This window comes from Nonomuraea sp. NPDC003709, from assembly GCF_040610775.1.
In the GTDB taxonomy this organism is placed as follows: domain Bacteria; phylum Actinomycetota; class Actinomycetes; order Streptosporangiales; family Streptosporangiaceae; genus Nonomuraea; species Nonomuraea angiospora_A.
This window is the reverse complement of record NZ_JBEXMW010000004.1, coordinates 745360-795462: the sequence shown is the minus strand read 5'-3', so window position 1 is coordinate 795462 and position 50103 is coordinate 745360. Positions and strand designations below refer to the sequence as shown.

Sequence of the window (50103 nt, the reverse complement as noted above, 5' to 3'; positions counted from 1 at the left end):
GGTGTTCTTTCGATGCCTCTACGATCGCCGACCGCTCTGATATGGGGCTGTCGCCGTCCTGACGCCGCCGCTGACATCCGGCGGGCCTCTTGCGTGCGTTCAGGGCGAGGCCGGAGGAACTTCGAGAGGGTCAGGGTCGTCATCTCTAACATGGGCGACAAGGAACATAACGATCGGTTCCGACACCTGCCGGAGCGGCCGGACCCGGCGACGTGGCGGTCTGGTCGGGATGAAGCGCCGTTGCCACAGGCGATCGCCGAGCCGGCGGATGTGCAGGACACCGGCCTGCGCTGGGTGGCGCCCGAGCTCGAAGCGGCGCGGCAGATCAGCGATGCGATCGTACGGCGCCGCGGTTCCCGCGACTGAGCCGCCGCTGTCCACCATCACCGCCTCTCCCGCGGCGGGCCATCGTGGCGACGGTGAACAGGAGTCCACACCCGACGGCTCGGGCCGTCATTTCAAGACCGGGGTGTGATCCGGGCCTCGATGGCGTCCAGGAGCGCGGCCAGGCCGAACTCGAACTCGTCATGCCATTCGATGGTCTGCCGCCAGTTCCGACCCTCTGGCGGCGGATTCAGACCCTGTCACACGGCCTGCCGCGCTCCCGCTGCGATTCGGGCAGCCAGGCGGCGACCGCGAGGAACGCCAGGACGACCTCGTGGGCATGAGGAGCGCCGCTCCCAGGCCCAGCGCGGCACGCGCCGCGCTGAAGATCCCGGCGGCGAGCACCGGCGTGTAGACGGTGACGAACCACTGCAGCTGGGCGTTGTCGGCGTGCAGGTCCTCGGCCATGCTCGGCAGCGCCAGATTCAGGATGGTCACGTCGAAGCCCACGCCGGCGACGTGAGCACGAGCGCGATGAGCGCCCACCATCTACGAGACATCGTGGCGGCCTACTTCGCGACGTTCGTGAGGAGCTTGTCGAATTCGCGGTCCGGCAACGTCCTGTTGAGCTCCAGGAGCCTTTCGGCCATGTAGCCGACCGCGTAGCGCGTCTCGGGCTTGCCGGCTTCGATGGCCTGCCGGATGGCGGTGGCGACGACACCTGGGGCGCTGGCCGGGGTGTTCTCGCCGAGCTGTGTCTCGGCGCGTTGGGCCATGGCTTCGGCCATCTCCCCGTACGCGGTCGTGCCGGAGATCTCACGGAGGTCCTGTGCCGTGTGGTCTTCGAACCCGGTCTTGATGATGCCGGGCTGGATGATCACGACGTCGATGCCGAACGGCTCCACCTCCATGCGCAGGCTGTCGGAGTAGGCCTCCAGCGCGTGCTTGGTCGCGTAGTACCAGCAGCCGAGCGGCAGCGCGATCTCGCCGCCGATGGAGGAGACGTTGACGATCGTGCCGGACCCCTGCTCGCGCATGTACGGCAGGGCGAGCTGGGTCAGCCGGGCCGGGGCGAAGACGTTCACCTCGAACTGGTCGCGTGCCAGGTCGATGGGGATGTCCTCGGCCGCGCCGTGCAGGACGGTGCCGGCATTGTTGATCAGGACATCGATGCGGCCCTGTTCGGCGACGATGGCGCCGATGACGTGTTCCAGGTCCTCCGGCCGGCGTGCGTCCAGCGCCAGGGCGTGTCCGCCGGCGTCGCGGATGTCGTCCATCTTGTGTACGCGCCGCGCGGCGCCGTAGACGATGTGGCCGGCGCGGATGAGTTCGAGTGCGGTGGCCTTGCCGATGCCGGCGGAGGCGCCGGTGACGAGTACGACCTTTTTCATGGTGGAACCTCCTCTTCGGTCTGGGCAAACGCTAGGGTCGTGTTCTGGGATGAGACAACTCAAAGAATTCATTTACGCAGGTCAGAGGCCATGTATTGGTGCAATGACCTTGTAGCTGAGTGCAACTGCCTTGCAGCACCGAGGGCTCGACCGGGGAGGATGACATGCCGGGAGACCGGCTGACCGCCGAGGATCGTCGCCGCATCGCCGAAGGCCTGGCGGCCGGCTTGACCTACGCGGAGATCGCCCGCCGGCTGGGACGGTCCAGGTCCACCGTCACCCGCGAGATCGCCAGGAACGGCGGCCCGCACGGCTACCGGGCGGCGCGCGCCCAACATGCGACGAACTGGCGCGCCCGCCGCCGCAAGCGCACTCCCCACGCCGGCGTTCCGCACACCACCGACAACCGTGACGTCCGCACAGCCCGGGAGTTCGAAGAACAGTTCGTCGCCATGATGATCGAGGGCGGGATGGCGCCCATGACAGCCAAGGTGTTCGCCGCGCTGTTCCTCAGCGAGGGCGGCAGCCTGACCGCCACGGAACTCGCCCGGCAACTCCATGTCAGTCCGGCGACGATCTCCAATGCCATCAAGTGGCTGGAGCAGCGGCAGATGGTCGCCCGGGAGCGGGAGGCGCGCCGGGTGCGGTACTTCGTGGACGTGGACGTCTGGTACCACACGTGGGCGGCCAGCGCCAGGTCGATAGCGATCTGGGCCGACACCACGCGACACGGCGTCGGGATCTTCGGCAGCGACACACCCACCGGCGACCGGCTCCGTACCACCACCCAGTTCTTCGAGCTCCTCGGCCACGACATGGGCCAGGCGGCCGAGCACTGGCGGCAGGCCCTCTCCATGCAACGCCAGCGGTGAACTCCGGCGGTCGCGTCACGAACCGTCGAGGCTCGACAGCCCGTTGACCGCGATCTCGATCCCTCGCCAGCCGGCGGCCAGGACGTCCTCGTTGGAGCCGCCCTGCTGCTGCGCGACGAGGCCCGCCACGGACAGCGCGCCCATGAAGCTGCCGACCGCCGCTCCCGCCGACACGGGATCCAGCTCGGGGTAGACCTCGCACAGGGCCCCGGCCAGCACGGGCTGCTCCTGGAGGATGAGCGTCAGCCCGCGTGCCCGCAGCGCGGGCTCGGTGAACACCAGCCGGGCCCGCAGCGGCGACAGCGCGAAGTCCAGCTCGTCACCCTCGGCCAGGCTGCGCACCAGGGCCTCGAACATCCGGCCCAGCAGATCCCCCAGGGGCTCCCCCGGTTTCCGCCCGGCGATCACCTCGAGCATGATCTGCCCGCGATCCTCGGCGTTCAGGAAGAGCACTTCCTCCTTGCTCGCGAAGTACGCGAAGAAGGTCCGGGGTGCCACGTCGGCCGCCGCGGCGATCTCGGCGACAGTGGTCTGCTCATAGCCCCGTTCACTGAACAGCCGCACCGCGGCCTCCAGCAGCGCACGGCGAGTGCGGGCCTTCTTGCGTTCGCGATGACCTTCCACAGCGCAACCCTACAGCACGCCCTGCGTTTATGCATAGCTTGCAATTTCGCAGTCTATGCGCTTTTCTGGCAGGCATGGAAATCCTCGAGAGTCTGCCGGTCGAACGGGATGACCCGTTCCAGCCGCCTGCTCTACTGAAAGAGCTCCACGGACCGCTGCACCCGATGACCTACGCCGACGGGCGGCTCGGCTGGCTGGTCACCGGCTACGCCGAGGCACGCGCGGTGCTCGACGACCCGCGCTTCAGCAACACCCAGCAGGGCGCCGCCCCGCCGATCAAGGAGCTGGCGCCGCCCGAGGGGCTGACGGATCTGGTGATCCCGCCAGGCTTCTTCATCGCGATGGACGACCCTGAGCACTCCCGTTACCGCAAGCTGCTGACCGGGCACTTCAGCATGCGGAAGATGCGAAGGCTGGAGCCCAGGATCCAGGAGATCATCGACGGTCAGCTCGACGAGATGGCCCGCTCCGGGGCTCCCGCGGACCTGGTCAAGACGTTCGCACTGCCGATCCCGTCGCTGGTGATCTGCGAGCTGCTCGGCGTGCCGTACGGCGAGCGTTCACGCTTCCAGGACACCACCGCGCGGGCGATGAACCTCGACAACACCATCGAACAGCGGGGCGCCGCGAGCGCCGAGCTGATGGGCTACCTGTCCGAGCTGATCGGGCGCAAGCGCGCCGAACCCGGCGAGGACCTGCTCAGCGAGCTGGTCACCGGTGGCGAGCTCAACCACGAGGAGCTCACCGGTGTGGCCACGCTGCTGCTGACCGCCGGGCACGAGACCACCGCGACCATGCTGAGCCTGGGCACGTTCCTGCTGCTGTGCCGCCCCGAGCAGGCCGACCTCGTACGCACGGATCCCGCCGTCGCCGAGACCGCGGTCGAGGAACTGATGCGCTATCTCAGCATCACGCACATCGGCCCGATCCGGGTCGCCAGGGCCGACGTGCCCCTCGCCGGGCGGACGATCAAAGCCGGCGAAACCGTGACGATCTCCCTCCCGGCCGTCAACCGCGACGCGACCCGCTTCCCCGCCCCCGACCGCTTCGACGTCACCCGCCAGGCCACCCAGCAACTGGGCTTCAGTCACGGCATCCACCAGTGCCTGGGCCAGCAGTTGGCCCGGCTGGAGATGCGGCTGGCCTATCCGGCGCTGCTGCGCCGCTTCCCCGGGCTGCGACTGGCCGTGCCCGCGAAGGAGGTGCCGCTACGGCCTCGGGCCGCCATGTACGGCGTGGCCGCCCTGCCGGTCACCTGGTAGCGGCGCCCACCGGCGGCCTCCTCCGGCGCTGCGACTGACCCGCGGCGCCGGACAGGGTTCATCCCGGCCGTCCGCTGATGCGTTCCCACTCACGCATCCCGTCCGGCTCCCACCTCGCGTGTTGCCGCTGGAAGAGCGTCGCGGCGCGAGCGCCGCTCCACTCAGGAGGCAGCAGCTTGGCGGGCAGGATTCGGCGACCTTTCAGCGCCTCGCCTCGAGATCGGGACCCGGGTCCTCCGGGCCGCTGGGCACTGTGGTCATCGCGGACGTCTTCGCGCGGGCAGCCTTGCGGAGCTTGCGGATCACGATGACCACGGCGACCACCAGGAGCAGCCCGCCCAGGATGATGAGCATCAGGTTGTCGGCGTTCTTCAGGCCTGCGGCGACCGCGATGCCGACCAGCAGGGGCATCGCGGTCGAGCAGGCGGCGCCCGCGGCCACCGGTGGCAGGAATGTGCGGTAGGGCATGTGCGCCGCTCCGGCGACGGCGGGTACGAAGCTGCGGACGAGCGGTATCAGCCGGCCGGTGAACACGGCTTGGCGACCGTGTCTTCGGAGCAGGGCCGAGGCTCTGTCCCAGCCGTCCCCGCCGTACCTGCGGATGAGCCTGGTATTACGCAACGGAGGGCCGACGCGGCGGCCGAGCTCGAACCCGATCACATTGCCGACCAGGGCGCCGACCGTGACCGCCGCCCACATGAGCAGAAACTCCGGCACCGAGTTGACGGTGGCCGCCGCGATCAGCAGCGCCGCCTCCCCCGGAAGCAGGAACCCGACGCCGATGATGGCCTCTCCCAGCGCGATCGCTCCTGCTCCCGCCAGCATCGCGGGCTCGGGCAACGACTGCAACCACTCAAGCACATTGAAGAACGCCATGATCGGCACCTCTCAGATGGATCTCCCCGGACTAAACTGGCAGCATGCTGACAATTATTTGGGCGCGCATCAGGGTTCACCCTGATATCAACCCCGACATTGACTACCGATGGAGAGGGAGGGTCAGCCGAACAGGCTGCCCGCCCGTGGCTTCGTCACCACGGGCGCGGCCGGCGGCTGGACGGTCGCCGTGGCGGGCGAGAGGCCGTCGAGGACGAAGCCCAGGTAGCGGCGCCAGCCCTCGGTCTCGGGGTCCATGGTCCAGAGCACGCTGGTGAGCATGGCCATGATCCGGCCCAGGTCCTCCGGGACGAGGTCGGCCCGGAGCAAGCGGGCCTGCTGGGCCCGGCGCATGAGCACGATCATGGCCTCGAAGAACGCGGTGGACAGGTCGGGCGTGAGGGAGTCGGCGCTCTTGGCGGCGGCGAGCGTGCTCATCTCGCGGGTCACCATGGCGAGCGCGGCCTCGATCAACGTGGTCAGGCCCCGCAGCGGATCCTCGTCGTCGAGCGCTCGCTCGATCGCCGGCATGAGTTCCTCGGCCACCCGCTGGTCGAGAACGGCCTTGATCAGGTCACCGCGGCGCGGGAAGTGGCGGTAGAGCGTCCGGATGCCCACCCCGGCGCGGCGGGCGATCTCCTCGAGCGACACCTCAGGGCCGTCGTCGGTGAAGGCCGCGTGGGCAGCCCGCACGATGCGTTCGACGTTGCGCGCGGCGTCGGCCCGCAGGTGCCGCTCAGTCTCTGTGGCCATCAGCAGAGCATATCAACTGGCAGTTTGCTGCCAGTTGTGCTAGCTTCTGCCCCACGTGGGGAACTGGCATCACACTGCCAATTGTTGGGGAGGAGTCCGATGAAGGTGAACGTGGCCGCCGACAAGTGCGTCGCCGCAGGTCAGTGCGTGCTGCTCGCGCCGGACGTGTTCGACCAGCGGGACGAGGACGGCGTCGTCGTGCTGCTGGACGAGACGCCCGGCCCGGAGTCGCACGACGCGGTCCGGGAGTCGGCCATGGTGTGCCCCGCCGCGGCCATCCACCTGGCGGAGTCGTGAACCGGGTGGTGATCGTCGGGGCCTCGGCCGGCGGGCTGGCGGCGGCGGAGTCGTTGCGCCGGGCGGGATTCGAGGGCGTGATCACGCTCGTCGGCGACGAGCCCCGGCCGCCCTACGACCGGCCGCCGCTGTCCAAGCACCTGCTGACCGGGCAGTGGGCGCCGGCCCGGCTCGCGCTGCGTTCGGCTGACGACCTCGACGCGCTGGGGCTGGAGCTGCGGCTGGGCCTGCCGGCGACCGGGCTGGACCCGGGCCGGAAGAACGTGATGCTGGCCGGCGACACCCGCGTCCCTTACGACGCTGTGATCATCGCGACCGGCGTCCGTGCTCGCCTCCTGCCCGGCACCGACGGTCTGGCTGGAGTGCACACGCTGCGCACCCTGCCGGACGCGCTGGCGCTGAAGGAAGGACTCCGGCCGGGACGGCACCTGGTGATCGTCGGCGCCGGGTTCGTCGGCGCCGAGGTGGCCGCCACCGCCCGCGCTCTCGGGGTCCGGGTGACGTTGCTGGAAGCGGGGCCGGTGCCGCTGGGCCAGGCCGTCGGCGAGGAGGCCGGACGGTTCCTGACCCGGCTGCACCACGACCACGGCGTTGCCGTGCGCACAGGAGTCGTGGTCACCGAGATCCTCAGCGCCGAGGGCACGGTGACCGGCGTGCGTCTGTCCGATGCGACCGTCCTGCCGGCCGACGACGTGCTGGTGGCCATCGGCTCGGTGCCCAACACCGAATGGCTGGCAGGCAGCGGTCTGGCCGTCGACGACGGACTGGTATGCGACCAGTTCTGCTCCGCCGCGGAGAACGTGTACGGAGTCGGTGACGTGGCCCGCTGGCACAACCCGCTGTTCGACACCGCGATGCGGATCGAGCACCGCACCAACGCCGCCGAGCAGGGTATGGCCGTCGCCCGCAACATCCTCGGCGGACCCCGCCCGTTCGCCCCCGTCCCGTACTTCTGGTCCGACCAGTACGACGTCAAGATCCAGGCCTACGGCCACCTGCGCGACCATGACGAGGCACTCGTCATGGACAGCGACTTTTCCCGGCGGCAGCTCCTCGTCGCCTACCGCAGAGGCGAGCGCGTCGCCGGCGTGCTCGCCGTCGGCAAATCGCCCAAGATCCTGCGCGCCTGGCGCTCCCTCATCGCGGCCGGCAGCCCGTGGACCGCCGCTCTCACCAGCCCGACCGCCGCATGACCCAACAGGAGGTTTCCATGAGCACCGCGACCGATGCCAACGCCGCGGACCTTCCGATCTTCCCTGGCGATCGCGAAGCCCGCTGCCCGTTCAACCCACCCGCCGAGTACACGCGCTGGCGCGAGGAGGAGGGCCTGCGCCAGGTGAACTGGAACGGTCACACCGTCTGGGCGGTGAACCGGTACGAGGACATCAAAACCGCCATGGCCCACCCGGCGATCAGCGCGGAGGTCCTCGGTGTGCTGCAGGGCCACGGGAAGCACGAGGGCCCCAACGCGCCGGAGACCTTCCCGAGGATGGACGATCCGGAGCACGCGCGGCTGCGTCGCATGCTCACCAAGGACTTCACGGTCAGGCGGGTCAACGCGATGCGTCCGGACATCGAGGCGATGGCGAACGAGTTCATCGACGCGATGGTGGAGAAAGGACAGCCGGGTGATCTCGTCCAGGACTACGCGCTGCCCATCCCGTCGCTGGTGATCTCGCTGCTGCTCGGGGTGCCGTACACCGACCACGGCTTCTTCCAGGGCATCACCGGCAAGCTGATGAACATGAACACCCCGCCCGAGGAGAAGCTGAAGGCCTCCCGGGAGTTCTTCGGCTACATGATGGAGCTGGTGGCCCGCAAGGAACGCGAGCCGGGCGATGACCTGATGAGCCGGGTGATCCGCGAGCACGTACAGACCGGGGAGCTGCGCCGGGAGACCGCGGCGATGAACGGGGTCATCCTGCTCAACGCCGGCCACGAGACCACCGCCAACATGATCGCGCTGGGCACGGTCGCGTTGCTGCGGAACCCGGACAAGGCGGCCGTGCTCCGCGACACAGACGACCATAACGTGATCGCGAACGCCGTCGAGGAACTGTTGCGATACCTCACGATCGTGCACAGCCTCATCGCCCGGATCGCCAAGGAGGACGTCGAGATCGGCGGCACGCTCGTCCGGGCCGGCGAAGGACTGATCATGAACCTGCCGGCGGGCAACTGGGATCCCGCGTTCACCGACCGGCCGGAGATCCTCGACCTCGACCGCCCGGCACGGGGGCACATCGCTTTCGGCTACGGGGTGCACCAGTGCATCGGTCAGACCCTTGCCCGCGCCGAACTCCAGATCGCGCTGCCCACCCTGCTGCGCCGGCTTCCCGGCCTTCGCCTCGCCGTCCCGATCGAGGAGATTCGCTTCCGCAACGACATGAGCATCTACGGCGTCCACGCGCTGCCCGTCGAGTGGTGAGAAGAAGGCGCGACATGACCGAGCTCACCTTCGACGGCAGAACCGCCATCGTCACCGGTGCCGGCGGCGGGCTCGGCCGGGAGTACGCGTTGCTGCTGGCCGCCCGTGGCGCGAAAGTCGTGGTCAACGACATCGGCGGCTCGGTGACCGGCGACGGCCGCGACGTCGGTCCGGCCGAGACCGTCGCCGCCGAGATCCGCGCCCGCGGCGGCGACGCGATCGCGGACGCCGGCGACGTGGCGACGCCGAACGGCGGCGCGGCACTCGTCCGCGCCGCGCTCGACACGTACGGCAGGGTCGACATCCTCGTCAACAACGCGGGCATCCTGCGGGACGCGCTGCTCGAGGACACGACTCCCGACGTGCTGGACCCGGTCCTCGACGTGCACGTCAAGGCTCTGTTCCAGGTGACCCGGCCGACGTGGAAGGTCATGCGCGAGCAAGGTTACGGCCGAGTCGTCAACACCACCTCGGCCGCCGGACTGCTCGGCAGCCCGCACAAGAGCAACTACGGCACCGCGAAGGCGGGAGTGGCCGGCTTCACCCGCGTCCTCGCCGTCGAGGGCGCCGAGCACGGGATCAAGGTCAACGCCATCGCCCCCATCGCCGCCACCCGCATGCTCGTCAAGCATCTCGGCGAAGGCTCCCGGCTCGACCCCGCGAACACGGCCATGGTCAACGCCGTCCTCGGCAGGCTCGATCCCGCGCTGGTGGCGCCGGTGGTGGCGTTCCTCGCGCACGAGGACTGCCCGGTCACCGGCGAGATCTACACCGCGGGCGCCGGGCAGGTCGCTCGCTTCTTCATCGGCAGGACGCCCGGCTACCACCACCCGAACCTGTCCGTCGAGGACGTCCGGGACCACCTCGCCAAGATCCGCGACGAGACCGGCTACACCGTCCCGGCCGGTCCCGGCGAGGAGATCGCGCAGTTGCTGCGGGCCGTCACCCAACCGGGCCTCGTGCCCGAGTAGCGACACCCTTCCGATCCTCGGCGCGTTCGCGCCGGCACTCCTGCGCGACCCCGCGCAGGCCGCCCGCATCCGAGCCGGCGCTGTTTCGCCGGCTGCCGGACCTCCGGCTCGCGATCCGACACGACATGTCCGCCTACGGCGTCCACGGACTCCCCGTCACCTGGTGAGGCGATGCGTACCGACGTAACCCTTGGGGAGGAGTCGACTCCCGTGCTCTCCCGGCGCACGAGGCCCACGCTCGTGCTCGCGTTCCTGGCGCTGGCCGGAGTGGTGTTCGCGATGCTGCAGTCGCTCGTCGCTCCGGCCCTGCCCGTCATCGCAGGCGAGTTGTCCGTGTCAACGGCGGACATCAGCTGGCTCGTGACCGCCTACCTCCTGGCCGCCGCGATCGCGACCCCGGTCGCGGGCCGGCTCGGCGACATGTTCGGCCGCCGCCGGGTACTGCTCATCGTCCTCGGCGTGCTCGCCGCCGGCACTCTGGTCGCCGCGCTGGCCGAGACTCTCGCCGTCCTGGTGACCGGCCGGGTACTGCAAGGGGCCGGGGGCGCGATCCTGCCGCTGGCGTTCGGCATCGTCCGGGACACGCTGCCGCCCAAACGGGTCGGCATCGCCGTCGGTCTGCTGTCGGCGCTGCTCGGCACGGGCGGTGGCCTCGGCACGGTGCTGGCGGGACCGATCGTCGCCACCCTGAACTGGCACTGGCTGTTCTGGTTCCCGCTGATCCTGATCGCTCTCGCCATGGCGGGGGTCGCGTCCGGTGTCCCGGCATCCCCCGTCCGCGCTCCGGGGCGCATCGACGTGCCGGGGGTGCTGCTGCTGTCCGCCGGTCTGGTCTGCCTGCTGCTGGCGCTCAGCAAGGGCGGCGGCTGGGGTTGGGCGAGCGGCCTGACGCTGGGCCTGTTCGGCGGGGCCGCCGTGACCCTGGCCGCCTGGGTCGCGGTCGAGCTGCGAGTCCGCGTCCCGCTGGTGGACATGCGCATGTTCGCCGGCCGGGGCGTGTGGACGACCAACCTCGCCGGCACCGCCTTCGGCGTCGTGACGTTCGGCTCGTTCCTCCTCGTGCCGCTGCTGCTCCAACTGCCCACCTCGACCGGCTACGGCCTCGGCAAGTCCGTCAGCGAAGCCGGCCTGTTCCTCCTGCCCGCGACCGTGGCGATGGTGGTGTTCGCGCCGCTGTCCGGTGCCCTGAACCGCCGCTTCGGCGCCAAACTCCCGCTGGTGACGGGCATCCTCATGGCGACGTCCTCATTCGCGCTGCTCGCCGTCGCTCACGACGCGGCGTGGCACATCCTCACCGCGGTCACCCTCATGGGCATCGGTATCGGTCTGGCGTCCGCCGCCATGACCAACGCGATCCTCGCCACCGTCCCGCCGTCCCAGACCAGCGTCGCCACGAGCATCAACACCCTCGCCCGCACCATCGGCGGCAGCATCGGCACCGCCGTCCTCGCCGCGGTCCTCTCCGCGAACACCTCCCAGGGCATCCCCACTGAGGCCGGGTTCACCGCCAGCTTCTGGATCTGCTCGGGTGTGCTCGTCCTCGCGGTCCTCGCCGCCCTCGCGCTTCCCACTCGCCGTGGATCTTCGACCGCCGGCCGTCGTAGAGGAACGTCATGAGGTCCCCCGTCCGGAAACATCACTCCAGAAAAGCCGGGGGAGCTGAAAATGATCTCGCTGGTGGCGCCTGGTCAGTCGGCGGAGTGCTGGAAGCCGCGCAGCATCGCGGTGACCCCCATCTCGAAGTGGTCGTCGAGGGTGGTGGCGTCGGCGGCTTCGGCGAGCACGTTGTAGTCGGGACTGCCGGGCCGCGGTTTGCGGCTGCGCCGCTCCGCGCCGAGCCGGGTCACGGCGATGGCCAGGGCGTGGCCGATGGTGAACTCGCGCAGGCAGCGGGCTATGCGCAGGGCGAGCGCCGGGGGGATGCCGTCGGCATGGAGTCTGGTGAGCATCTTGACGCCGGTGTCGATGGAGGCGGGCGAGCGCACCGGCCGGGTCGCGAACACCTGCACGGCGTGGGGGTGGCGCAGGAGGGTGTCGCGCAGCCGCAGGCAGTATTCGCGCGCCAGGTCCTGCCAGGGGCCGTCCCAGGGCAGGGTGTCGACGTCGATCTCGGTGAACAGCGCCTCGGCGACGCCGTCGAAGAGCGCCTCCTGGTCGTCGTAGTAGCGGTAGGCGGCCATCGGGTCGAAGCCGACCGCGGTGCCGAGCTTGCGCATGGAGAACTTGCGCAGGCCGTGGGCGTCGATGAGGGCGAGAGCGGCGACGGCGAGGTATTCGCGGGTGAGAGTGGGCCGGGTGGGCGGCTCCGGCAGCGTGCCCGGCGGTCTGGGGTCGGCCGTCATGCCGCGAAGCCCTCCAGGATCGTGGTGAGTGTCTTGGTGAATTCCTCCGGATGCTGCATGTACGGGACGTGGCCGCCGGGGAACTCCTGGCAGGGTATGCCAAGTCGCTCGGACAGCACGTGCGCGGGAGTGTAGTAGGGCTTGCCGACGCTGTCGCGCCCGGTGGCCAGGCACCACGGCGCCGTGGTGGCGGCCAGCGCGGACAGGTCGGGCTGGTAGTCGAAGCAGAAGGCGGGTAGCTCGCGGCGCAGCATGAGCTCCGCGTTGTGGAGTTGACGGGTCATCGCATCCGGCTCGCGCCGGGTGAGCCTCCGCGCCAGGTCGCCGGCGGCGAGCATGAGCTGGGTGCCGGCGGCGATGACGGTCTGGCCGGTGGGCGACAGGAAGATGCGCGGGGGGTCGGGCAGCGTCATCGCGCCGAAGGCCGCGAAGGCCCGCATCAGGTGCCCGTCCTGGCCGAGGCGGCCGATGTGTTCGATTTCCCGCCGTTCGGCGGAGTCGGCCGGCAGGAGCTGGACCAGCGGCGCCTCGTGCACGACGGCGCCCAGCAGGCGGCCGGGATGCCTGATCACCATCTCCAGGGCGATGATCGCGCTCCCGCTGTTGCCGAAGACGTAGGCGCGTTCGAGGCCGTGGTGGCCGAGGACGGCGACCGCGTCGTCCGCCTGCGTGGCAGGCGTGATCGAGGCGTCGGGGTGGGTGAACGGGCTGCGTGAATTGCCGCGCCGATCGTAGGTGATCACGGTGTACGTCCGCGTCAGCAGCGGGACCACGTCCGCATACATCCCGGCATCGCCTCCGCCGCCGGAGATCAGCAGCAGCGGGGGCCCGTCACCGGCAAGTTCGACGTGTAGCCGAGCCCCGGGCACCTCAACCGTGTCGCTCGTCATGGCTCTCCTTCCTGATCGCGTCAAGCACGCGTCTACACTGTAGCGTGTGTCTACACTGTAGACAGATGAGACAGACGGGAGCTTCGCCCTTGCCGGGCCACTGCCGGCCCGCCCGATCTCGCGGCGAACAACAGGAGGGCTGCCGTCGAGGCGGGTCGGGCACCGCAGCACTACGATCTTGATGGTCTCCCACCCCCTGTGAAAGAGGCCACCAGTGGTCACGCACTCCGAACTCGTCCGGGTCTTCGGCACGGACGGCATCGTCACGCTCGACCGCGACCAGGTCGAGGAGCGCGGCTTCCGGCCGGCGGACGTCGAGCTGCTGTGCGAGGTCGGCCTGCCGGTCACCGCCGGCATTCTCTTCACGATGCACGTGAACGGTCCGTTCGATGCCTTCACGGTCTTCGATGCCGAGACCCCGAACCGACCCGCACGCTTCATGATCCTCGGTAAGGGCCGTACCGACGACCGGATCCGCTACGCCGTGGAGCTGGAGAGCAGCAACGTCTACCTGCTCGCGCTGGAGGACGGCGTGCCCACCCCCGAGCCCGAGACCATCAACACCTCGCTCGGCGCGTTCGTGGAGTTCCTGTACCGAATCGAGCTGTGCGCGCAGGAAACGGGCGGGGCGGACCTCGAAGGGTCGCGCCCGTACGTCGAGAAGCTCGTCGCCGACCTGAGCACATATGACGAGCGCGCTCTCGCGCCGGACACGTTCTGGGGCGGGCTGATGGACGCCTACCTTCACGGCGGCGTCCCCCGATGGCGTAAGGGCAGCCGACAGGCGATCGTCACCGCGTTGGAGGCGCACCTCCCCGATGACGAGCCGCTGCGCTGGGCGACCGACATCCCGGTGGGTGAGGGCGTCCAAGAGCTGAGCGCGCACCGCGCGGACGGCTACTGGCTGCTCGTCACGTGGGGTTTCAGCGACCTGGACGGTCTGCTCGACGTCCACCCCGAACCGGGTGCCAGCGGCCTCGGTTTCGAGCTGACGATGCGCGTCCCGCGCGACGAAGGCGACGAACTGCCGCCTGGCTGGGCACTGGCGACACTGCAGAATCTCGGCACGTACGTGTTCGGCGAGGGCTACCCGTTCGCCGATGGGCACCGGATGGGTGTCGGCGGGCAGCTCGGCCCCGAGACCAGCAGACTCAACGCGCTGGTCTTCGTCACCGACCCGCACCTGGGCGTGATCGATGCCCCTGACGGCCAGGTCATGTTCATCACCGCCGTGGGCGTCACCCGAGAGGAACTCGCCGAAGCGAAGGCCACCAGCAACGACGCGGTGCTCGCCCGCCTCACCGGGGCGAACGGTGTCCCGCTCACCGACGTCACTCGGTGAGCCACGATCGACGTCGATGGCGACCGTTCATCATCAGGAACCGCCGGAGTCCCCGAGCGGCCCTCCGAGAAGTGGATCCGGCCTGCCCCAGCGCAAGACGGTGACCTCGGTGCCCGGGTCGCCGGCCCGCGACAGGCCCTCGGCCGCCTGGCCGCGGACGTCGCCCGTGGCCCGCGCGCAGCGTAACGCGATCTCGTGCGTGGTGTGCCATTCGTCGTAGAGGCCGCGGGTCTCGAACAGGTGCATGGCGGTGGAGGCCAGCTCCCAGCACAGCGGGCCGACGCCCAGAGCGGCGCTCTGTCGTACGGCGGCGACGATGCCGGCGCGCTCGGCGTCCACCCAGTCGAGCGGGTCGCGGCGGACATGGCGGTCGACGGCCTTCGCCTCCGGTGACCCGAGCGGGCCGCGGCCGTGCGCCAGCCGATGGTCGCCGCCGCACAGCCGGATGTGCGCTTGCCGGGTCAGGGCGAGCCAGGCGCTCAGCGCGCGGCGCAGGGCGGCGTCGCGCTCGTGTTCGCGCTCGTCGGCTTCGGCGCACTCGCGGGCGTAGACGCGAGTCAGGTCGTGGAAGCGGAACCGGGTCCGGCCGGAGGGGTCGCGCCGGGCGTCGAGCAGGCGTACGTCCACGAGCTCCTCGAGGAGGTCCTCGGCCTCGGCGTCGGGCAGGTCGAGCAGGGCGGCGGCCACCCAGGCCGCGAAGTCCGGCGCCTCCAGCGTGCTGAGCAGGCGGAACAGCCGCCGCGCCGGGGCGGTCAGCCTGTGGTAGCCGACCGCCAGGCTGGCGCGTACCGTCTGGGAGCCGTGCGAGAGCTGGCTCAGCCGGTCGCGGGTGTCGCTCAGCCGCGTGACGAGCTGGGCCAGGGCCCAGTGCGGGCGGGCGGCGAGCCGGATGCCGGCGATGCGCACCGCCAGGGGCAGCCCGCCACACCATTGGACGAGCAGGTCGGCGTCCGCGGGCGCCCCGGCTGCGCGCTCGGCGCCGATCAGGCCGCGCAGCAGTTCGAGCGAGTCGCCGGGCGGCATCACCGGCAGGTCGATCAGCCGTGCCGCGGGCAGGGCGGTCAGCCGGCGCCGGGCGGTGACCAGCACCGCGCATTCCGGCGTGCCCGGCAGCAGCGGCTGGATCTGGCTCTCGTCGGCGGCGTCGTCGAGCACGACCAGGTAGCGGCCTTTGGCGAGGATGCTGCGGTACAGCTCGGCCCGCTGGTCCAGGCCCGCGGGGATGGCGGTGCCGGCCACTCCGAGCGCGCGCAGGAACCGGCCCAGCGCCTCCTCCGGATCGACGGGACGGGCGTCGCCGCCGCGCAGGTTGACGTAGAGCTGCCCGTCGGGGAACTCCGGGCGGACCTGATGCGCGGCATGCACGGCGAGGGTGGACTTGCCGATGCCGCCCTGACCCGAAACCACGCACAGCGGCAGGGGCGTTTGATCGCCGCCGGGGCACAGCGCCTCGACCGCGGCCGCCAGCTCGCCCTGCCGGCCGACGAAATCGGCGATGTCCGCCGGCAATTGGCAGACACCTCCTTCGAGCGGCGCGCGGTCAGGCTCGCCGCCCATGACCGCGACCCGCAGCCGCCGCGGATCCCGGCCCGGCTCGACGCCCGGCTCCTCCACGAGCACGCCCCGCGCCCGCTGCTCTTCCTGCGCCAGGGCGAGCATCAGCAGGTCCCCGGCCCGCTCCTCCCACGGCTGGTCGCCGATGACCTCTTGGGGATGACCGAGACCAGGCGTCGTCTCGGCGCGGTCGAGCCGGTCCTGTGTGCCGCGGCCCGGCACCCCCTCCAAGGGCGCGGCGGCGGACTCCGGCCCGCCCTTCTCGGCCGCGAACCGGGCGAGCCGCGTTTCCTGGTCGATCGTGAGCGGATCGGCTTCTTCGGCGTCGCCCGAAGAGTTGAGCTCCGGGGGAGCTTGGCCCATCGGCGATGCGCGCCTGGCCGTAGGTTCGGTGCCTGCCAGGACCGCGACGTGGAGCTGCTGGAGTTCTTCACCCGGCTCCACACCGAGCTCGTCGACGAGCACCGATCGGGCGCGCCGAAAGGACTCAAGGGCTTTGTCGCGTTGCCCCGCCCGTGCGTACCCCAGCATGAGCAGCCACCAGGCGTGCTCGTTCATCGGCTGCTCGGCGACAAATGGACGCAGGTCCTCGATCACTTCCTTGGGCCGGCCGAGGGCGAGTTTCGTCTCGGCCCAGTCGAGTCTCGCGATGGCAAGTCGCTCCTCCAGTCCGGTGATCTGAGCGGCCAGGAAACCGGCGAGCCAGGTATCTTCCGCGGGCCTCCCACGCCACAATGCGAGAGCTCGGTGAAACTGCCGGTCCGCGGCGTGCAACTCGTCCTGTGCGGCATGGCTGCGGGCCGCACCTATCGCCTCCTCGAACTGCAGGAAATCCACTTCCGCGACGTCCGCCTCGAGAAGGTATCCATGCTCCTTGGTGAGCAGTCTCGAGCCGAATGGCGCCACTCTGCGTAACTGAGCGATGTAGGTATGCAAGTTATGGACGGCCGAGGCGGGAGGGGTGTCCCACAATGCCTTCACCAGCCGTTCCTTGGACACCCGGGTGTTGGCGTTGATGACCAGAGCGGCGAGCACCGCCCGCTGCTTGCCGTTGAGATGGACCGGCCGCCCGTCGGCCCCGCACACCTGTACCGGCCCCAGAACCTTGATCGTCATGTCCACCTAGGTGATTCCTCTCCAGCGGCAGGTTTTCGCGAAGAGCGGGTGGATGAATTTCTGTTCGGTGTCAAGAAAGCGTGTTTTGCGCAGGCAACTCGGCGCTCCCGGACGACCCGTCGGCGGGTGGGCCGGGAAACCCCGGCCCACCCCAGATGGGAATGGCGGCTTGGTCAGATTCCGTCGATCAGCCGGATGGCGATGTCCGGGCTGAACGTTCCGGCGGGCACGTTCGGCGCGATGCCGCAGTTGCCGTCCGAGTCGCCGGGGACCTTGACCCAGAGCAGCATCTCGGCGCCGCCGCCGACCTGTGCGGTGGTGCCGAGCTTGCGGCCCGACGGGTTGCACCATTCGCCGTTGGAGCCGTTGCCGTTGCGGCTGGTGTCGATCACGAATTTGGCGGTGCCGCCGAGCGCGGAGTTGATCGCGTTGGCGTAGGTGGTCGACTGGCTGGTGGTGTAGTAGTTGGAGACGTTGACCGAGAAGCCGCGGACGTTGGCGACGCCCACGCTCTGCAGCCGGGAGGCCATGGTCGCCGGTGCCGTCCAGCCGGCGTTGCCGGCGTCGAGGTAGGCCCAGGTGTTGGCGGCCTTGTCGCGGAACTGCTCGGTGGCGTAGGTCAGCATGCGGATGCGTTCCTGCCGGGCCGTCTCGCTCATGCAGTCGAAGTCGCCCAGCGAGTCGGGCTCGATGACGACGACCGCGGGGCGGTTGCCGATGCCGGAGGCGAACGCGGAGATCCACGTCTTGTACGCGGCTTCGGTGCCGGCGCCGCCGCCGGAGTGGCCGCCGCACGCGTCGCGGCCGGGGATGTTGTACGCGACCAGGACCGGCAGTTTGTCGGCGCTGTCGGCCGCGCCCACGAAGCTGGAGACGGCGGCGCCGATGTCACCGCTCCAGTTGCCGAACCACCGCGCCATCGGCTTGGAGCCGATCGAGGACTGGATCCGGGCCGCCCGGGAGTCTCCGGAGTTGTTCCTCACCCAGACCGCGGGGTTGGAGTTGGGGTCGACGTAGAAGCCGCTCGTCATGCTGATCGGACCGGACCCCGACGTCGTCTCGGTGAGGGAGACGTTGTCGAGGTAGACGGTGTGGGCGGCGTTCTTGCCGAGCTGGAACGACACCTGGCCGGCCGCCGTGCTCAGGCTGGAGGTGAAGGGGAAGCTGAAGCGCTTGCTCGTCGTGGTGAGCGCGATCGGCTGCGTCAGGGTGTTGGTGTACGGGCTGTCGGCCAGTTGCACGGTGGTGACCGCGCCGACCGAGGCGGAGGCGGTGGCGTCGAAGGACAGCGTGTAGGACTTGCCGCTGGTCAGGGCGATGTTGTTCTGGGCCACCATGGCGTCCCACGGGTTGGCCGTGCCACCGGTCACGTTGACGCGCAGCCGTCCCGTGTCCACCGCCATGGAGGTGTTGGCGGAGTTCCACCACGGCGTGGTGCCGGAGCTGAAGGTGCCGTTGACCACCAGCTCGGTCGCGGCTGTGGCGGGCGTCGCGACGGCCACCGACAGGGCGGTCACCGTTGCGGCCGTGATGGCCGCCAACCGGGTTAATACTCGCATGTACTGCTTTCCTTTCTGGGATCCCCTGTCACAGGGAGTCGGCGAAGGCGGCGATCCAGGCGAGGGATGAGTTCCAGTTGATCGCCACCTCGTTGGTGGACCAGGAGCCGATGTCGTCGATGTAGCACTTGGCCGGTGCGCAGCCGGCGAGGTTGCGCTGGGCGACCGGGTCCTGGAGACCGGAATTGGGGCCTCCGGCCAGGGAGCCGGGGGCGGGGTTGGGCAGGCTCGGGTCGATCTGGTGGGCCCAGAATCGGTGGTGCTGGTTGTGGCTGGCCCGCTCGCCGTACCCGGTGACGTAGGACTGGTTGAGCGCGTTGCGCCCGAGCAGGTAGTCCATCGACTCCAGGACCGCTTGGCGGTAGCGGCGGTCGTGGGTGAGGTCGTAGGCCGTCGCCATGATCACTGCGCTGTTGGTCGTGGCGCTGGTCGAGCCCCAGACGTACGCGCCGTCGGCCGGAAGGTAGGGGTTGGCGTACCCCTGGGCGTTCATGTCGCGCACGTAGCCGTCGGCCACGGACAACACCCGCTTGCGCGCGGCGGCGAACATGGCGGAGGGGAAGCGGCCGGGCAGCCGGGCGACGGTCAGGTCGGCCAGCGCGCCGGTCGACTGCCAGGAGAACCCGTCCGCGGTCAGTTTCGTGGTGACGAAGGGCAGGTAGGAGCGCTTGCCGGTGGTCGCGTACAGCTCGGCGGCGGCCCAGGAGAACTCGTCGGAGACGTCGGTGTCGTCGTAGGCGCCCCCGCCCTCGCCTCCCGGGGGCGCGAAGAGGCCGGGATGCGCGCGGGCCGCACGCCAGGCGGTCTCGGCGGCCTCAAGGCAACGCCGGGCGAATGCGCGGTCCCATGCCTTCCAGATCCGGGCGCACTGGGCGCCGGCGGCGGCGAGGTTGAGCGTCGCGGCGGTGGAGGGCGGATAGAGGTAGCGCGGCTGTGCGTCCAGATGCGGGATCGTCGGGTGCCCGGTCCACGCGGCGTCGTGCACCTTGTGGTGGACCAGGCCGCTGCCGGGCACCTGCATGCGGAGCAGGAACTCCATCTCCCAGCGGGCCTCGTCGAGCACGTCCGGGACGCCGTTGCCGGCCTCGGGGATGCGCAGCAGGCCGTCGCGCATCCCCTCCCGGTCGCCCTGCCCGCGCGAGCGCTCGTAGAGATCCATGAGCTGCCAGGCGGCCAGAGCGCCGTTCACGACGTATTTGCCGTGGTCGCCCGCGTCGTACCAGCCTCCGCGCACGTCCAGCGCGTGGTCGCAGGCGCCGGGCAGGCACGGGACGCGGGTGTCCCCCTGGTTCGGTGCGACGCCGAGGTGCCCGGCGGGCCTGGCGTAGGCGTCGCCGACGTACTCGGCCTCGATCGGGATGCCGCTGCGGTTGTGGTAGAAGTACGCCAGCGCGTCCCTGCGCAGCCCGTCGTACACGTCGTCGCCGATCTCGAACGGCAGGCTGACCTGGTCGCCGACCGCCAGCGTGTAGCCGGTGCCGGCCTTGCGGACCGACGAGAAGTCGGCCACGTGCACCTGGTCGCCGGACATCGCGTCGGCGCCGTGCACCCGGGTGCGGCCCTGGGCCACGGCGGCGCCGCTCGGGTCGAGCAGGCGCCAGTCCAGCGGCTCCGTCCCGGGATTGACGATCGTGGCGCGCTTGGGGCCCGAGGTCGCGTAGCCGTGCTGGTTGACCCGCACCGGCGAGCCCAGGTCCCGGACGCCGCCGGGTGGGAGCACCCCGCCGACCAGGGAGATCTCGTCCAGGCAGAGCGTGTACGGCTCCGTCGCGCCGCCCATCTGGAAGGTCACCTGTCCGTGCGCGTCCGAGACGTTCGACGTCGCGGTGTACTCGAACGTCCGCGGCGTGGCCGTCAGCTCGGGCCGCCGGTCCAGAGGCGTGGTGTACGGCGGGCCGGCGAGCTGGACGGTGGTGCGGATGGTGACGTCCCGGCTGGCGGAGGCGGTGAAGCGGAGCGTGTACGGCTGGCCGTCCTCCAACGGGACGTCGTTCTGGCCGATCATCGAGTCCCACGGGTTCGTCGTGCCGGCGGGGACGTCGGCGCACAGCCGGCCCGACTCGATGCGTGACGGGGTGTTCTGGCCGCTCCACCAAGGGTCTTTGCCGGCGTCGAAGCCGCCGTTGAGTAACCGTTCGTAGGAGTCGGCGTGCGCGGGGGTCGCGAGGCCGGCGAGGAGGAGGACACAGGCTGCGGACAGCCTGAGCATGGCGGACATACCGGGACCTTTCAGGTCGCTGGACAGATCGTCCCCGGCACATCGCGGCGTCAGTGCCGGATCTTCCGCCACGGCGTAACAAGCTGTCAACCGTTTCGCGGAGATTGATCCTTGTTCTCTTCGCCCTCTTCTCAGCCGTGCGACAATCCCCTAACATCGGCTGGGAGCGCTCCCAATAATGCACGGATTTCGCACAGGAACACCGGCACAATCCGCGGCGTCAACGCAGGTAGTCGAGTGTATCAAGCGGATCAGTCCCGACTGGAACCGCTCCCGGAAGCAGGGAGATATGACATGACGACAAGGCTGGCGCGGCCGCTGCTCGCCGCCACCCTCACCGGCCTGCTCGCGGCGTGCGGCACCGGCGCACAGACGCCGGACACCGCGACCCAGGGAAAGGTCACCCTGGTGGTCAAGACCTTCAGCGAGTTCGGCTACGAGGAGCTCTACAAGCAGTACGAGGCCGCTCATCCCGGGATAACGATCAAGCAGGAGAACATCGCCCAGCTGGGCGACTACCTGCCCAAGCTGCAGCAGTGGATGGCCTCGGGCAGCGGCGCCGGAGACGTGGTCGCGCTGGAGGAGGGCATTCTCATCCAGTTCATGGCCAAGCCCGAGCAGTTCGTGAACCTTCTCGACCACGGAGCCGGGTCGCTGAAGGCCGACTTCCTGGAATGGAAGTGGAAGCAGGCGCTCACGAACGACGGCTCCAAACTCGTCGGGCTCGGCACCGACGTCGGCGCGCAGGGCATGTGCTACCGGACGGACCTGTTCGCCAAGGCCGGGCTGCCCACCGACCGCGAGAAGGTCGGCGAGCTCTGGCCGACCTGGGACGCCTACCTGGCCACCGGGCAGAAATTCGCTCAGGCCAAGACGGGAGGGCACTTCTTCGACTCGGCCGGCGGCATCTACCAGAACATCCTGATGCAGCAGGGCGACCACACCTACTACGACACCTCCAACAACCTGGTGATCGACACCAATCCCGGGGTGAAGGCGGCCTGGGACCAGACGGTCAAGATGATCCAGGGCGGGCTGTCGGCGAACCTCGCGCAGTGGAGCCCGCAGTGGAACGCCGGGTTCAAGAAGGGCACGTTCGCCACCATCCCGTGCCCGTCCTGGATGCTCGGCGTCATCAAGGAGCAGGCGGGGCCGGAGAACACCGGCAAGTGGGACGTGGCGCGCGTGCCCGGCGACGGAGCCGTTCGCGGCGGCTCGTTCCTGGCGGTGCCGACGCAGAGCAAGCACCAGAAGGAAGCGGCCGAGCTGGTGAAATTCCTCACCAGCCCGAAGGGCCAGATCGCGGCGTTCAAGGCCAAGAGCAACTTCCCCTCGTCACCGCAGGCCATCGACGACCCGGCGGTGCAGGGCTTCGTCAACGACTACTTCAACAACGCCCCCGTCGGGAAGATCTTCGGATCGAGCGCGAAGGCGCTCAAGCCGGTCTACCTGGGGCCGAACAACAACCCGGTCGGTGACCGCGTCGGCAACGCGCTGATGGCCGTCGAGCAGGGCAAGCTCCAGCCGGCCGAGGCCTGGACCAAGGCCGTCGAGGACGCCAAGCGTGCTGCGAAGTAGCCAGGTGCCATCCGCCGCGCACGCGAGGTCGCGGGCGGGGCTGCTGTCCCGCCTCGACCTGGTGGGCTCGCCCTACCTCTTCGTGGCGCCGTTCTTCGTGATCTTCGGGGTCTTCGGGCTCTTTCCGCTGCTGTACACCGCGTGGGTCTCGCTGCACGACTGGGACCTGGCGGGAAACGCGGGGTTCGTCGGGCTGGCGAACTACGCGGATCTGTTCGCCGACCCCGACTTCTGGAACGCGGTCGTCAACACGCTCGGCATGTTCGTGCTGGCCACGGTGCCGCAGCTGCTCCTGGCGCTGGTCGTGGCGAGCCTGCTCAACCAGCGGCTGCGCGCGCTGACGTTCTTCCGGATGGGAGTGCTCGCGCCGATCGTCACCTCGGTGGCGGCGGTGGGCATCGTCTTCAGCCAGATCTTCGACCGCGACGCCGGCATGGCCAACGGCCTGCTCGCCCTGCTGGGCGTGAACCCGGTGGACTGGCGGGCGGACAAGTGGTCGTCCTGGCTGGCGATCTCGGTCATGGTCGACTGGCGATGGACCGGCTACAACGCGCTGATCTTCCTGGCCGCGATGCAGTCGGTGCCGCGCGACGTGTACGAGGCGGCGGCCATCGACGGCGCCTCCAAGGTCAGGCAGTTCTGGGGCATCACGGTGCCGCTGATCCGGCCGGCGATCCTGTTCACCGTGATCATCTCGACCATCGGCGGCATGCAGCTGTTCACCGAGCCGCTCATCTTCGGCCAGGGCGGCTACGCCATCTCCGGGGGCAGCCTGCGGCAGTTCCAGACCGTGGCCATGTACATGTTCGAGAAGGCCTTCAAGGACTTCGACTACGGCTACGGCTCGGCGGTCGCCTGGATGATCTTCCTGCTCATCGTCGTCTTCGCTCTGGTCAACTTCCTGGTCACGCGGAGAGCGAGATAGCCGTGCGAAACTCCGGACCCCTGGTCTACCTGACGTTGCTGGCGGCGATCGCGCTGTCGGTCTTCCCGCTCTACTGGCTGTTCGTCGTGGCCACCAGGGCCAACGACGTCGTCGGCGACTGGCCGCCGCCGCTCACCCCGGGCGGCAACCTGGGCGAGAACGTCACGCGGCTCTTCGCGGCCGAGGACGCCAATTTCCTGCTGGGGATGGTCAACTCCGCGATCGCCTCCGGCACCGTGACCGTGTCGGTGGTGTTCTTCTGCTCGCTGGCCGGCTTCGCGTTCGCCAAGCTGCGCTTCCGCGGCAGGAACGCGCTGCTGCTCGTCATCCTGGCCACGATGATGATCCCGGTCCAGATGGGCATCATCCCGCTCTACATGATCATGGTGGAGCTCGGCTGGCAGAACCGGCTGCAGGCGATCATCGTGCCGTTCCTGGTCTCGGCGTTCGGCGTCTTCCTGATGCGGCAGTACGCCGAGCGGGCCGTCCCCGACGAGTTGGTCGAGGCGGCGCGGGTGGACGGCTGCTCGACCTTCGGCATCTTCTGGAAGGTCGTGCTGCCGGCCCTGCGTCCGGGCGCCTCCGTGCTGGGGTTGTTCACCTTCATGGGCACCTGGAACGACTTCCTGTGGCCGCTGGCCGTTCTGGAGGCCGACAACCCGACCGTCCAGTTCTCGCTCAGTCAGCTGTCCAGCACTTACTACACGGACTACACGCTCATGTTCTCCGGAACGCTGATCGCCACGCTGCCGCTGCTGGCCGTGTTCCTCGTATTCGGCCGCCAGATCATCGGCGGCATCATGGAAGGAGCCGTCAAGGCGTGAACACGTTCGATCCTGGCTTTCTCTGGGGGGCCGCCACCGCGAGCTACCAGATCGAGGGGGCGGTCGCCGAGGACGGACGCGAGCCCTCGATCTGGGATGTCTTCTCCGCGCAGCCCGGCAACGTGCGCGAGGGCCACACCGGCGACGTCGCCTGCGACCACTACCACCGCTACCCCGACGACGTCGCCCTCATGGCCGAGCTCGGCCTGCGCGCCTACCGCTTCTCCGTGGCCTGGCCGCGGGTGCAGCCGCTCGGATCCGGGGCCGTCAACCAGCGCGGCCTGGACTTCTACCGGCGTCTCGTGGACGAGCTGCTCGGGCGCGGGATCGAGCCGTGGCCGACGCTGTACCACTGGGACCTGCCCCAGCCGCTGGAGGACGCCGGCGGCTGGCCCGCGCGGGAGACGGCCCTGCGCTTCGCCGACTACGCCGCCGCCGTACACGACGCGCTGGCCGACAGGGTGACGCACTGGACCACGCTCAACGAGCCCTGGTGCTCGGCCTACCTCGGGTACGCCACCGGAGAGCACGCGCCCGGCCGGCGCGAGCCTGCCGCCGCCATCCGTGCCGTGCACCACCTGCTGCTCGGTCACGGCCTGGCCGCGAGCGCCATGAGCGGCTCGCGGGTCGGCATCACGCTGAACCCCACCCAGGTCAGCCCCGCGACCGGTTCGGCCGAAGACCTGGAGGCCGCGCGCCGCATCGACGGCGTGGCCAACCGGATCTTCCTGGACCCGCTGTACCGGGCCGCGTACCCGGCGGACGTCATCGCCGACCTCGCCGCCGTGACCGACTTCGGGCACGTCCGTGACGGCGACCTCAAGACGATCGCCGCGCCGCTGGACTTCCTCGGCGTCAACTACTACACCCCGTCCATCGTCTCCGGCGACGGTCCCGCCGACCCGCCGGACAGGCCGACCCCGCACGTCGGATCGGAGACGGTGCGGTTCGTGGACGGCGGGCGGCCGCGGACCGCCATCGGATGGGAGATCGACGAGAGCGGGCTGTCCGACCTGCTCCTGCGGCTCACCCGCGACTACCCCGTGACCGCCCTCTACGTCACCGAGAACGGCGCGGCCTACGACGACGAAGTACACGACGCCGACCGGATCGCCTACTTCGACGGCCACCTGCGCGCCTGCCATCACGCCGTCACGCAGGGAGTGCCGCTGCGCGGCTATTTCGCCTGGTCCCTGCTGGACAACTTCGAGTGGGCACACGGGTACTGCCAGCGCTTCGGCCTGGTCCACGTCGACTTCGCCACGCAGCGCCGTACCCCCAAGGACAGCGCGCGCTGGTACGCCGAGGTGATCAGGCGCGGTGGGCTGTGAGGCCCACGATCGAGCAGGTGGCCGCACACGCGGGGGTCGGCCGGAGCACGGTCTCCCGCGTGGTCAACGGCTCCTCCAAGGTGGGCTCGAAAACCAGGCTCGCCGTGCAGAAGGCCATCGAGGAGTTGCGCTACACCCCCAACCGGGCCGCGCGTTCGCTGGTCACCCGGCGCACCGACACGGTCGCGCTGGTCATCTCCGAGTCTCCCGAGCGGGTGTTCAGCGACCCGTTCTTCGCGGGAGCGGTACGCGGCATCGCGGCGCAGCTCACGACGTCCGGCAAGCAGTTGCTGATCACCATGGCCCGGTCGGGCAGCGAGCGGCCGGCCTTGGAGGCCTATCTCGGGGGCGGCCACGTGGACGGGGTCCTGCTGCTCTCGCTGCATCACGAGGATCCACTCCCTGCCCGCCTGGGGGAGCTCGGCGTCCCGGCGGTGGTGGGTGGCAGGCCGCTCGATCCCGCTCTCGCCGCCCATGTCGTGGACGTGGACAACCAGGCCGGAGCGTACCTGGCGGTACGGCACCTGATCGAGCGGGGGCGGCACCGGATCGCGACCATCACGGGGCCCATGGACATGCTCGTCAGCGTCCACCGGCTGGGAGGCTATCGCGACGGCCTGATCGCCTCCGGGCTCGAGGAGAGTTCCGATCTCGTGGCGGGCGGGGACTTCAGCGAGCAGAGCGGCGCCGAAGCCACGCGGGAGCTGCTGGCCCGCAGGCCCGACCTTGACGCGGTGTTCGCCGCCTCCGACCTGATGGCCCTGGGCTCGCTGCGGGTGTTGCGCGAGGCAGGCCGCGCCGATGTGGCCGTCGTGGGCTTCGACGACTCGCCGTTCGCCGAGCAGGCCGGGCTCACCTCGGTCCATCAGCCGGTCGAGGACATGGGGCGGGAGATGGTCCGCCTGCTGCTCATGCTGATCGACGGCGGGACGCCGAGCCGATCCGTCCTCGTCCTCACCCCACACCTCGCGATAAGGGATACTTCATGAAATTTCGCCATCTAGGGCGCAGTGGGCTCATGGTCAGCGAGATCGCCTACGGCAACTGGCTGACCGAGGACACCGTCGAACCTTGCGTGCACGCCGCCCTCGACGCCGGGATCACCACGTTCGACACCGCCGACGCCTATGCCGAGACCCGCGCCGAGGAGGCGCTCGGCCAGGCGCTGCGGGGCGTCCGCCGCGATTCGGTGGAGATCCTCACCAAGATCTACTGGCCCACCGGCACCGGCCCCAACGACCGCGGACTGTCCCGCAAGCACATCATGCGCTCGATCGACGGCTCCCTGCGCCGCCTCGGCACCGACTACGTGGATCTCTACCAGGCGCACCGCTACGACTACGCCACCCCTCTGGAGGAGACCCTGCGGGCCTTCGACGACCTGGTGCGAAGCGGCAAGGTCCTGTACGTCGGCGTCTCCGACTGGACGGCGGAGCAGATCGCCGACGCGCTGCGGATCGCCGACGACCTGGGCCTGGACCGGATCGTGTCCAACCAGCCGCAGTACAACCTGCTCCGCAGGGTCATCGAACCGGAGATCCTCCCGCTGTGCGCCAAGGAGGGTGTCGGCCAGCTCGTCTACCAGCCGATGGCTCAGGGTGTGCTGGCCGGGCGCTACTCCCCCGGCCAGGCGCCGCCCGCCGAGGCGCGCAGGGAGTTCGTGGGCCGCCTGCTCACCGACGACGTCCTGACGCGGGTGGAGCGGCTCCGCCCGATCGCGGCGGACCTCGGGCTGACCATGGCGCAACTGGCGATCGCCTGGGTGCTGCGCGGCCCCGGGGTCTCGGCCGCGATCGTCGGCGGCTCGCGGCCCGAGCAGGTGCGCGACAGTGCGGCGGCGTCCGGGGTGCCCCTCGCGGACGACGTGCTCGGTACGATCGACCAGATCGTGGACGACGTGGTGGAACGTGTGGCCGACGGGCCGTTCAGCCCGCTCACCAGGCCCTGATCGAAATTGGGAGCGCTCACAGACTGGAAGCCTGGTACGCTCCGCATGACCAGCAGGTACACACTTGGGAGCGCTCCTAAAAATGATGGATCGGCAGCCGACGCTGGACGAGGTGGCCAGGCGGGCGGGAGTGTCCAGGGGCACGGTGTCCCGGGTGATCAACAACGCCCCGCATGTCAGCCGGGCCGCTCGGCAGGCCGTGGAACGAGCCATCAAGGATTTGGGCTACGTGCCCAACGTCGCCGCCCGCTCGCTGGCCACCCAGCGCAGTGGCGCGGTCGTGCTGGCGGTCTCCAGCGACGACCAGGCCCTGTTCACCAACCCCTTCTTCGCCGAGGTCATCGTCGGGGTGAACGCCGTCCTGGAGGAAACCGACCTTGAGCTGCTGCTGATCCTGGCCGCCTCCGAGCGCGGCCGCAACCGGCTGGCCCGTGTCCTGCAGTCACGCAGGGCCGACGGTGTCATGCTGCTGGCCCTGCGGGAGAACGACCCCCTGGCGAAGGTGGCCGCCGGGGGCGGCGTCCCCGTGGTCTACGGCGGACGCTCCCTCGGCGGGTCCAACGACTGGTACGTGGACGCCGACAACCGCGACGGCGCTCGCCAGGCGGCCGAATACCTGATCTCCACCGGCCGCACCCGGATCGCGACCATCACCGGGTCGCTCGACATGCACGTCGGCGTCTCCCGCTACCTGGGCTTCCGCGACGCGCTCGCGCTGGCCGGACTCGGAGACGAGCGGGTCGCGCACGGCGACTTCACCGAGGCGAGCGGCGCCGCTGCCATGGCTCACCTCCTGAAAGAGCACCCGGATCTCGACGCCGTGCTGATCGCCTCCGACGAGATGGCCGCGGGCGCGCTCGGCGTGCTGAAGGAGCACGGCCGGGCCGTGCCCGATGAGATCGCGGTCGTGGGGTTCGACGACGTGGTGACCGCCCGGCACACCCATCCCGCCCTGACCACGGTGCGCCAGCCCATCAAGGCCCTCGGCCGCGAGATGACCCGCATGCTGCTCGCCCTGATCCGCGGCGAGGAGCCCACCCCGCTCATCCTCCCCACCGAGCTGGTCATCCGCGAATCCGCTTGAACGCCTATCGCGACACGGCATGCGACCGCCCGAACATCCTTACCGGGCCGCACGTCCATGCCGAACTGGAATCATCCACGCACTGAAAGGACCGGTACGTGCTCAGGAAGTTACTCGGGGTCGCCGTCGCGGCCGCCATCGCGATCTCCACCGCCCCCGCGGTCGCATACGGTGACACACCGGACCCCGAGGAGGAGACCGCCATCGAAGACCCCGCGGTTTCCGAACTGGAGGACATCCGGCAGACGGCGACCGAGGAAGGCATCACGCTCGAGGAAGCCACAGCCCTCTATGGCTGGCAGGACGACTTCGCCGCGGCAGCCAACCAGGCGAGGGACTCCTACCCGGACACGTACGCCGGAGCGGTGATCGCCGAGGACGGCCGAAGCGCGTGGATCGCGTTCAAGGGCGAGGCTCCGGCGGCAATGGCCGACCTGACCAGGACCGTGCCCGTCCCTGTGCGGGTCATCGGCGGCCGCGCCTACTCCGAGGAGGAGCTGAGGCAGACGCTCAAGACCACTCACTACGGCATCCTCGACCGGCCCGACGTCGCCACCAGCGCGGGCGAGTACGACATCGAGACGGGTGTCGTGACCATCGAGACCCAGCCGAAAGAGCCGCTCACCGACCCGGCGGCCAAGGAGCGTTTCCGAGCTCGGTTGCAGCCCGTGCAGGCCGCGAACTCCGCCGTCAAGGTCGAGGTGAAGGTCGTCGACCAGCTGGAACTCGTACCCGAGGCGTACATCCGCGGCGGCGGATACCTGGACGACGACGACAAGATCTGCACCACGGCGTTCACCGTCAAACAGGGCAGCGTACGCGGGGTCGCCACGGCCGCCCACTGCGCCGGCAGCTCCACGGTGCAATACCTCAACCACGGCACGTCCAGCTTCAACACCATCACCCGTCAGCGTCGCCACGAGGGCGGCCACGGTGACATGGCCTGGTACTCCCGCGGCAGTTACACCGCGGCGCGGACGTTCTACTGGAACCACGGCAAGACCCGGTACGTCGACGACACCCGCTGGTCCGTGCAGGGCCTGGCCGTCTCCAACTTCGGCCGGAGCACCGGCTACAAGGGCAGCCCGAAGGTGTACCGGATCAACATATGCGTGGACCGTCTGTGCGACATGGTCGCCATGGACAAGCACTACACCAAGGGCGGCGACAGCGGCGGCCCGTGGTTCCGCGGTAACACGGCCTACGGCATCCACATGGGCTGGACGCGCATCGGCGGGAAGAAGCGGTCCGTGTACAGCGAGGTGAGGTATCTGCCGCAAGCGCTGGACATCTCCGTGTTCGAGCGCTGAGCGGACTCGGGCGGTGGGCGCCCCGCCGCCCGAGGACACGATCCCCTGGGGACACGATCCTTCGCCGAGCCTCACCGCGGGCACGATGGCATGGCCGGCCCTCGCCATCTGTCTCCGAACCGCCTCGGCAGCGGGCTGCACCGGTTCATCACTGCGGTGTAGTGCTCAGCGGTCAGTGCGGCGACCGAATGCCGCAGGCCGCTTGGTTTCGCCGCTCATGGTGGATGCCGGATGCCGCATTGCGTCATCGTGCCGACCGTTCTGCCGTCGTGCGAGTCGTGCGCGAGGTCGATGGTGATGTCGAGGCCGCCGCCGGTGCGGGCGGTAACTGCGATGCGTCCTCGGTGGGCGAGGGTGATCGCGTGGACGATCGACAGTCCCAGCCCCAGGCCGTCGGTGCGGACGCGGGTACCTTGCCCGTGCACGAACGGTTCCAGCAGCGTCTGCGCCTCGCCGGGCGGGATCTTCCGGCCGGTGTTGGAGATCCGCAGAAACGGCGCGTCCGCCTGCCGCGCCGGTGTCGACGCTCAGGTGCCCGCCCGTCTGGTTCTAGCGGATTGCGTTGTCGACCAGGCTGCCGATCACCGCCTGGCGCGCCTACCAGCAGCTCGTCAAGCGCCATCCGGCGACCTCCCGGTCCTGGGGACTGGGAGGTGCCATGTGCCAGGGATGGCCGCTGCCCGTGCAGCAGCCCACGCTGAAGCGGGACGGCGGGTCACTGGTGCTGTGAAGTACTTCGAGACGGGCCGGATCGACAAAGGCTGCAAGGGCAGCGGAACCCCGGCCTGACCATCGATGCACGCCCCGGTTGCCGGCGGCGATTCTCCTTCCCTTGACGAAAGGCTGACCCATGATCCGCAGGTCTCGATCGCCACTGGGCTCGCTGACGGAGGGATCGCTGTGCGTCCCGTCGGTTCCCGGCGCCCCCTCAGCGGACAAACCCCTTTGTGTGTCCCCCAGGGATTCAAACCCTGAATCCCCGCCTCCTGGGTCGTGCGTGCGCTCGGGGGGAGTCGAACCCCCACGCTCCTTGCGGAGCACTGGATCCTGGGTCCAGCGCGTCTACCGAAGTTCCGCCACAAGCGCTTGAACCGGCCTTGCCGGTTGGGCCCCGGGCTTGGCTGGCGTGGGCCGGCCCGGGGCGGGGGCCGGGTCCGGCCGGGGGGCGCCAATCCCGCCGGTCAGGCCGTGGCCCGCGGCCCTCTTCTTTCAGGGCCGCTGTCCGAGTGGCAGGATTCGAACCTGCGGTTCTCCTGCTCCCAAGGCAGGCGGGCTGACCAAACTGCCCCACACTCGGTCGTCAACAAATAAGCCGCCCCGGTGCACTCCGAGACGGCTTTCCGATAATCGGCTCGGTTATCCGGAAAGCCCTTGCCACAGTCGGGGGTAGCTCATTTCGCTGCCTTTCTTTCGTGCGGCTGGACAATGTCCACGGTAAAGGAATGATCGGCGGCGGTGCCACACATTTATTTCTGCGCGCGCGATTCCGGGGTCTCCACGCGGAAGTGGGGCAGGGACTCGGGGTAGTTGTCCCTGACGTGGTTGACCAGGAACTCGCGTACGTCGCACTTGAGGTCCCACGAGGACGGCGAGTCCGCGGCGCTCATCAGGGCGCGCAGTTCCACCAGGCCGTTCGGCAGCACGTCGGTGACCTGGAGCGTCCAGTCCTTCTGGTCCCACAGCGGGTTGCCCTGCAGGAACTCGTACAGCGCCTCCCGGAGTTTGGGCACCGGCACCGACCAGTCCACGCGCAGGAACACGACGGCGAGGACGCGGCTGCCGTGCCGGGTCCAGTTCTCGAACGGGTTCTGGGTGAAGTACGACACCGGCAGGACCAGGCGGCGCTCGTCCCACAGGCGCACGACGACGTAGGTGAGCGTCAGCTCCTCGATCCGGCCCCATTCGTTCTCCACGACGACCACGTCGTCGAGCCGGAGCGCGTCGCTGAAGGCCAGTTGGAGGCCGGCGAGGGCGTTGCCGATGGTGGGCTGGGCGGCGATGCCGACGATGGCGCCGGCGATGCCCGCCGAGGCCAGGATGCCCGCGCCGAGCGCGCGGACCTGCGGGAACGAGAAGAGCATCGCGCCGATCGCGATCACGATGATGACCGCGGCGGCGATGCGGCGGACCAGCCCGATCTGCGTCATGATCCGCCGCGCCCGGCGGTTGCGCTCCCCTTCGACCAGCACCAACCGGTCGAGCACCACGTCCGTCAGCGCGTACGTGGCCTGCACGATCAGCCAGGTGACGGCGGCGATGGTGGCCAGGCCGAGCACCCGGTTGACGCTCGCGGCGACGGCCTTCGCGTCCGCGCTCGTGCCGAACATGTCCGGCGCGAATGCCAGGTTGAAGGCCGCCACGACCGCCACGGTGAAGGCGGACCACGTGCAGTGCTCCACCAGGTGCCGGGGGAACGCCCATTTGCGTCCGGCCCTGTTCAGCACCCTCCGGACCAGCTCAACCAGGAGGATCGAGCCGATCACCGAGATTACGAGAATCGGCCAGCCTGCTGGAGACTGCACGCCTATGCCCCCAATGTCTAGAAAGTCTCGTCAAAGGTCACATTGCCCTCAACTGCCACTTGATACGCAGAGACACGCCGTTCGAAGAAGTTGGCCAGCTCCTGCACGTCCTGCAGCTCCATGAACGCGAAGGGGTTGGCCGAGCCGTACCTCGTGGGCAGGCCCAGCCTGGCCAGCCGCTGGTCGGCGACGTATTCCAGGTATTGGCGCATCTGTGCGACCCCCATGCCGGGCATGCCGTCCCCGCAGAGGTCCTCGGCGAAGGCCAGCTCGGCGGCCACGGCCTCCTCCACCATGAGAGTAACCTGTTTGCCCAGGTCATCGTCGAAAAGGTCGGGCTCCTCGGCCCGCACGGTCTCCACCACGCTGAAGGCGAACTCCATGTGCATGGACTCGTCGCGGAAGACCCAGTTCGTCCCGGTGGCCAGGCCGCCGAGCAGGCCCCGGGAGCGGAACCAGTAGACGTACGCGAAGGCCCCGTAGAAGAACAGGCCCTCGATGCAGGCGGCGAAGCAGATGAGGTTGAGCAGGAAGCGCCGGCGGTCGTCCCGCGTCTCAAGGCGCTGCAGCTCGTTGATCGAGTCGATCCACTTGAAGCAGAATTCCGCCTTGTCGCGGATCGAGGGGATGTGGTCGATCGCGGCGAAGGCCTTCACCCTTTCGGCGGGATCCGGCAGGTACGTGTCCAGCAGTGTCAGATAGAACTGGACGTGCACGGCCTCCTCGAACAGCTGCCTGCTGAGATAAAGGCGCGCCTCAGGGGCGTTGACGTGCTGGTAGAGGTTGAGCACGAGGTTGTTGGCCACGATGGAGTCGCCGGTGGCGAAGAACGCGACCAGCCGGTTGATCAGGTGCCGCTCCTGCGGCGTCATCCTGGCCAGGTCGGCGAGGTCGGTGTGGAGGTCCACCTCCTCGACGGTCCACGTGTTGCGAATGGCCGCGCGGTAGCGCTCGTAGAAGTCCGGGTAGCGCATGGGCCGCAGCGTGAGGTCCATACCTGGGTCGAGCAGCACAACAGTCTCCTTACTGGCAGGCTTCGCAGGTCTCGGGGTTCTCAAGGGAGCAGGCGATCGCTTCTGCAGAGGCCGCCGGTGCCGACTGGACGGTGGTCTGGGAGATGCGGGTGGCGGGCCGGGAGCGCAGGTAGTACGTGGTCTTCAGGCCCCGCTTCCAGGCGTAGGCGTACATCGACGAGAGCTTGCCGATCGTCGGGCTGGCCATGAAGAGGTTCAGGGACTGGGACTGGTCGATGTACGGCTGGCGCGCGGCGGCCAGGTCGATCAGCGCCTTCTGCGGCAGCTCCCAGGCGGTGCGGTAGAGCACCTTGAGGTCGTCGGGGATGCCGGGGACCGTCTGGACCGAGCCGTCGGCCCTCTTGAGGTCGTCCCGCAGCTGCTGCGTCCACAGCCCGCGCGCCTGCAGATCGGCCACCAGATACCGGTTGACCTGCAGGAACTCGCCCGACAGCGTCTCGCGCTTGAACACGTTGGACACCTGCGGCTCGATGCACTCGTAGCAGCCGGCGATGGAGGCGATCGTGGCGGTGGGCGCGATGGCGATCATGAGCGAGTTGCGCAGGCCGGTGCGGGCGACCTTCTCCCGCACGGCGTCCCAGCGCCGCGTGCTCGTGACGTAGTGGTCCGGGTGCAGCACTCCCCCGGCCGCCCGCGTCTCGGCGTACGACGGGTGCCGGCCGCGCTCGGCCGCCAGGTCGGCCGAGGTGTCGTACGCGGCCAGCGCGATCTCCTCGGCGATCCTGGTGGACAGCTCCAGCGCCTCGGGCGAGTCGAACGGCAGCCGCAGCGTGAAGAACACGTCGGCCAGGCCCATGACGCCGAGCCCGATGGGCCGCCAGCGCTTGTTCGCCGCCTCGGCCTCGGGCGTCGGGTAGAAGCCCAGGTCGATGGTCCGGTCCAGGAAGCGCACGGCCGTTCGCACGGTGCCGCGCAGCCGGTCCCAGTCCAGGTCACCGGCCAGGTCACCGGCCAGGTCACCGGCCAGGAGGTGGGCGGCCAGGTTGATCGAGCCGAGGTTGCAGACCGCGGTCTCGGCGTCGCTGGTGACCTCCAGGATCTCGGTGCACAGGTTCGACAGGTGGATGACGTTCCCGGGGCGGCCGGTCTGGTTGGAGGTGCGGTTGGCGGCGTCCTTGAAGGTCATCCAGCCGTTCCCGGTCTGGGCGAGCGTGCGCATCATCCGGCCGTACAGGGTCCTGGCCGGGATCTGCCGGACATGTCGCCCGGCGGCCTCGTACGCGCGGTACGCCCGCGTGAACGCGTCACCGTACAGGTCGGTGAGGTCGGGCACCTCCTTCGGGTCGAACAGCGACCAGACCTCGTCCGCCTCCACCCGGCGCATGAACTCGTCGGGCACCCAGTTCGCCAGGTTCAGGTTGTGGGTGCGGCGGGCGTCCTCGCCGGTGTTGTCGCGCAGCTCCAGGAACTCCTCGATGTCGGCGTGCCAGGTCTCCAGGTAGACGCAGGCCGCGCCCTTGCGCCGCCCTCCCTGGTTGACGGCCGCGACGGACGAGTCGAGCGTGCGCAGCCACGGGACGATGCCGTTGGAGTGGCCGTTGGTGCCCCGGATCAGGGAGCCGCGCGAGCGCACCCGGGTCCAGGCGATGCCGATGCCTCCGGCGTACTTCGACAGCCGCGCCACCTGCCCGTACCGGTCGTAGATCGCCTCCAGCTCGTCGCGCGGCGAGTCGAGCAGGAAGCACGACGACAGCTGCGGGCGGCGCGCGCCCGAGTTGAACAGCGTGGGCGAGCTGGGCAGGTACGACAGCGTGGACATGAGCGCGTAGAGCTCGGCGGCCTCCGCCACCGACTCCGACAGCCCGCAGGCCACGCGGAGGAAGAAGTGCTGCGGGCGCTCCAGCACCGCCCGCGTCTCGGGGTGGCGCAGCAGGTAACGGTCATAGACGGTGCGCAACCCGAAATACTCGAACCGGTCGTCCGCCTCCACGGAGACCAGCGCGTCCAGCTCGGCGGCGTGCGCGGCGACGAACTCCGCCAGCCCGTCCTGGATCAGCCCGGCCGCGTGGGTGGCGGCGATGGACTCGGAGAACGTCCGCACCCCGTGCGCGGCGGCCTCGTCGGCGATCTCCTCGGCCAGGAGCCGGGCGGCGACCCGGGAGTTGGCCGGGTCGGTGATGACCCGGGCGGCGGCCTCCTCGATGGCCAGGCGGCGATCGACCTCGATGATCTGCGTCACGTGCTCTCTCCTCGCGAGCTCGTCCCCCGTGAGGGCGCGCGAGAGCACGGCGGCACGGATCATCCCCCGGCCGTTTCGCTCCCCGGCCCTCCCGCGAGGCCATGGTCACTTCGTGCCGGGCGGGCGGCCCGGGCACACCGCTGGCAGGTCTTCGGGCTCGCGGGCGCGCGCATCGCTCCTACTGGCCGTCGCTTCCCAGATCACTCCAGTGCACCTGACGGCGGTCGTTCCCGCTCACCGCTGCGGGGCAGCCCCGGAATCACACCGGGTTCCCTTTTGCTCCGCCTCCGGAGAGGCGAACCAGCGACGACCAGGATCCTACATCTAGTGGCCGTTCCCGCAACTACCCCAGCATGTTGTGGCCTTGGTGGTGCCGAGCAGACCGAGATCCCGCAGGACGGCGCGGGTGCGCTCGACCTCGGAGCCCAGCCACTGCTTGAAGTCGGCGCCGCTGAGCGGGATCGAGATCCAGCCCGCGGACCGGCAGGCCGCCTCCCAGTCGGCCGTGCCGGTCACGTCCTCGCACATGCGGATGGCCGATTCGCGGCTCTCGTCCGTCATGCGCTCGGGCCCGAAGGCCGCCGCCCAGTCCACGAAGTCGACCCGTACGCCGGACTCCAGCAGCGTCGGCGCGTCGAGACCGGGCACCTGCCTGGCCGAGGACACCGCGAGCGCCTTGACCTGGCCGGCCTTGATGCTCGCGCGCCAGTCGGCCAGCGGGCCCACGGCCGCCGCGGCCTTGCCGGACAGCAGCGCGGTGACGGCCTCCTGGCTGCTGGGGTAGCCGGTGTAGTCGAGCTGGCGGGTGTCGGCGCCGAGCCCCCTGGCGATCAGGCCGAACAGCAGGTGGTCGGGCTCCCCCTGGGGCCCGCCCGCCAGCTGCGTCTGGCCCGGACTGGCGAGCAGGTGGGCGCCGAACGCCTCGAAGTCCCCGAACGGCGAGTGGACGGGCACGACCACGACCTCGACCTCGCCGGTGAGCCTGCACAGGGGGGTCGCGGTGTCGAGGAGGGTCTGGCCGTTGTTCAGCTCGGCGGCGGCCAGCGCGGGCAGCCCGCTCACCATGATCCTGGTGCCCGCGCCGGTCTCGTATCCGGCCGTCCGGGCCGCGCCGGCGAACGCCTGCCCGACGCGCTCCCAGCGGCGCCCCTGAGGGCCGATCGAGTATCGGGCGCGCAGGCCCGCCGCGCTCCCGGTGAAGCGCTCCGTCCCGCAGCCGGCCGCGCACGCGGCCAGGCCCAGCCCCCATGCGAAGAACCGCCGACGGCGCATGTGCCTCTCCCCCGAGCATCGCGAGTCATCGCTCACTCTAAGTTATCGACACAATACGCAGAGATACACATATCTCTCATAGTGGCTTTTTGCCGACCCCGGCCATCAGGGACGACGGCAGCGACCAGTCCCCCACCAGCTTGGGCCGGTCGGGACGCCAGTCGACGGCCTGTACCAGGCCCGGCGGCTCCAGCGGGAAGTCGCCGAAGAAGGCGCGGATCTCGGCGGGCGTGCGGTCGGTGCCGCCGCTCGGATCGTCCGAGGAGGCGCCCCGGTAGCGCTGCCCGTCCTCCAGGCGGCCCATCGAGGTGGCGTGGCTGATCACCAGGTAGCTGCCCGGCGCCAGCCGCTCGCGCAGGGCCGCCAGAACCTGCTGCGGCCGCGCCGAATCCGGCAGGAAGTGCAGGATCGACACGAGCAGCACCCCGACCGGCCGGCGCAGGTCCAGGAACCCGCCTGCCCCCGCCAGCACCGCGTCGGGATCCAGGAGGTCCGCCTCGACGAGCGCGGCCCTGCCCGAGTGTCCGAGCAGGGCCGTGGCATGTGCTGCGACGACCGGATCGCGATCGACGTAGACGACCCGGGCCTCGGGCGCCACCTCGTGCGCGCTGCCCTGGGTCGGCAGCCCGCTGCCGAGGTCGAGGAACTGCCGTACCCCGGCGGCGGCCACGTAGCGCACGGCACGCTGGAGGAAGGCCCGGTTTGCGCGGGCCAGCGGGACCGCCTCCGGGATCAGCTCGGCGAGCTGCTCGATGGCCTGGCGGTCGACCGCGAAGTTGTCCTTCCCGCCGAGCATGTAATCGTACATGCGTGCGAGATTGGGCCTCTCAGCGTCGAACTGCCGCACGTATCGAATTTATGTCGTCCGCAGCAAGATAACGAGGTTTGAGGCCAAATTAGCCTGTTTATTCAACCGTGACGCTCTTGGCGAGATTGCGAGGCTTGTCCACATCCCGGCCGAGCGCCACCGCGGCATAGTACGCGAGCAGCTGAAGCGGGATCGTGAGCAGGATCGGGTCCAGCTCGATCTCGTTCTTGGGGATCACGATCACGTCGTCGGCCAGCTTGACGTCGGGCTCGCGGTGACCGACCATGAGCACCTGCCCGCCGCGCGCGCGGATCTCGCCCAGCGTGGTGAGGTTCTTGTCGAGCAGCTCGTCGTCGGGGACGATGGCGACCGTCGGCATGTCGGGGCCGATCAGCGCGAGCGGCCCGTGCTTGAGCTCGCTGGCCGGGTACGCCTCGGCGTGCACGTACGAGATCTCCTTGAGCTTCTGCGCGCCTTCCCTGGCCACCGGGTAGCCGCGCACGCGGCCCACGAACATCATGCTCGGGTGCTTGGCGTACTTCTGCGCCAGCTCGGCGATCTTGTCGCTCTGGGTGAGGATCTCCTCGATCTGCCCCGGCAGCCTGCGCAGGCCGTCGACGATGCGCCGCCCGTCGGCGGGCGACAGGTCGCGCACCCGGCCCAGGTGCAGCGCGAGCAGCGCGAACGCCAGCGACGTCGAGGTGAACGCCTTGGTCGAGGCCACCGAGACCTCGGGACCCGCGTGCAGGTAGATGCCGCCGTCCACCTCGCGGGCGATGGCGCTGCCGACCGCGTTGACGATGCCGATGACGCGGCCGCCCTTGCGCTTGAGCTCCTGCACCGCGGCGAGCGTGTCGTACGTCTCGCCCGACTGGCTGATGGCGACGTAGAGCGTGTCGGGGTCGACGACCGGGTTGCGGTAGCGGAACTCGCTGGCGGGCTCGGCGTCGGACGGGATGCGGGCCAGCTCCTCGATGAGCTGCGCCCCGATCTGTCCCGAGTAGTACGCGGACCCGCAGCCGATGATCTTCACCCGGCGGAAGCCCCGCGTCTCGCGGGCGTCCATGTTGAGCCCGCCCAGGTGGGCCACGTGGAAGCGCTCGTCGAGCCGGCCGCTCATCGTACGGGTGATCGTCTCGGGCTGCTCGGAGATCTCCTTGAGCAGGTAGTGCTCGTAGCCGCCGGTGTCGTAGTGGCCGGCGTCCCAGTCGACGGTCAGCGGCTCCTTGGCGGTCTCGCGGGCGTCGCTGGCGAAGGTGTGGAAGCCGTCGGCCTTGAGCACGGCCAGCTCGCCGTCCTCCAGGTGCACGACCTGGCGCGTGTAGCGGACGAGCGCGGCCACGTCGGACGCGGCGAACATCTCCTTCTCGCCGATGCCCAGCACGATCGGGCTGCCGTTGCGCGCCACGACCACCTCGCCGGGGCGTTCGCGGTCGATGACCGCGATGCCGTACGTGCCGACGATGCTCTTGAGCGTCTTCCTGACCGCCTCCTCCAGGGAGTCGTTCTCGTCGGCGGCGCGCGCGATCAGGTGCGCGAGCACCTCGGTGTCCGTCTCGGAGGCGAACACCACGCCGTCGGCCTCCAGCTTCGCGCGCAGCTCGCCGGCGTTCTCGATGATGCCGTTGTGCACGACCGCGATGCGCTCGTCGGAGGAAAGGTGGGGATGGGCGTTCTCGTCACTCGGCACGCCGTGCGTGGCCCAGCGGGTGTGCCCGATGCCCAGGGTGCCCTTGAACCTGGCCGGCACGACCTTGGCCAGGTCCGCCACGCGGCCCTTGACCTTGCGTAGCTTGAGCCCCCGGTTGGACACCACGACCCCGGCCGAGTCGTACCCCCGGTACTCCAGACGCTGCAGGCCCTCCAGCAGGATGGGCGCCGCGTCCCGTGGGCCGACATAGGCCACGATTCCGCACATCGAGGTCTCCTCTTCATCCGTAGACGATCCTGCGCAGCTGCCGCAGGGACAGCTCCGGTGCCGCGACCCGCCGACCGCGTAATTCGGCGGCGATCCTGGGGAAGATCTCGTCGTTGGTGTGGCCGACCGTTTTCAGCTCGGCGTGCCGGCGGCGGACGTACTCCTCGACGGACTCGGAGAAGTACGACAGCACGTCGGCGATCACCTTCGCCGCCTCACCCGGGCCCAGCGGGCTCGTCTCGGTGAGGTGGACGATGAGGTCTTCGTAGGGATGTCGTGCCGGGGACACAGACGAGGACATTACGCATCTGGAACGAGACACTTCAACATCCTGCCCGAAATCGGGCAGGAATTAACTCGAACGCCTGTCTAGAGCAGGCTGCCGCGGCCCCAGCCCTTGCCGAAGCGCCACCAGGCGAAGGCTCCGGCGACGAGACCGAGCCCGACGAGGACGGCCGCGGGACGGACCGTGCCCGCGACGTCACCCCTGACGGCGGCCTGGAGCATGGTGGTCGCCCAATATCCGGGCGAGATCGGCGCGATGGCCTGCGCCCAGGCGGGCATCATCGCGTACGGCACCAGCGCACCGCCCAGCGCGCTGACCGACAGCGCGGCGATGTTGCAGAGCGTGCTCAGCTCCCCCTGGCTGCGCACCACCCCGGCCAGGGCCGTGCCGACGCCGAGCAGCGCGAAGCACCACGCCGCCACGGCCAGGCCCAGGGCCGGCGGCCACGCCGTCCCGGCCGGCCGCAGCCCCACCGCGATCATCCCGTACGCGAGCAGCACGACCTGCTGCAGGACCAGCACGGCGAACACCGGCAGGGCCTTGCCGATCATGATCTCCGGGACGCGGGCCCTGGTGGTCCTGAGGCGGTCCCAGGTGTGCCAGGCGCGTTCGGCGAGGCCGGCCGTGGCCACGTCGGCCATCGACAGCACCGAGAACATGACCAGCAGTCCCGTCACGATCTGGGCGGGCTCGCGCAGCATCGACTTGAAGACGAGCATGAGGACCATGGGCATGACCAGGTAGCTGACCAGGTGAGCCGGGTCGCGCCGGCGCAGGAGCACGTTGTGCGCGGTCAGGACGGCGATGCGGTGCAACGTCTCACGCGGCATCCGCGGGCTCCTTGCGAAGATCCTTGTAGAGGTCGTCGAGCGACGGCTGGCGGATGTCGACGCCGCGCACCGGGCGGTCGAGGTCGCGCAGCAGGTCGGCCAGGGTGGCGGTGGGGTCGGTGGTCGAGACCGTGATCTCGTCGTCGTCCAGGGTGACCCGGACCTCACCCGGCAGCCCCTTGAGCAGCTCGGCGCCCGTGCCCCTGGCGATCACCCGCCCGCTCCGCGCGACGGCGATCGTGGCCTTCAGCTCGGTGAGCTCGGGGAGGTAGTGCGTGCAGTAGACGACCGCCGCGCCGCCGTCCGCCCTGCGGCGCACCGCTGCCAGGAGGGCGCCGCGGGTCTCGGGGTCGGCACCCGCCGTGGGCTCGTCGAGCAGGAGCACGTCCGGGTCCGGCAGGAGGGCGGTGGCCGCCTGCGCGCGGCGCTGCTGGCCGCCGGAGAGCACGCTCACCCGCCGGTCGAGCACCCCGGTCAGCGCCAGCTCCTCCGCCACGGCTTCGACGGCCCCGGCCAGGGCGCGCCGCCGCAGCCCGGCCAGCCCGCCGAACAGCCGCAACGTCTCCCGTACGGTGACGCTGGGGTAGAGGGCGAGCTGCTGGGGCGCCATCCCCACCTCGCCCCGCACCACGACACGCCCGGCGTCCGGGCGTGCCAACCCCGCGGCGATCTCGAAGAACGTCGTCTTGCCCGCGCCGTTGTGGCCGACCAGCCCGACGATCTCGCCCGGCTCCACCCGCAGGTCGAAGCCGTCCAGCGCGGCGACGTCGCCGTACCGCTTGACCAGCCCGGCCGCCTCCACCAACCCACCCATGCGCCCCCCTTCCCTCAGTCTACGATGTAGACTGCTCTACACTGTAGACTGACGTGGTGCGGAAGCTCAAGACCTCCCGGCAGCCGGAAATCCTCGACGCGGCCCTCGCCATCGCCGACGAGCGCGGCCTCGAAGCCCTGTCCATGCGGGCCGTCGCCGAGCGGGTCGGGGTAACACCCATGGCCTTGTACGGATATTTCCGGAACAAGGATGAGCTGCTCGACGGCCTCGTCGGCCGCCTGCTCGACCGGCTCGCGCCCGGCGATCCCGGGCAGACCTGGCAGGAGCGCCTGGGCGCGGTCGCCTGGGCCACCCGGCGACTGGCCCGCGAGCACCCGTCGGTCTTCCCGCTCCTGCTGCTGCGCACCTCGGCGACGCCCGACGGGGTCCAGGTGGTCGACCAGCTCTACCAGGCGCTGCTCGACGCGGGCGTGCCGGAGGCCGACGTCCCCCGGATCGAGCGGCTGGTGAGCACGTTCGTGATGGGGTTCGCGCTCTCCGAGGTGAGCGGGCGCTTCTCCGACGCCTCCCGGGAGATCAGGCTCAGCCGCGGTGCCGACGCGCCCGCCCACCGCCGATTGGCCAGGCATCTGACGCCCGATGACTGGGATGCCGAGTTCGCAGCCGATCTGGCGGATCTCATGCGTATCATCCGACCCGTCTGACCCATCCCTTTCTGGGAAAGGTTACGGTGAGTAGTCGTATCGTGACCTTCCTGGGGGAGATGTCATGCGCCTCTGGCTCGCCGCCGCCCTGACCGCCGGCACGTTCACCGCGCCCGCGGACATGCCCGCATCCGGCTCTGCCCCAGGTCACCCGCCCGGCCTCTTCTCGTGGGGCCCGCCCGGACACCGGACCGGCGCCCTCCCTCCCACGAACCCTTCCGGGCGGCAGGCCGAGTTCGCCGCGGCCGCCCGGGAGTTCGGGGTGCCGGAGAGCGTGCTGCTCGGCGTCTCGTACCTGGAGTCCCGCTGGGACGCGAACGGCGGGTCGCCGAGCACGGCGGGCGGCTACGGGCCGATGCACCTGGTGGACGCGTTCCCCGCCGACACACTCAGCCCCTTGAGCGCTGCCGCCCCATCGACCGGGGGTGGGCACGCGTGGCCGATCGGTGACGCGCTGGGCGACGCCCGGGGGGACGACTCCCGCCCGCTGCCCCGTACGTTCGCCGAAGCCCCGCCCGCCTCGGCGCTGAGCGCGGCGCTGCCGCCCGCCACGCTGCCCGAGGCCGGGCGCCTCATCGGCGCGGACCTCGCCCGGCTGCGCTCCGATCCGGCCGCCAACATCAGGGGCGGCGCCGCCCTCCTGGCCTCGTACCAGGACCGCCCGAGCGGCAACCCGGCCGACTGGTACGCGGCCGTCGCCCGCTACTCGGGCGCGGAGGACGCGGCCGCGGCACGTGAGTTCGCCGACGAGGTGTTCTCGGTGATGCGGGAGGGGGCGCGGCGGCGTACCGACGACGGCCACCTGGTACGCCTCGTACCCGTGCCCAACCTCCCCCACCCCGTCGCCGCCACCGCCAAGGTCCCCGCAACCGCCAAGGACTCCGCCGCCGCGCCGCCCGTGGTCAACGAGCAGACCGGCAACGACCCACCGCCCCCGTACGACGACCAGTACGACACCTTCTTCGGGGAGGAAGCCGGGACGGACGATCAGACCGACCCGGACGGGAACTGGACAGAGCCCGGAAATGTGGAGAAGACCGGAAGCGGCGGGCAGGTGGAGTGCCCCAGCTCACTCTCCTGCGAATGGATACCCGCCGCCCACGAGCGCTTCGGCAGGAAGAAGAACCGGGACTACGGCAACCACGACCGCCTGAGCCGGTCCCGTTCCGTCGACTACATCGTCATTCACGACACGGAGGGCTCCTACCAGGGCATCCCGTCCTTGATCCGCAACCCGAGGTACGTGAGCTGGCACTACACGATCCGCTCCCGTGACGGACATGTCGCCCAGCACGTGGCGACCAACGACATCGCCTGGCACGCGGGCAACTGGGACGTCAACACCCGTTCGATAGGGATCGAGCACGAGGGCTACCTGGCCAAGGGCACCTGGTACACGGAGGCGATGTACCGTTCGTCGGCCAAGCTGGTCAGATACCTGACCGGCAAGTACCGCATCCCGCTCAACCGGGCCCACATCCTCGGCCACGACAACGTCCCCGGCACCACCCCGAAGATGGTCGCGGGCATGCACGAGGACCCCGGACCGTACTGGGACTGGTCCCACTACTTCGACCTGCTGGGCAAGCCGCTCAAGGGGGTGCAGAGCGGTAACTCCATCATGATCCGCCCCTCGTACGACACCAACCGGCCCCGCTTCACCGGCTGCGTCGCCGTCAAGCCGGACAAGGCGTGCCCGGAGCACGGCGCCGCCACGGTCTGGCTGCACCAGGAGCCGCGCGAGTCGTCCCCTCTGGTCAACGACCCGGGCAAGCATCCGGGCAAGCCCAGCACGTACAGCGTGTACGACCACAGCGCCCGCGCCTCCACCGGCCAGCGCTTCGCGGTGGCGGACCGGCAGGACGACTGGACGGCCATCTGGTACCTCGGCCAGAAGGCCTGGTTCCACAACCCGCCCTCCGACCCCACCGCCGTCCCCGCCAGGGGCCCGCTGGTGACTCCTCTCAGGCCGAGGACCAGGGTGTACGGCCGCGCGTTCCCCGAGCAGTCCGCCTACAAGCTGGCGTCGTACCAGCCGCTGGCCCCGCTCCAGTACAAGATCGGCCCCGGCCAGACGTACACGGTGGGCGACACGATCACCGGCTCCTACTACGCCGCGGGCGCCTTCAGCCCGGCCAAACACGTCACCACAACCGGACAAACCCGCTACTACCAGATCCAGCTCGGTCACCGGGTGATGTTCGTCATGGCCAAGGACGTGCGCCTGATCAGCTGAATTTCACCCCGCGGGCCACTCAGTGCGCACGGGCACTCCAGGAAGACGATATGGTTTTCCCGTAGCCCGGCGCACGTCGCCCGGGGTTAATGCGGAAGTGGCTCAGTGGTAGAGCATCACCTTGCCAAGGTGAGGGTCGCGGGTTCGAATCCCGTCTTCCGCTCGGAGCAAGACTCCAGGGTGGAGTGGCCGAGAGGCGAGGCAGCGGCCTGCAAAGCCGTCTACACGGGTTCAAATCCCGTCTCCACCTCGGCGACCGGCGGACCCCTCGGGATCCGCTAAAGTAAAGGCAGCACCACGCGGAAGTGGCTCAGTGGTAGAGCATCACCTTGCCAAGGTGAGGGTCGCGGGTTCGAATCCCGTCTTCCGCTCTGAGTTTCTAACTCAATATGGACGATTAGCTCAGCGGGAGAGCGCTTCCCTGACACGGAAGAGGTCACTGGTTCAATCCCAGTATCGTCCACCGCTATAAGAAAGCCCCGGGTGCGGTCAGCATCCGGGGCTTTCTTACTGTTCCGGGGAGCATGGGTACGCGCTGACTTCTTCTGCGAGTCGGTCGATCGCGCCGGGTCGACCAGCCCCGGCAGGTCGTCCGGCCCGGTGTGATGCCGAGGAGCCGCGAAGCTGACCGCCGCTTCCCGGGCGCCGAAATGACCTGGCGGACCAGTGACATTTCGCAATCATGGTTGAGATCTGCGCTCGTGGTGGCAGTGTCGGGCAGCAGCGCGGTGACCGCGGCATCGGCAAGAGCTCGTGTTCGGTGCCAGATTCGGCCCGGACGCCCCTGTCGCGATGAGTTCCGGCCCGGTCGCGGGTCTGTTCTGGTGACCGTCGTAGGGCGTCTTATGACGCTGCCCGGCACGAGACACCACGGAGGACCCCATGACGACCGCACCGAGTGACCCGACCAGCGCGCTGCCCGGCCGCCCGCCCATCGTCGACCTGGCCACCTGGCAGGCTGCCCGGGACGAGCTTCTGGTCCGCGAGAAGGCCCACACCCGCGAGGGCGACGCCATCGCCGCGACCCGCCGCCGGCTGCCGATGGTGGAGTTCGACGGGACGGTCGAGGTCGTCGGACCCGACGGCCCGGTCCCGTTCCTGGACCTGTTCCAGGGCCGCGACGAGCTCGTGGTCTACAAGCACATGTGGTACGACGGCGCGCCGCACCAGGGGCAGTGCGAGGGCTGCACCACCACGGCCTGGCACCTGAAGGACGCCGTCTACCTCAACGCCCGCGACGTCTCGTTCGCCATCCTGACCACGGGCCTGTGGGAGGAGGTGGCCTCATACGTCGAGTTCATGGGCTACACCCAGCCCTGGTACTCGGTGCGCGGTGTGGAGGAGCCGGTCGGCGGCAGCATGGGGTACCTCACCTGCTTCCTGCGCGACGGCGACCGCGTGTTCCTCACCTACTCCACGACGGGCCGTGGCAACGAGCGGGTCAGTGGGTCCATGGGCCTGCTCGACATGACGCCCTATGGCCGTGGCGAGGCGTGGGAGGACAACCCCGAGGGTTGGCCCGAGGGGAGCAGCCCCTCCTGGAGCTGGCGCTCGGACGCGAACGGGAACACCGCCTGGGGCCCGACCAGCCGCCCCGTGCCGCAGTGGAGCCGCCCCGGCGCGACCCCTGTGCAGACCCTCGGTCGGCAGGGCCACCACCACTGACGGGCCCTCGTCGATGGCGTCGAATACCTGGACAACGCGAGAGCCGCCCGCGCTCGGTCAGTGGGTGATTCGCCCGGAAGGCGAAGGACTCCTGGTAGGAGAGAAGTTGTCGAGGCCTGCCCGTCCTACCAGGACTCCGGGCTCGCCATCGATGAGGTCAACCGGCCGCGGTCACCCGTGCCCCCGGACGTCGTCACCTTACGAGGACGCCGGGCAGTACTGCCAGACGAATTCCAGCCACGGCGGAGCCACTCCCGTGAAGTGCGCCCAGCTGCCCGGTTCCGCACCGGGGTAGTCACCACTCACCTCAGAAAGGAACGTCAGCGTGAAGCCTTCCCGGATCAGGCTGTTGACTATCCGGCTCAGCGTCTGCCTGTACTCCCTGGGTTCGCGGATGCGGCGGCCGGCCTGCTCGCGGTCGTAGACCCACGCCTGGTCGGGATAGCTGGTCGCGGCCTCGTCCGTGTAGGGGTGCTTCAGCGTGTAGCCCTCCCCGTTCCACGAGTGGTGAGTGAGCCCGGAGAAGAATGGGTTCGCGCACATCAGGTAGTAACAGCCGCCTTCGTCGACGACTCTGGCGACCTCGCGGAAAACGATCCGGCAGTCCGGGACGAAGGTCAGCGAGTACGGATGCCAGACCAGATCGAACGAGGATTCGTCGAGGGCCGACAGGTCCCGCATGTCCCCTTGGATCGTGCGGATGCCGACGCCGTAATGCTCGGCGGCCAAGCGGTCCCGCTCCAACTGCCCGGACGAGATGTCGAGAACCGTCACGTCGGCTCCGAGCAGAGCGAAGGCCGCAGACTGCTGCCCGCCTCCTCCCGCCAGGCAGAGCACCTTCCGGCCCGCCAGGTCGCCGGCGATGCCCAGCCTCTCCAGGCCCAGATAGGCCTGGGCCTTCTCCGCGTCCAGGTCGAGCATGGGACGGGTGAACAACGCGTCCGCCTCCACAAGGGCTTCCCAGCGATCCACGTTGTAGTGGTAGGCCTCGTCCTGCACGGCAGGCAGCCTATCTGTCGTCCAACGGCCGGGACGAACCATATTCGGCCGGGCCTTGCTTACAGACCCGACCGGAAGGCCGAACCGGGCACGAAAAATGATCTCCTTTCGGACGCGATGAGCGCCGGATGGAATTCTTCCTCGGAGACCGAGATGGGCACGTCCAGGCGTGTCCTTGAGCCACACCTTCGCAAAGAGAGCGGGCCGGGGGGTTAGGGCCAGGTCCTCGCCTCCGCCTCGAACCGGTCGCTCTCCGCGGGCAGCACGCAGAGCAGGTGCCCGCCGGGCGCCCGCAGGATGCGGCACTCCTGCCACCGTGACACCTCCGTCGCGCCGAGCGCCAGCAGCCGCCGGGTCTCGGCCTCGACGTCGTCGGTCTCGATGTCGAGATGGAGCCTCGGCGCGTCGTCCACCGCCTGGACCGCCACATCCAGGCCGGGAACGGCACCGTGCAACGAGGTGAACTGCTCGTACCCGGGAAGCGGGTGCGCACTGGCCCCCAGCGCCGCGGCCCAGAACGCCGACGCCTGCTCGGCCTCGGAGGCGGGGGTGTCGATCAGAAGGGCATAGACCCGGCTGCGATGCATGTCGATCATCCTAGCCCGGGAGAATCTGTCCGAAATGTCGCCTTATGCGAAGTTTCAACTGCTCTGTGTGCATATACGGCTTATGTACGGGTAGCGCCGTTGCAGTGGCTCCTCACAGGAGGAAACCGTGGACATCAACATAGGCCAGGGCATCACGGATGCCTGGCGGCAGATAGCGACGTTCGTTCCGAAACTTGTCGCGTTCGTGGTCATTCTCATCATCGGATGGATCGTGGCCAAGGCGCTGCAGAAGATCGTCGACAAGGTGCTCGAGCGCGTCGGCTTCGACCGGGCGGTGGAGCGCAGCGGCGTGCGGCGCTGGCTGGAACAGAGCAAGTACACCGCCCGGAGCCTGCTCGCCAAGATCGTCTACTATGCGATCCTGCTGGTCACCCTCCAGCTGGCCTTCAGCGTGTTCGGGCCGAACCCGATCTCGTCGATGCTGAACAGCGTGGTGGGCTGGCTGCCCGCGGCCCTGGTCGCCATCGTGATCATCGTGGTGGCGGGCGCCATCGCCATGGGAGTCAGGGACATCATCGCCGGCGCGCTCGGCGGGCTCACCTACGGTCGCTGGGTGGCGACCGCCGCGGCGGTCTTCATCTGGGCGCTGGGCATCATCGCCGCGCTCAACCAGATCGGGGTGGCCACCACGGTCACGACTCCGGTCCTGATCACGGTCCTCGCCACCGTCGGCGCGATCGTGGCGATCGGCATCGGCGGCGGGCTCGTCCGCCCGATGCAGCAGCGCTGGGAGCGCTGGCTGAGCCGGATCGAGCGGGAGGCCCCGCAGGCCAGGGCGCACGCGGAGGCGTACCAGCGGGGGCGTGAGGACGCCCGCACGATGGCAGGGGAGCCTGTACGCACCACCCCGGCGACCCCGGGAGCTCCGGGCGCTCCGACCACCCCGAGCACCCCGCCGCGCTCCGAGATGCCTCCGGACTGAACCGTCCGCCCGCCTGACCCGGGCCGATCGGTCAGGCGGGGAGGCCGTCTTCCAGGAAACCCGCTTCGCGGGCCAGCCAGCAGACCGCCGTCAGCCGGAGCGCCGGCGCGTCCGGCTCGCCGGTGAAGATCCAGTCGCGCTCCCGCAGCTCGTCGAGGAAGCCCAGCAGGTAGTCGCCCAGGGTCTCCCGGTCCAGCGGGATGGCGTCGCGCAGCACCGCCGCGTGCTGGTCGACCGCGGCGACCAGGCCGGGGTCGCCGTCCATCCGGGCGAGCTGGGCATCGCCCAGCGTGTTCATCAGCCAGCGCAGGGGCGAAATCGCCCAACCCTCCTCAAAGACCACCAAACAACCTTAAAGCATCTCCCAAGGTCAGCGGCCCTCCGCGTCGATGTCGGCGAGCGTGCGGCGGGCCACCGCGAAGGCGGCGTTGGCGGCCGGAACCCCGCAGTAGACGGCCGTCTGGAGCAGCACCTCCTTGATCTCCTCGCGTGTGAGCCCGTTCCGCAAAGCCGCGCGGACGTGCATGGCGAGCTCCTCCATCTGCCCCCTGGCCACGAGCGCGGTGAGCGTGACGCAGCTGCGGGTGCGCCGGTCCAGGCCGGGCCGGTTCCAGATGTCGTTCCAGGCGTAGCGGGTGATCAGCTCCTGGAAATCGCGGGTGAAGTCGGTGGTGGCGGCGACCGCCCGATCGACGTGCGCGTCCCCGAGCACCTCCCGCCTGGTGCGCATGCCCGCCGCGAAGGCGTCCTCGGCGCTGCGCAGGTGGCCCAGGACGGCGGCGGTCACCGCGTCGGGGCGCTCCACGTTCGCCAGGTGCGAGGCCCTGGGCACCACCGTCAGGGACGCGCCCGGGATGTCGCCGGCCAGCGTGAGCGCGTGGTCGAGCGGCGTGGCCGGGTCCTCGGAGCCGGCGATCACCAGCGTGGGCGCGGTGATCTCCCCCAGGCGGCCGGTCAGGTCGAAGGCGGCGATGGCCTCGCAGCAGGCCGCGTACGACTCGGCGTCCACCTCCACGAACCGGTCGAACACCCCCTGGCCGTCGAAGCCGGGGGTGAACCAGCGGGTCTTCAGCGTCGGCACGAGCGCCGCGAGGCCCTTGCCGCGCACCAGCGCCGCCCGCTCCAGCCACGGCCCCGGCTCGCCGAACTTGGCCGACGTGCAGCACAGCACCAGGCTGCGCACCCGGTTCGCAGCTTTGACGGCGACAGTGGTGGCGATCGCGCCGCCGAGCGAGACGCCGCCGACCGCGAACCGCTCGTCCCCGGCGAGCTCCAGCACGGCCCGCGCCAGGTCGCCGATGGTGAACCCGGCCGCGGCCGGGGCCGAGCCGCCGTGACCCGGCAGGTCGTACCTGAGGACCCGCCAGGACTCGGTGAGCGCGGGGAGCTGGGGCTGCCAGATCTCCATCGTGGTGCCGAGCGAGGGCCCGAGCACCAGCAGCGGCGCGCCGGCCGGGCCGTCGATGCGGTGGTGGAGTTTCACGGTTGCTCCCGGTAGGTGGCGAGGATGCGATCAACGAGCTCGG

47 protein-coding genes, 6 tRNA genes and 1 riboswitch (1 of these 54 only partly in view) are annotated in these 50103 nt (G+C 69.8%); of the genes, 26 read left to right on the top strand and 27 right to left on the bottom strand.

The genetic code is table 11. From position 1 onward, the window contains the following. Window positions 1-150: 150 nt before the first annotated feature. Complete coding sequence (locus tag ABZX61_RS16400; RefSeq protein WP_350721994.1) at window positions 151-366, top strand: hypothetical protein; 216 nt, start codon at window positions 151-153, stop codon at window positions 364-366. 159 nt (window positions 367-525) lie between these two features. Here the strand turns inward: ABZX61_RS16400 and ABZX61_RS16395 are convergent, their stop codons facing one another. Then, entirely contained in the window at window positions 526-834 is a 309-nt protein-coding gene (locus ABZX61_RS16395) for a hypothetical protein (RefSeq protein WP_355195162.1), read from the bottom strand. 59 nt (window positions 835-893) lie between these two features. Then, window positions 894-1715 carry an oxidoreductase gene (locus tag ABZX61_RS16390; RefSeq protein WP_355195160.1) on the bottom strand — a complete coding sequence of 274 codons (822 nt, stop codon included), beginning with the start codon at window positions 1713-1715 and terminating at the stop codon, window positions 894-896. A 164-nt stretch (window positions 1716-1879) separates the two neighbouring features. Between ABZX61_RS16390 and ABZX61_RS16385 the strand changes: the two genes are divergently transcribed. Then, window positions 1880-2587, top strand: coding sequence for a helix-turn-helix domain-containing protein (locus ABZX61_RS16385; protein WP_355195159.1), 708 nt, complete (start codon window positions 1880-1882; stop codon window positions 2585-2587). A 15-nt stretch (window positions 2588-2602) separates the two neighbouring features. Here the strand turns inward: ABZX61_RS16385 and ABZX61_RS16380 are convergent, their stop codons facing one another. Further along, a complete protein-coding gene (locus tag ABZX61_RS16380) occupies window positions 2603-3211 on the bottom strand; it encodes a helix-turn-helix domain-containing protein (RefSeq protein ID WP_355195157.1) in 609 nt (202 codons plus the stop codon). A gap of 74 nt (window positions 3212-3285) precedes the next feature. On the opposite strand from ABZX61_RS16380, the gene ABZX61_RS16375 reads away from it, so the two are divergent. Continuing rightward, on the top strand, window positions 3286-4473 hold the full coding sequence (locus ABZX61_RS16375) for a cytochrome P450 (RefSeq protein WP_355195155.1): 1188 nt from the start codon (window positions 3286-3288) through the stop codon (window positions 4471-4473). Between the two features lie 201 nt (window positions 4474-4674). Here the strand turns inward: ABZX61_RS16375 and ABZX61_RS16370 are convergent, their stop codons facing one another. Next, window positions 4675-5349 carry a DedA family protein gene (locus ABZX61_RS16370; protein WP_355195153.1) on the bottom strand — a complete coding sequence of 225 codons (675 nt, stop codon included), beginning with the start codon at window positions 5347-5349 and terminating at the stop codon, window positions 4675-4677. Between the two features lie 123 nt (window positions 5350-5472). After that, window positions 5473-6102 (bottom strand): helix-turn-helix domain-containing protein, encoded by a 630-nt coding sequence (locus tag ABZX61_RS16365; RefSeq protein WP_355195151.1) that lies wholly within the window; start codon window positions 6100-6102, stop codon window positions 5473-5475. A 99-nt stretch (window positions 6103-6201) separates the two neighbouring features. Between ABZX61_RS16365 and ABZX61_RS16360 the strand changes: the two genes are divergently transcribed. The 5 genes from ABZX61_RS16360 to ABZX61_RS16340 all read left to right on the top strand — a co-directional run bounded on the left by ABZX61_RS16360 (window position 6202) and on the right by ABZX61_RS16340 (window position 11415). Beyond that, a complete protein-coding gene (locus ABZX61_RS16360) occupies window positions 6202-6399 on the top strand; it encodes a ferredoxin (RefSeq protein ID WP_350722003.1) in 198 nt (65 codons plus the stop codon). Beyond that, window positions 6396-7592, top strand: a complete 1197-nt coding sequence (locus ABZX61_RS16355; RefSeq protein ID WP_355195149.1) for an FAD-dependent oxidoreductase — start codon at window positions 6396-6398, stop codon at window positions 7590-7592. Before ABZX61_RS16360 ends, ABZX61_RS16355 begins: the two co-directional genes overlap by 4 nt. A gap of 17 nt (window positions 7593-7609) precedes the next feature. Further along, window positions 7610-8827: a cytochrome P450 gene (locus ABZX61_RS16350; protein ID WP_355195147.1), complete on the top strand. Its 1218-nt coding sequence runs from the start codon at window positions 7610-7612 to the stop codon at window positions 8825-8827. Between the two features lie 14 nt (window positions 8828-8841). Beyond that, window positions 8842-9798, top strand: coding sequence for an SDR family NAD(P)-dependent oxidoreductase (locus ABZX61_RS16345; protein WP_355195145.1), 957 nt, complete (start codon window positions 8842-8844; stop codon window positions 9796-9798). A gap of 171 nt (window positions 9799-9969) precedes the next feature. Further along, the gene (locus ABZX61_RS16340) at window positions 9970-11415 is read left to right on the top strand and encodes an MFS transporter (protein ID WP_355195143.1); all 1446 of its coding nucleotides are present in this window, start codon (window positions 9970-9972) and stop codon (window positions 11413-11415) included. Window positions 11416-11486: 71 nt separating this feature from the next. On the opposite strand, the gene ABZX61_RS16335 is transcribed toward ABZX61_RS16340, so the two are convergent. Further along, on the bottom strand, window positions 11487-12140 hold the full coding sequence (locus ABZX61_RS16335) for a TetR/AcrR family transcriptional regulator C-terminal domain-containing protein (protein WP_350722012.1): 654 nt from the start codon (window positions 12138-12140) through the stop codon (window positions 11487-11489). Then, window positions 12137-13030 (bottom strand): alpha/beta hydrolase, encoded by an 894-nt coding sequence (locus ABZX61_RS16330; protein WP_355195141.1) that lies wholly within the window; start codon window positions 13028-13030, stop codon window positions 12137-12139. Before ABZX61_RS16330 ends, ABZX61_RS16335 begins: the two co-directional genes overlap by 4 nt. Before the next feature lie 214 nt (window positions 13031-13244). Between ABZX61_RS16330 and ABZX61_RS16325 the strand changes: the two genes are divergently transcribed. After that, window positions 13245-14372, top strand: a complete 1128-nt coding sequence (locus ABZX61_RS16325) for a suppressor of fused domain protein (RefSeq protein ID WP_355195139.1) — start codon at window positions 13245-13247, stop codon at window positions 14370-14372. Window positions 14373-14405: 33 nt separating this feature from the next. Here the strand turns inward: ABZX61_RS16325 and ABZX61_RS16320 are convergent, their stop codons facing one another. The 3 genes from ABZX61_RS16320 to ABZX61_RS16310 form a co-directional block, all read right to left on the bottom strand. Further along, the gene (locus ABZX61_RS16320) at window positions 14406-17042 is read right to left on the bottom strand and encodes a BTAD domain-containing putative transcriptional regulator (protein WP_355195137.1); all 2637 of its coding nucleotides are present in this window, start codon (window positions 17040-17042) and stop codon (window positions 14406-14408) included. Between the two features lie 173 nt (window positions 17043-17215). Then, entirely contained in the window at window positions 17216-18601 is a 1386-nt protein-coding gene (locus ABZX61_RS16315; RefSeq protein WP_355195135.1) for a glycoside hydrolase family 6 protein, read from the bottom strand. A gap of 28 nt (window positions 18602-18629) precedes the next feature. After that, window positions 18630-20819, bottom strand: coding sequence for a glycoside hydrolase family 9 protein (locus ABZX61_RS16310; RefSeq protein ID WP_355195133.1), 2190 nt, complete (start codon window positions 20817-20819; stop codon window positions 18630-18632). Window positions 20820-21113: 294 nt separating this feature from the next. Here ABZX61_RS16310 and ABZX61_RS16305 point away from each other — a divergent pair, with 294 nt between their 5' ends. The 8 genes from ABZX61_RS16305 (at window position 21114) to ABZX61_RS16270 (ending at window position 29819) form a co-directional block, all read left to right on the top strand. Beyond that, complete coding sequence (locus tag ABZX61_RS16305; protein WP_355195131.1) at window positions 21114-22397, top strand: extracellular solute-binding protein; 1284 nt, start codon at window positions 21114-21116, stop codon at window positions 22395-22397. Then, window positions 22384-23322, top strand: coding sequence for a sugar ABC transporter permease (locus ABZX61_RS16300; RefSeq protein WP_355195129.1), 939 nt, complete (start codon window positions 22384-22386; stop codon window positions 23320-23322). The genes ABZX61_RS16305 and ABZX61_RS16300 overlap by 14 nt, the downstream gene beginning before the upstream one ends. Window positions 23323-23324: 2 nt before the next feature. Beyond that, window positions 23325-24146: a carbohydrate ABC transporter permease gene (locus tag ABZX61_RS16295; RefSeq protein WP_355195127.1), complete on the top strand. Its 822-nt coding sequence runs from the start codon at window positions 23325-23327 to the stop codon at window positions 24144-24146. Then, entirely contained in the window at window positions 24143-25477 is a 1335-nt protein-coding gene (locus ABZX61_RS16290) for a GH1 family beta-glucosidase (protein WP_355195125.1), read from the top strand. Before ABZX61_RS16295 ends, ABZX61_RS16290 begins: the two co-directional genes overlap by 4 nt. After that, window positions 25474-26466 (top strand): LacI family DNA-binding transcriptional regulator, encoded by a 993-nt coding sequence (locus ABZX61_RS16285; RefSeq protein WP_350722030.1) that lies wholly within the window; start codon window positions 25474-25476, stop codon window positions 26464-26466. Before ABZX61_RS16290 ends, ABZX61_RS16285 begins: the two co-directional genes overlap by 4 nt. Further along, entirely contained in the window at window positions 26463-27425 is a 963-nt protein-coding gene (locus ABZX61_RS16280; protein ID WP_350722032.1) for an aldo/keto reductase family protein, read from the top strand. Before ABZX61_RS16285 ends, ABZX61_RS16280 begins: the two co-directional genes overlap by 4 nt. Window positions 27426-27507: 82 nt before the next feature. Next, window positions 27508-28509 carry a LacI family DNA-binding transcriptional regulator gene (locus tag ABZX61_RS16275; protein ID WP_355195123.1) on the top strand — a complete coding sequence of 334 codons (1002 nt, stop codon included), beginning with the start codon at window positions 27508-27510 and terminating at the stop codon, window positions 28507-28509. 98 nt (window positions 28510-28607) lie between these two features. After that, complete coding sequence (locus tag ABZX61_RS16270; RefSeq protein ID WP_355195121.1) at window positions 28608-29819, top strand: hypothetical protein; 1212 nt, start codon at window positions 28608-28610, stop codon at window positions 29817-29819. Window positions 29820-30034: 215 nt separating this feature from the next. On the opposite strand, the gene ABZX61_RS16265 is transcribed toward ABZX61_RS16270, so the two are convergent. Then, window positions 30035-30304: an ATP-binding protein gene (locus ABZX61_RS16265; protein ID WP_355195194.1), complete on the bottom strand. Its 270-nt coding sequence runs from the start codon at window positions 30302-30304 to the stop codon at window positions 30035-30037. Between the two features lie 77 nt (window positions 30305-30381). On the opposite strand from ABZX61_RS16265, the gene ABZX61_RS16260 reads away from it, so the two are divergent. Further along, entirely contained in the window at window positions 30382-30549 is a 168-nt protein-coding gene (locus tag ABZX61_RS16260; protein WP_355195119.1) for a hypothetical protein, read from the top strand. Window positions 30550-30817: 268 nt separating this feature from the next. Here the strand turns inward: ABZX61_RS16260 and ABZX61_RS16255 are convergent. The 11 genes from ABZX61_RS16255 to ABZX61_RS16205 form a co-directional block, all read right to left on the bottom strand. After that, a tRNA-Leu gene (locus ABZX61_RS16255) sits at window positions 30818-30905 on the bottom strand. Window positions 30906-31040: 135 nt separating this feature from the next. Then, window positions 31041-31116: transfer RNA gene (locus tag ABZX61_RS16250), tRNA-Pro, on the bottom strand. A gap of 169 nt (window positions 31117-31285) precedes the next feature. Next, complete coding sequence (locus ABZX61_RS16245; protein ID WP_355195117.1) at window positions 31286-32302, bottom strand: mechanosensitive ion channel domain-containing protein; 1017 nt, start codon at window positions 32300-32302, stop codon at window positions 31286-31288. Window positions 32303-32358: 56 nt separating this feature from the next. Then, window positions 32359-33354, bottom strand: coding sequence for a ribonucleotide-diphosphate reductase subunit beta (locus ABZX61_RS16240; protein ID WP_355195115.1), 996 nt, complete (start codon window positions 33352-33354; stop codon window positions 32359-32361). Window positions 33355-33364: 10 nt separating this feature from the next. Next, window positions 33365-35554 (bottom strand): ribonucleoside-diphosphate reductase subunit alpha, encoded by a 2190-nt coding sequence (locus tag ABZX61_RS16235; protein WP_355195113.1) that lies wholly within the window; start codon window positions 35552-35554, stop codon window positions 33365-33367. 124 nt (window positions 35555-35678) lie between these two features. Next, a riboswitch (cobalamin riboswitch) is annotated at window positions 35679-35874 on the bottom strand. 4 nt (window positions 35875-35878) lie between these two features. Continuing rightward, window positions 35879-36826: a tripartite tricarboxylate transporter substrate-binding protein gene (locus ABZX61_RS16230; protein ID WP_355195111.1), complete on the bottom strand. Its 948-nt coding sequence runs from the start codon at window positions 36824-36826 to the stop codon at window positions 35879-35881. A gap of 76 nt (window positions 36827-36902) precedes the next feature. Beyond that, entirely contained in the window at window positions 36903-37673 is a 771-nt protein-coding gene (locus tag ABZX61_RS16225; RefSeq protein WP_355195109.1) for an SAM-dependent methyltransferase, read from the bottom strand. Between the two features lie 58 nt (window positions 37674-37731). Next, a complete protein-coding gene (gene glmS / locus ABZX61_RS16220) occupies window positions 37732-39552 on the bottom strand; it encodes a glutamine--fructose-6-phosphate transaminase (isomerizing) (RefSeq protein ID WP_350722052.1) in 1821 nt (606 codons plus the stop codon). A 13-nt stretch (window positions 39553-39565) separates the two neighbouring features. Then, entirely contained in the window at window positions 39566-39853 is a 288-nt protein-coding gene (locus ABZX61_RS16215) for a hypothetical protein (protein WP_350722054.1), read from the bottom strand. Between the two features lie 68 nt (window positions 39854-39921). Continuing rightward, window positions 39922-40668 carry an ABC transporter permease gene (locus tag ABZX61_RS16210; protein WP_355195106.1) on the bottom strand — a complete coding sequence of 249 codons (747 nt, stop codon included), beginning with the start codon at window positions 40666-40668 and terminating at the stop codon, window positions 39922-39924. After that, the gene (locus ABZX61_RS16205) at window positions 40658-41482 is read right to left on the bottom strand and encodes an ABC transporter ATP-binding protein (protein WP_355195104.1); all 825 of its coding nucleotides are present in this window, start codon (window positions 41480-41482) and stop codon (window positions 40658-40660) included. Before ABZX61_RS16205 ends, ABZX61_RS16210 begins: the two co-directional genes overlap by 11 nt. 56 nt (window positions 41483-41538) lie before the next feature. On the opposite strand from ABZX61_RS16205, the gene ABZX61_RS16200 reads away from it, so the two are divergent. The 7 genes from ABZX61_RS16200 (at window position 41539) to ABZX61_RS16170 (ending at window position 46048) form a co-directional block, all read left to right on the top strand. Further along, complete coding sequence (locus ABZX61_RS16200; RefSeq protein ID WP_355195102.1) at window positions 41539-42147, top strand: TetR/AcrR family transcriptional regulator; 609 nt, start codon at window positions 41539-41541, stop codon at window positions 42145-42147. A 64-nt stretch (window positions 42148-42211) separates the two neighbouring features. Further along, window positions 42212-44383 carry an N-acetylmuramoyl-L-alanine amidase gene (locus ABZX61_RS16195; RefSeq protein ID WP_355195100.1) on the top strand — a complete coding sequence of 724 codons (2172 nt, stop codon included), beginning with the start codon at window positions 42212-42214 and terminating at the stop codon, window positions 44381-44383. 91 nt (window positions 44384-44474) lie between these two features. Further along, a tRNA-Gly gene (locus ABZX61_RS16190) sits at window positions 44475-44546 on the top strand. A gap of 16 nt (window positions 44547-44562) precedes the next feature. Further along, window positions 44563-44633, top strand: a tRNA-Cys gene (locus ABZX61_RS16185). A 49-nt stretch (window positions 44634-44682) separates the two neighbouring features. Then, a tRNA-Gly gene (locus tag ABZX61_RS16180) sits at window positions 44683-44754 on the top strand. Window positions 44755-44774: 20 nt separating this feature from the next. Next, window positions 44775-44846 (top strand) — tRNA-Val (locus ABZX61_RS16175). Window positions 44847-45265: 419 nt separating this feature from the next. Continuing rightward, window positions 45266-46048, top strand: coding sequence for a DUF899 domain-containing protein (locus ABZX61_RS16170; RefSeq protein WP_355195098.1), 783 nt, complete (start codon window positions 45266-45268; stop codon window positions 46046-46048). Between the two features lie 198 nt (window positions 46049-46246). Here ABZX61_RS16170 and ABZX61_RS16165 read toward each other — a convergent pair whose 3' ends face one another. Beyond that, entirely contained in the window at window positions 46247-47047 is an 801-nt protein-coding gene (locus ABZX61_RS16165; RefSeq protein WP_355195096.1) for a class I SAM-dependent methyltransferase, read from the bottom strand. Between the two features lie 212 nt (window positions 47048-47259). Continuing rightward, on the bottom strand, window positions 47260-47634 hold the full coding sequence (locus ABZX61_RS16160; protein ID WP_350722068.1) for a VOC family protein: 375 nt from the start codon (window positions 47632-47634) through the stop codon (window positions 47260-47262). A gap of 127 nt (window positions 47635-47761) precedes the next feature. Between ABZX61_RS16160 and ABZX61_RS16155 the strand changes: the two genes are divergently transcribed. After that, window positions 47762-48577, top strand: coding sequence for a hypothetical protein (locus ABZX61_RS16155; RefSeq protein ID WP_355195094.1), 816 nt, complete (start codon window positions 47762-47764; stop codon window positions 48575-48577). A gap of 31 nt (window positions 48578-48608) precedes the next feature. Here ABZX61_RS16155 and ABZX61_RS16150 read toward each other — a convergent pair whose 3' ends face one another. The 3 genes in view from ABZX61_RS16150 to ABZX61_RS16140 are tightly spaced (at most 27 nt apart) and all read right to left on the bottom strand, a layout consistent with a single transcriptional unit that may run on beyond the window. Next, a complete protein-coding gene (locus ABZX61_RS16150; protein ID WP_355195092.1) occupies window positions 48609-48920 on the bottom strand; it encodes a DUF6401 family natural product biosynthesis protein in 312 nt (103 codons plus the stop codon). A 27-nt stretch (window positions 48921-48947) separates the two neighbouring features. Beyond that, window positions 48948-50060 (bottom strand): 4-carboxymuconolactone decarboxylase, encoded by a 1113-nt coding sequence (gene pcaC / locus ABZX61_RS16145; RefSeq protein ID WP_355195090.1) that lies wholly within the window; start codon window positions 50058-50060, stop codon window positions 48948-48950. Beyond that, window positions 50057-50103, bottom strand: the final stretch of a protein-coding gene (locus ABZX61_RS16140; RefSeq protein ID WP_355195088.1) for a lyase family protein. It continues 1261 nt past the right edge of the window; 47 of the gene's 1308 nt are visible here — the last part of the coding sequence; its start codon lies off the right edge, out of view; its stop codon occupies window positions 50057-50059. The genes pcaC and ABZX61_RS16140 overlap by 4 nt, the downstream gene beginning before the upstream one ends.

Excerpts from the sequence above, each read along its gene's own strand:
- ABZX61_RS16400 (WP_350721994.1), top strand. The coding sequence starts at position 151 with ATGGGCGACAAGGAACATAACGATCGGTTCCGACACCTGCCGGAGCGG.
- ABZX61_RS16390 (WP_355195160.1), bottom strand. The coding sequence starts at position 1,715 with ATGAAAAAGGTCGTACTCGTCACCGGCGCCTCCGCCGGCATCGGCAAG.
- ABZX61_RS16385 (WP_355195159.1), top strand. The coding sequence starts at position 1,880 with ATGCCGGGAGACCGGCTGACCGCCGAGGATCGTCGCCGCATCGCCGAA.
- ABZX61_RS16375 (WP_355195155.1), top strand. The coding sequence starts at position 3,286 with ATGGAAATCCTCGAGAGTCTGCCGGTCGAACGGGATGACCCGTTCCAG.
- ABZX61_RS16370 (WP_355195153.1), bottom strand. The coding sequence starts at position 5,349 with ATGGCGTTCTTCAATGTGCTTGAGTGGTTGCAGTCGTTGCCCGAGCCC.
- ABZX61_RS16365 (WP_355195151.1), bottom strand. The coding sequence starts at position 6,102 with ATGGCCACAGAGACTGAGCGGCACCTGCGGGCCGACGCCGCGCGCAAC.
- ABZX61_RS16360 (WP_350722003.1), top strand. The coding sequence starts at position 6,202 with ATGAAGGTGAACGTGGCCGCCGACAAGTGCGTCGCCGCAGGTCAGTGC.
- ABZX61_RS16350 (WP_355195147.1), top strand. The coding sequence starts at position 7,610 with ATGAGCACCGCGACCGATGCCAACGCCGCGGACCTTCCGATCTTCCCT.
- ABZX61_RS16345 (WP_355195145.1), top strand. The coding sequence starts at position 8,842 with ATGACCGAGCTCACCTTCGACGGCAGAACCGCCATCGTCACCGGTGCC.
- ABZX61_RS16340 (WP_355195143.1), top strand. The coding sequence starts at position 9,970 with ATGCGTACCGACGTAACCCTTGGGGAGGAGTCGACTCCCGTGCTCTCC.
- ABZX61_RS16335 (WP_350722012.1), bottom strand. The coding sequence starts at position 12,140 with ATGACGGCCGACCCCAGACCGCCGGGCACGCTGCCGGAGCCGCCCACC.
- ABZX61_RS16330 (WP_355195141.1), bottom strand. The coding sequence starts at position 13,030 with ATGACGAGCGACACGGTTGAGGTGCCCGGGGCTCGGCTACACGTCGAA.
- ABZX61_RS16320 (WP_355195137.1), bottom strand. The coding sequence starts at position 17,042 with ATGACGATCAAGGTTCTGGGGCCGGTACAGGTGTGCGGGGCCGACGGG.
- ABZX61_RS16315 (WP_355195135.1), bottom strand. The coding sequence starts at position 18,601 with ATGCGAGTATTAACCCGGTTGGCGGCCATCACGGCCGCAACGGTGACC.
- ABZX61_RS16310 (WP_355195133.1), bottom strand. The coding sequence starts at position 20,819 with ATGTCCGCCATGCTCAGGCTGTCCGCAGCCTGTGTCCTCCTCCTCGCC.
- ABZX61_RS16305 (WP_355195131.1), top strand. The coding sequence starts at position 21,114 with ATGACGACAAGGCTGGCGCGGCCGCTGCTCGCCGCCACCCTCACCGGC.
- ABZX61_RS16280 (WP_350722032.1), top strand. The coding sequence starts at position 26,463 with ATGAAATTTCGCCATCTAGGGCGCAGTGGGCTCATGGTCAGCGAGATC.
- ABZX61_RS16275 (WP_355195123.1), top strand. The coding sequence starts at position 27,508 with ATGATGGATCGGCAGCCGACGCTGGACGAGGTGGCCAGGCGGGCGGGA.
- ABZX61_RS16230 (WP_355195111.1), bottom strand. The coding sequence starts at position 36,826 with ATGCGCCGTCGGCGGTTCTTCGCATGGGGGCTGGGCCTGGCCGCGTGC.
- glmS (WP_350722052.1), bottom strand. The coding sequence starts at position 39,552 with ATGTGCGGAATCGTGGCCTATGTCGGCCCACGGGACGCGGCGCCCATC.
- ABZX61_RS16215 (WP_350722054.1), bottom strand. The coding sequence starts at position 39,853 with ATGTCCTCGTCTGTGTCCCCGGCACGACATCCCTACGAAGACCTCATC.
- ABZX61_RS16210 (WP_355195106.1), bottom strand. The coding sequence starts at position 40,668 with ATGCCGCGTGAGACGTTGCACCGCATCGCCGTCCTGACCGCGCACAAC.
- ABZX61_RS16205 (WP_355195104.1), bottom strand. The coding sequence starts at position 41,482 with ATGGGTGGGTTGGTGGAGGCGGCCGGGCTGGTCAAGCGGTACGGCGAC.
- ABZX61_RS16195 (WP_355195100.1), top strand. The coding sequence starts at position 42,212 with ATGCGCCTCTGGCTCGCCGCCGCCCTGACCGCCGGCACGTTCACCGCG.
- ABZX61_RS16170 (WP_355195098.1), top strand. The coding sequence starts at position 45,266 with ATGACGACCGCACCGAGTGACCCGACCAGCGCGCTGCCCGGCCGCCCG.
- ABZX61_RS16160 (WP_350722068.1), bottom strand. The coding sequence starts at position 47,634 with ATGCATCGCAGCCGGGTCTATGCCCTTCTGATCGACACCCCCGCCTCC.